This is a genomic window from Alteromonas sp. 4NH20-0104 (genome assembly GCF_057547795.1).
This window is the reverse complement of record NZ_BAAJLP010000008.1, coordinates 115344-169337: the sequence shown is the minus strand read 5'-3', so window position 1 is coordinate 169337 and position 53994 is coordinate 115344. Positions and strand designations below refer to the sequence as shown.

At 49.5% G+C, this 53994-nt stretch carries 45 protein-coding genes (1 of these 45 cut by a window edge); 17 read left to right on the top strand and 28 right to left on the bottom strand.

All coding sequences use genetic code 11. The annotated features are described in order from the left end of the window. Positions 1 to 33: 33 nt before the first annotated feature. The 3 genes from pspC to pspA are packed head-to-tail and all read right to left on the bottom strand — an operon-like array spanning position 34 to position 1463. Positions 34 to 477, bottom strand: a complete 444-nt coding sequence (pspC, locus tag AC27IB_RS08205) for an envelope stress response membrane protein PspC (RefSeq protein ID WP_296052227.1) — start codon at positions 475 to 477, stop codon at positions 34 to 36. After that, complete coding sequence (pspB, locus tag AC27IB_RS08200) at positions 474 to 713, bottom strand: envelope stress response membrane protein PspB (protein ID WP_105934481.1); 240 nt, start codon at positions 711 to 713, stop codon at positions 474 to 476. The genes pspC and pspB overlap by 4 nt, the downstream gene beginning before the upstream one ends. Before the next feature lie 57 nt (positions 714 to 770). Beyond that, positions 771 to 1463 carry a phage shock protein PspA gene (gene pspA, locus AC27IB_RS08195; protein WP_487120173.1) on the bottom strand — a complete coding sequence of 231 codons (693 nt, stop codon included), beginning with the start codon at positions 1461 to 1463 and terminating at the stop codon, positions 771 to 773. 207 nt (positions 1464 to 1670) lie between these two features. Between pspA and pspF the strand changes: the two genes are divergently transcribed. Genes pspF through AC27IB_RS08165 form a run of 6 tightly spaced genes read left to right on the top strand, consistent with a single transcriptional unit; the run spans position 1671 to position 8113 of the window. Then, the gene (gene pspF / locus AC27IB_RS08190) at positions 1671 to 2777 is read left to right on the top strand and encodes a phage shock protein operon transcriptional activator (RefSeq protein ID WP_487120171.1); all 1107 of its coding nucleotides are present in this window, start codon (positions 1671 to 1673) and stop codon (positions 2775 to 2777) included. A gap of 2 nt (positions 2778 to 2779) precedes the next feature. Continuing rightward, entirely contained in the window at positions 2780 to 4402 is a 1623-nt protein-coding gene (locus tag AC27IB_RS08185) for an ABC transporter substrate-binding protein (RefSeq protein ID WP_487120169.1), read from the top strand. Further along, positions 4395 to 5426, top strand: a complete 1032-nt coding sequence (locus AC27IB_RS08180) for an ABC transporter permease (protein ID WP_296052239.1) — start codon at positions 4395 to 4397, stop codon at positions 5424 to 5426. Before AC27IB_RS08185 ends, AC27IB_RS08180 begins: the two co-directional genes overlap by 8 nt. Continuing rightward, a complete protein-coding gene (locus tag AC27IB_RS08175; RefSeq protein ID WP_296052242.1) occupies positions 5413 to 6306 on the top strand; it encodes an ABC transporter permease subunit in 894 nt (297 codons plus the stop codon). Before AC27IB_RS08180 ends, AC27IB_RS08175 begins: the two co-directional genes overlap by 14 nt. Continuing rightward, entirely contained in the window at positions 6306 to 7301 is a 996-nt protein-coding gene (locus tag AC27IB_RS08170; protein WP_296052244.1) for an oligopeptide/dipeptide ABC transporter ATP-binding protein, read from the top strand. The genes AC27IB_RS08175 and AC27IB_RS08170 overlap by 1 nt, the downstream gene beginning before the upstream one ends. After that, the gene (locus AC27IB_RS08165) at positions 7298 to 8113 is read left to right on the top strand and encodes an ATP-binding cassette domain-containing protein (protein WP_296052247.1); all 816 of its coding nucleotides are present in this window, start codon (positions 7298 to 7300) and stop codon (positions 8111 to 8113) included. The genes AC27IB_RS08170 and AC27IB_RS08165 overlap by 4 nt, the downstream gene beginning before the upstream one ends. Positions 8114 to 8117: 4 nt before the next feature. Here the strand turns inward: AC27IB_RS08165 and AC27IB_RS08160 are convergent, their stop codons facing one another. The 9 genes from AC27IB_RS08160 to dapB all read right to left on the bottom strand — a co-directional run bounded on the left by AC27IB_RS08160 (position 8118) and on the right by dapB (position 18880). Further along, positions 8118 to 9248 carry a sodium ion-translocating decarboxylase subunit beta gene (locus tag AC27IB_RS08160; protein WP_296052249.1) on the bottom strand — a complete coding sequence of 377 codons (1131 nt, stop codon included), beginning with the start codon at positions 9246 to 9248 and terminating at the stop codon, positions 8118 to 8120. Between the two features lie 6 nt (positions 9249 to 9254). After that, positions 9255 to 11045 (bottom strand): sodium-extruding oxaloacetate decarboxylase subunit alpha, encoded by a 1791-nt coding sequence (gene oadA / locus AC27IB_RS08155; RefSeq protein ID WP_296052251.1) that lies wholly within the window; start codon positions 11043 to 11045, stop codon positions 9255 to 9257. An 18-nt stretch (positions 11046 to 11063) separates the two neighbouring features. Then, complete coding sequence (locus AC27IB_RS08150) at positions 11064 to 11327, bottom strand: OadG family protein (RefSeq protein ID WP_296052253.1); 264 nt, start codon at positions 11325 to 11327, stop codon at positions 11064 to 11066. 378 nt (positions 11328 to 11705) lie between these two features. After that, a complete protein-coding gene (locus AC27IB_RS08145) occupies positions 11706 to 12179 on the bottom strand; it encodes a GNAT family N-acetyltransferase (protein WP_487120165.1) in 474 nt (157 codons plus the stop codon). Next, positions 12179 to 12733: an NUDIX domain-containing protein gene (locus AC27IB_RS08140; RefSeq protein WP_487120163.1), complete on the bottom strand. Its 555-nt coding sequence runs from the start codon at positions 12731 to 12733 to the stop codon at positions 12179 to 12181. The genes AC27IB_RS08145 and AC27IB_RS08140 overlap by 1 nt, the downstream gene beginning before the upstream one ends. Before the next feature lie 76 nt (positions 12734 to 12809). Further along, a complete protein-coding gene (gene greA / locus AC27IB_RS08135) occupies positions 12810 to 13286 on the bottom strand; it encodes a transcription elongation factor GreA (protein ID WP_487120177.1) in 477 nt (158 codons plus the stop codon). 129 nt (positions 13287 to 13415) lie between these two features. Further along, positions 13416 to 16637, bottom strand: a complete 3222-nt coding sequence (carB, locus tag AC27IB_RS08130; protein WP_296053086.1) for a carbamoyl-phosphate synthase large subunit — start codon at positions 16635 to 16637, stop codon at positions 13416 to 13418. 12 nt (positions 16638 to 16649) lie between these two features. Continuing rightward, positions 16650 to 17780: a glutamine-hydrolyzing carbamoyl-phosphate synthase small subunit gene (carA, locus tag AC27IB_RS08125; RefSeq protein ID WP_296053087.1), complete on the bottom strand. Its 1131-nt coding sequence runs from the start codon at positions 17778 to 17780 to the stop codon at positions 16650 to 16652. A gap of 299 nt (positions 17781 to 18079) precedes the next feature. Further along, positions 18080 to 18880: a 4-hydroxy-tetrahydrodipicolinate reductase gene (dapB, locus tag AC27IB_RS08120; protein ID WP_296053089.1), complete on the bottom strand. Its 801-nt coding sequence runs from the start codon at positions 18878 to 18880 to the stop codon at positions 18080 to 18082. A 218-nt stretch (positions 18881 to 19098) separates the two neighbouring features. Here dapB and AC27IB_RS08115 point away from each other — a divergent pair, with 218 nt between their 5' ends. Continuing rightward, entirely contained in the window at positions 19099 to 19782 is a 684-nt protein-coding gene (locus tag AC27IB_RS08115) for a cytochrome b/b6 domain-containing protein (RefSeq protein ID WP_487120160.1), read from the top strand. Positions 19783 to 20018: 236 nt separating this feature from the next. On the opposite strand, the gene AC27IB_RS08110 is transcribed toward AC27IB_RS08115, so the two are convergent. From AC27IB_RS08110 to AC27IB_RS08100, 3 genes are all read right to left on the bottom strand, one after another. After that, the gene (locus AC27IB_RS08110; RefSeq protein ID WP_487120158.1) at positions 20019 to 21017 is read right to left on the bottom strand and encodes a fatty acid desaturase; all 999 of its coding nucleotides are present in this window, start codon (positions 21015 to 21017) and stop codon (positions 20019 to 20021) included. Positions 21018 to 21322: 305 nt separating this feature from the next. Further along, the gene (locus AC27IB_RS08105; protein ID WP_487120156.1) at positions 21323 to 22414 is read right to left on the bottom strand and encodes a Rieske 2Fe-2S domain-containing protein; all 1092 of its coding nucleotides are present in this window, start codon (positions 22412 to 22414) and stop codon (positions 21323 to 21325) included. Between the two features lie 21 nt (positions 22415 to 22435). Beyond that, positions 22436 to 23392, bottom strand: a complete 957-nt coding sequence (locus tag AC27IB_RS08100) for a PDR/VanB family oxidoreductase (RefSeq protein WP_296050678.1) — start codon at positions 23390 to 23392, stop codon at positions 22436 to 22438. 149 nt (positions 23393 to 23541) lie between these two features. Between AC27IB_RS08100 and AC27IB_RS08095 the strand changes: the two genes are divergently transcribed. Beyond that, the gene (locus AC27IB_RS08095) at positions 23542 to 24006 is read left to right on the top strand and encodes a MarR family winged helix-turn-helix transcriptional regulator (RefSeq protein ID WP_296050680.1); all 465 of its coding nucleotides are present in this window, start codon (positions 23542 to 23544) and stop codon (positions 24004 to 24006) included. A gap of 155 nt (positions 24007 to 24161) precedes the next feature. On the opposite strand, the gene AC27IB_RS08090 is transcribed toward AC27IB_RS08095, so the two are convergent. The 7 genes from AC27IB_RS08090 to grpE all read right to left on the bottom strand — a co-directional run bounded on the left by AC27IB_RS08090 (position 24162) and on the right by grpE (position 34193). Continuing rightward, on the bottom strand, positions 24162 to 24488 hold the full coding sequence (locus tag AC27IB_RS08090; RefSeq protein ID WP_296050681.1) for a DUF3392 family protein: 327 nt from the start codon (positions 24486 to 24488) through the stop codon (positions 24162 to 24164). 143 nt (positions 24489 to 24631) lie between these two features. Continuing rightward, a complete protein-coding gene (locus AC27IB_RS08085; RefSeq protein WP_296050684.1) occupies positions 24632 to 26533 on the bottom strand; it encodes a propionyl-CoA synthetase in 1902 nt (633 codons plus the stop codon). A 145-nt stretch (positions 26534 to 26678) separates the two neighbouring features. Continuing rightward, positions 26679 to 29222 carry a bifunctional diguanylate cyclase/phosphodiesterase gene (locus AC27IB_RS08080; RefSeq protein ID WP_296050688.1) on the bottom strand — a complete coding sequence of 848 codons (2544 nt, stop codon included), beginning with the start codon at positions 29220 to 29222 and terminating at the stop codon, positions 26679 to 26681. A 355-nt stretch (positions 29223 to 29577) separates the two neighbouring features. Continuing rightward, the gene (locus AC27IB_RS08075; RefSeq protein WP_296050690.1) at positions 29578 to 30048 is read right to left on the bottom strand and encodes a c-type cytochrome; all 471 of its coding nucleotides are present in this window, start codon (positions 30046 to 30048) and stop codon (positions 29578 to 29580) included. A 130-nt stretch (positions 30049 to 30178) separates the two neighbouring features. Continuing rightward, the gene (dnaJ, locus tag AC27IB_RS08070; RefSeq protein ID WP_296050693.1) at positions 30179 to 31312 is read right to left on the bottom strand and encodes a molecular chaperone DnaJ; all 1134 of its coding nucleotides are present in this window, start codon (positions 31310 to 31312) and stop codon (positions 30179 to 30181) included. 227 nt (positions 31313 to 31539) lie between these two features. Next, on the bottom strand, positions 31540 to 33468 hold the full coding sequence (dnaK, locus tag AC27IB_RS08065; protein ID WP_487120152.1) for a molecular chaperone DnaK: 1929 nt from the start codon (positions 33466 to 33468) through the stop codon (positions 31540 to 31542). Between the two features lie 86 nt (positions 33469 to 33554). Next, a complete protein-coding gene (gene grpE, locus AC27IB_RS08060; RefSeq protein ID WP_487120150.1) occupies positions 33555 to 34193 on the bottom strand; it encodes a nucleotide exchange factor GrpE in 639 nt (212 codons plus the stop codon). A 245-nt stretch (positions 34194 to 34438) separates the two neighbouring features. On the opposite strand from grpE, the gene AC27IB_RS08055 reads away from it, so the two are divergent. Both AC27IB_RS08055 and AC27IB_RS08050 read left to right on the top strand, forming a co-directional pair. Continuing rightward, the gene (locus tag AC27IB_RS08055) at positions 34439 to 37810 is read left to right on the top strand and encodes a PAS domain-containing hybrid sensor histidine kinase/response regulator (protein WP_487120148.1); all 3372 of its coding nucleotides are present in this window, start codon (positions 34439 to 34441) and stop codon (positions 37808 to 37810) included. A 196-nt stretch (positions 37811 to 38006) separates the two neighbouring features. Further along, complete coding sequence (locus AC27IB_RS08050; protein ID WP_296050704.1) at positions 38007 to 38849, top strand: shikimate dehydrogenase family protein; 843 nt, start codon at positions 38007 to 38009, stop codon at positions 38847 to 38849. A gap of 20 nt (positions 38850 to 38869) precedes the next feature. Here AC27IB_RS08050 and AC27IB_RS08045 read toward each other — a convergent pair whose 3' ends face one another. Together AC27IB_RS08045 and AC27IB_RS08040 are read right to left on the bottom strand one after the other, a co-directional pair. Next, a complete protein-coding gene (locus tag AC27IB_RS08045; protein WP_296050706.1) occupies positions 38870 to 40204 on the bottom strand; it encodes an MFS transporter in 1335 nt (444 codons plus the stop codon). Between the two features lie 112 nt (positions 40205 to 40316). Next, positions 40317 to 41222 carry a LysR family transcriptional regulator gene (locus tag AC27IB_RS08040; RefSeq protein ID WP_487120145.1) on the bottom strand — a complete coding sequence of 302 codons (906 nt, stop codon included), beginning with the start codon at positions 41220 to 41222 and terminating at the stop codon, positions 40317 to 40319. 205 nt (positions 41223 to 41427) lie between these two features. On the opposite strand from AC27IB_RS08040, the gene AC27IB_RS08035 reads away from it, so the two are divergent. Continuing rightward, positions 41428 to 43290, top strand: a complete 1863-nt coding sequence (locus AC27IB_RS08035) for a bifunctional sugar phosphate isomerase/epimerase/4-hydroxyphenylpyruvate dioxygenase family protein (RefSeq protein WP_487120143.1) — start codon at positions 41428 to 41430, stop codon at positions 43288 to 43290. A gap of 9 nt (positions 43291 to 43299) precedes the next feature. On the opposite strand, the gene AC27IB_RS08030 is transcribed toward AC27IB_RS08035, so the two are convergent. After that, a complete protein-coding gene (locus AC27IB_RS08030; RefSeq protein ID WP_296053269.1) occupies positions 43300 to 44001 on the bottom strand; it encodes a GntR family transcriptional regulator in 702 nt (233 codons plus the stop codon). Positions 44002 to 44263: 262 nt separating this feature from the next. Here AC27IB_RS08030 and AC27IB_RS08025 point away from each other — a divergent pair, with 262 nt between their 5' ends. After that, positions 44264 to 45322, top strand: a complete 1059-nt coding sequence (locus tag AC27IB_RS08025) for an aromatic ring-hydroxylating dioxygenase subunit alpha (RefSeq protein ID WP_487120141.1) — start codon at positions 44264 to 44266, stop codon at positions 45320 to 45322. Between the two features lies 1 nt (position 45323). After that, positions 45324 to 46262 carry a PDR/VanB family oxidoreductase gene (locus tag AC27IB_RS08020; RefSeq protein ID WP_487120139.1) on the top strand — a complete coding sequence of 313 codons (939 nt, stop codon included), beginning with the start codon at positions 45324 to 45326 and terminating at the stop codon, positions 46260 to 46262. Here AC27IB_RS08020 and AC27IB_RS08015 read toward each other — a convergent pair. Further along, positions 46259 to 47125, bottom strand: a complete 867-nt coding sequence (locus AC27IB_RS08015) for a helix-turn-helix domain-containing protein (RefSeq protein WP_487120137.1) — start codon at positions 47123 to 47125, stop codon at positions 46259 to 46261. The two genes, AC27IB_RS08020 and AC27IB_RS08015, sit on opposite strands and share 4 nt — an antisense overlap. 103 nt (positions 47126 to 47228) lie before the next feature. Between AC27IB_RS08015 and AC27IB_RS08010 the strand changes: the two genes are divergently transcribed. Beyond that, positions 47229 to 47630 (top strand): protocatechuate 3,4-dioxygenase, encoded by a 402-nt coding sequence (locus AC27IB_RS08010; RefSeq protein ID WP_296053276.1) that lies wholly within the window; start codon positions 47229 to 47231, stop codon positions 47628 to 47630. Next, the gene (locus AC27IB_RS08005; protein WP_487120135.1) at positions 47623 to 48462 is read left to right on the top strand and encodes a class III extradiol dioxygenase family protein; all 840 of its coding nucleotides are present in this window, start codon (positions 47623 to 47625) and stop codon (positions 48460 to 48462) included. Before AC27IB_RS08010 ends, AC27IB_RS08005 begins: the two co-directional genes overlap by 8 nt. Positions 48463 to 48519: 57 nt before the next feature. Here AC27IB_RS08005 and AC27IB_RS08000 read toward each other — a convergent pair whose 3' ends face one another. Both AC27IB_RS08000 and AC27IB_RS07995 read right to left on the bottom strand, forming a co-directional pair. Then, a complete protein-coding gene (locus tag AC27IB_RS08000) occupies positions 48520 to 49164 on the bottom strand; it encodes a response regulator (protein ID WP_487120133.1) in 645 nt (214 codons plus the stop codon). A 122-nt stretch (positions 49165 to 49286) separates the two neighbouring features. Further along, on the bottom strand, positions 49287 to 51590 hold the full coding sequence (locus AC27IB_RS07995; protein WP_487120131.1) for a TonB-dependent receptor: 2304 nt from the start codon (positions 51588 to 51590) through the stop codon (positions 49287 to 49289). Between the two features lie 188 nt (positions 51591 to 51778). Here AC27IB_RS07995 and AC27IB_RS07990 point away from each other — a divergent pair, with 188 nt between their 5' ends. Both AC27IB_RS07990 and AC27IB_RS07985 read left to right on the top strand, forming a co-directional pair. Further along, the gene (locus tag AC27IB_RS07990) at positions 51779 to 53074 is read left to right on the top strand and encodes a GntP family permease (protein ID WP_487120129.1); all 1296 of its coding nucleotides are present in this window, start codon (positions 51779 to 51781) and stop codon (positions 53072 to 53074) included. Positions 53075 to 53083: 9 nt separating this feature from the next. Then, positions 53084 to 53994: the 5' portion of an E22 family MetX-like putative esterase gene (locus tag AC27IB_RS07985; RefSeq protein WP_487120127.1), read on the top strand. The gene runs 277 nt beyond the window's last position; the window shows 911 of its 1188 coding nt (coding positions 1–911); it begins with the start codon at positions 53084 to 53086; the stop codon falls past the right edge of the window.

The following is a 53994-nucleotide window of genomic DNA, read 5'->3' as shown; positions in this document are numbered from 1 at the left end:
GGTTTCCGATAATGGACTCTGACCCCTTTAGGATTATAAGCGGCTAATTTCGCGGTTTAGCTGATACTCACGTGACGTAACGTAAGTTTCCATTTTACGCAACCGGGATTCAATGGTCTGAAACCGATTGGTGATGTCGTGAAAAGCCTGACGAGGAGGCTCTCCTGCCTGCCAAACCCGGGTTTTCACTTCCACTTTATCATTCTTACCTGAGCCTGAATTTCTCCATCCTTTACCGCTGACTTCCACCGGTTGATCATAATTCATGGTATCGGGATTTTGCGGCTTCTTGTCAAAAATGAACCAGCACGCTACATAACTTACCAGAACAAAAGGGCCGGCCAGTAGGAAAAACGCAGTCACCGTCAGAATTCTTACCAGCCACACTTCTAAACCGAAGTACTCTGCAATGCCGGCACAAACGCCGGCTATGCGACCGTGTTTCGCATCACGGTAAATGGTTTTCTTACTGTTCATGCCCGGTTCCTCCATTCAGGTGCTTCTGAGTCTAAAATAGCCTCCAGCGTTTGAATACGTTCTGACATCGCTTCAGCCTTACCCGCCAATTCCTGCAGAGCTACCTGCTCTTCGGCTGACAAGCCCTGGCTAACTTGTTTTTTACTGCGGTAGTGCAGAATTAGCCAGATGGGGGCCACAAAAATCAAAAAGATGATCAGCGGGGCCAGTATGAGTGCAACAATATCTCCGTCCATTTTAAATACCTCCGGTCAGAAGTGCTGAGGAGCTCTCAGCCAATAAATTATAATCAGTTATTTAGATTTTGCTGTCTTTGCAGCGGGCTTTTCAGCCTTTTTCATCTTCGCTTTCAGCGCTTCTAACTCATCATTTATTTTGTCGCCGGCTTCCAGCTCAGCGAATTCGTCCTGCAGGGTTTTCTTGCCTAAATCATAGGACTCAACCTGCGACTCAATATCATCAATCTTGCGCTCATATTGTTCAAAGCGCCCCATTGCCTCATCAATCTTTCCGCTGTCGAGGGTTTTACGCACCTCTAAGCGCGATGACGCGGTTTTCTGACGCATCAGAATCGTTTTCTGACGGGCTTTGGCGTCTGCCAGCTTTTCCTGTAACTGCACAATTTCATCCTGCAGTTTGCTGATTTGTTCTTCCACTGCATTTAATTCAGTGGTGAGCACGTCAGCCGCTTCCTGGCTCTTTTTCTTTTCCTGTAGCGCTGAGCGTGCCAAATCTTCACGTTCTTTGCTCAGAGCAAATTCCGCTTTGTTTTGCCAGTCTGCAGCGTCAGCTTCCATTTTGCTGATTTGAGAAACAATTTCCTTTTTGTTCGCAATGGTCTTAGCCGACGCAGAACGAACCTCAACGAGTGTGTCTTCCATTTCCTGAATAATCAGACGAACCATTTTTTCAGGATCTTCGGCTTTATCCAGTAACGCGTTAATATTTGAGTTCACAATATCTGTGAAACGAGAGAAGATACCCATAATTATTTACCTCTAGCGCGTGTTAAACATTTTGGATTAACTTGGTTTGAACTTGTAATAGTACATACAAATACCGCGCCAACTCACAAAACCAAACTAACACATTGAATTACTTAAAAAATATTTAATATTAATAAAGTCTGTAATCAATATAGTTTTTAATCTACACTATTAATTGGTCGATTTGGCTACTTTTTGAGGGAATTAATGAGTCGTTTTCGCCAGCAAGATAATTTACTTGGCCAGGCAAACAGTTTTTTAGAGGTTTTAGAGCAGGTTTCGCAAATCGCACCGCTGAATAAACCTGTGCTTATTATCGGTGAACGTGGTACCGGTAAAGAACTGATTGCAGCACGCTTGCACTTTCTGTCACAGCGCTGGGATCAAAACTATGTAAAATTAAACTGTGCCGCACTCAACGAGAATTTGCTGGAAAGCGAGCTCTTTGGTTACGAGGCCGGCGCCTTTACCGGCGCGGGTAAGCGTCGCGAGGGGCGGTTCGAACTCGCCCACACCGGCACCCTGTTTCTGGATGAACTGGCCAATACGTCCGGCTTAATTCAGGAAAAGCTCCTTCGTGTTATCGAATACGGTGAATTTGAGCGTGTCGGTGGCAACAAGACGTTAAAAGTCGATGTACGCTTAATTGCCGCCACCAACGAAGACCTCCCTGCACTAGCCGACAGCGGCGAATTCCGTGCCGATCTGCTGGACCGGCTGGCCTTTGATGTTATTACCATCCCGCCGCTGCGTGAACGCCAGGATGATATTATGCTGCTGGCCGAAACTTTCGCGATTAATATGGCCCGGGAGCTCGAAATGGAGCTTTTCAGCGGCTTTACCGAAAAAGCCAAACGCACGCTGCTCAACTATGACTGGCCCGGTAACATTCGGGAGTTAAAGAACGTAGTGGAGCGCGCCGTCTACCGCTGCAATAACCCCCATTTACCAGTCCATGAAATTATCCTCGATCCTTTTGAGTCGGCATTCAGACCTAAAGGACGCATAAAAACCCAGGACCGAATCTCTACGCCTGCCGAGCAGACCGAATCCGGCCCGGCAGCCACCAGCGAGGCGACCGTATCGGCAGACCCCGTGGTCCCGGTCATCCCGGTAAATCCCGCGACCGAGTATCCGGTAGACCTAAAAAATCTGTCGCAGCAATATGAAATCGAACTCATTCAGCAAGCTTTGGCTGACAGCCAGTACAACCAAAAGAAAACGGCGGAAAAACTCAGCCTGACCTATCACCAGTTGCGGGGTTACCTGAAAAAGTACAACCTGCTCGACTCCACGGCGAGTGAGGAAGAGTAATCATGCACAAGTGGTTCGTCTGGCCGGTGATTACAACAGCTTTGATGACGCTACTGGGGGGGTGCTCTCCGCAAAAATACAGTGCTAACTATAAGAATGGCCTGGTGTACTGCTCAGAAAGCGATCCGATATCCATGAATCCGCAGCTAGATACTTCAACCACCACTGCCGATGCCACAGCCCACCAGATATACGACAGACTGCTTGAGTTCGACACCGAAACCGGCCGCATCCGTCCATCGTTAGCCTCCGGCTGGTCTATCAGTGATGACGGCTTGCTATACCGCTTTACGCTGCGCCAGAACGTCAAATTTCACACCACCAGTTACTTTACGCCCTCCCGGACATTTGACGCCAGTGATGTGCTTTTTTCATTTAACCGCTGGCGTCTGCCACAACACGGATTCCATGATATTTCCGGTGGTTATTATCCTTACTTCGAGTCGTTAGGACTGGCCGATAATATTGCCGATATCAACGCCCCCTCGCCCTATGAAGTTGAAATCAGTCTAAAACAACGGGATAGCTCTTTTCTGGCAAATATCGCCAGTGACTTTTCCGTGATCCTTTCGGCCGAATATGGCGACGTGCTCATGTCTAACGGCATTCCGGAAAGAATAGACAGACTGCCCATTGGCACCGGCCCTTATCAGTATGCCGATTATCAGAAAAACCATTATATCCGTTATGACGTGAATAATGATTACTGGGGAGGCACGCCGGCGAGTAAAGCACTGATCTTCGATATTACTCCGAAAAGCTCGCTGCGACTGGCCAAACTGATGACCGGTGAGTGTGACGCAGTGGCCTTTCCGGCGAGGGTGGATCACCAGATCATTCGTGAACGTGAAGACCTGGTGCTGGCCGAGAAACCCGGTCTGAACATCGGCTTCTGGGCATTCAATACCCAGCGTCCGCCGTTTAATAACCCATCAGTGAGAAAAGCGCTGGCCTATGCCATCGATAAAAACACCCTGATTGAGGCGGTCTATTTCGACAGCGCCACCCGCGCTAAATCGTTGTTACCCGCCGCCAGCTGGGCCTACCAGGCGGATGCGCAGGATACCGGCTATAACCCGGTTCTGGCCAGACAGTTACTCGATGAAGCGGGTATCGAACCCGGCTTTACCATGTCTGTCTGGGCAATCCCTGTAGAGCGGGCTTATAACCCTAATGCCCAGAAAATGGCAGAACTGATCCAGCGCTATCTGGCAGACATTGAGGTAGAAGTGAATATTGTCAGCTACGACTGGTCGACCTTCCGGCGCCAGTTACGTCAGGGGAATCATGATTCAGTATTGATTGGCTGGTCTGCGGATAACGGCGATCCGGACAACTTCTACCGGCCCTTATTAAGCTGTGACGCTATCCCCTCCGGGACAAACCGGGCGAGGTGGTGTAACCCCGCTTATGATGAAATACTCGACCGTGCCATAAAAACCGAAGATGTGGATATCCGCAAAGCGTTGTACTTCCAGGCCAACGAACTGCTTTTCGATAAATTGCCGATGGTCCCTATTGCCCATGCCTACCGTTATCAGGCTTACCGGGAAGAATTAAACGGTATGGTAATCAACCCTTACGGCGGTGTCAGACTGGGCGGAGTGACCAAACAACGTGATTAGGATCCTGCTTCGTTACTGCATTTTGTTCAGCCTGACGCTATTGTCTTTGTGTGCCCTGTCGTTTTCACTGATTTATTTATTTCCGGCAGAGCCTGTTACCACCCTGACCGGCATTACCCCGCAAAATCTGATGCAACACGAAGCGCTGATGAATCAGTATCATCTGAACAACAGCATTATCGTGCAGTTTGCCGACTACCTCAGCGAGCTGTTCGCCGGTAACTGGGGCGTCAGTCTGATTTCCGGACAGCCCTTATCACAAGAAATAATGCTGGCCTTACCTGCCACCATTGAGCTCAGCGCCTGTGCCATGTTTATTGTTATTGTGGTGGGTATACCACTGGGGTGTTACAGCGGTTTGCGCGCCTACAGTACTACCGATTTTACCATAAACTCCCTCAGTGTGACGGCGTATTCAGTGCCTGTATTCTGGTTAGCGGTGCTGTTTATACTGACTTTCAGTTTGCAGTTTGGCTGGCTGCCATTATCCGGTCGAATTAATCTGTTGTTTAATATTCCCCCTCAAACCGGCTTTCTGCTCATCGATATTTTGCTGGCCGATAATGTTGATAAAGCCGCTGCATTCAGCGATGCGCTGTTACATATGATCCTGCCAGTGTTGTCCATCGCATTTATTTCTACCGCTTCGATGATCAGGATAACCCGGCGTTCAATTATCGATGTGCTCAACAGGCCTTTTATTATTGCGGCACGGTCCAAAGGGTTATCGAGCAAGCAGATATTTTTCCGCCATGTGCTACGTAATGCTCTGTTACCAATATTGCCTTTAATGGCCATGCAGATTACCACGCTGATCACTAACGCCATGATCGTGGAAACCTTGTTTTCCTGGCCCGGCATAGGCAATTGGCTGATTCAGGCAATTTATCAACGGGATTACTCGGCGCTGCGAATGGGTATGCTGGCCGTGTCGACCCTGGTGGTTATGATCACCATTGCCATTGATTTGTTTAACCGTTTAATCGATCCAAGCAGGGAAAAATTCGAAAGTGTCACGATTTAGCCTCTACGATGATGAAGCCCATCCGTCGCCGTGGCAACACACCTGGCGGGCGTTTAAATCCAGTCATATTGCACTGGTAGGGCTGGGCGTCTTACTATTATTTGTATTTTTCGCTTTTTTCGCACCGCTTGTGGCCCCCTATAACCCGGCCTACCAGAATACCGAAGCCCTGCTTATTCCACCAAGCTGGGCGCCCAACGGTTCGATTGCCCATCTGTTCGGCACCGATGCCCTGGGCCGGGATTTATTTTCCCGCATCATGTATGGTTGTCGGGTGACATTCGGTACCAGCCTGTTAGTGGTCATTATTGCCATGCTCGTGGGCGTAACCATCGGCACCATCGCCGGCATGCTCAGCGGTGTTCGCTCGAGCGTTGTAAACCATTTGCTGGATGCCCTCATGGCTATCCCTACCCTGCTGATTGCTATTATTATTGTTGGTATTCTGGGCAGTGGTCTGGTGAACAGTATGTGGGCGATTACCCTGGCGCTAATCCCCCAGTTTGTGCACCACACCCGTTCTTTTGTGCGTGGTGAAATGAAAAAAGACTATATCCAGTCTTCCACCCTCGACGGTGCCAGCAACCTGCAACTGTTTTACCATTCAATATTACCCAATATGATTGAAATGCTCGTGGTTCAGGGCACCCTGGCCCTGTCTATTGCGGTGATCGACATTAGCGCCCTGGGTTTCTTAAACCTGGGCGCGCAAGCACCGCTTCCCGAGCTGGGCGCAATTTTGGCCACCGGTCTCGATGCTGGCTATCTGGCGCCCTGGAATATTGCAATTCCTGGTGTGTCGATTTTTCTGATGGTATTGTCAATTACCATAGTGGGTGATGGACTGCGCTCTGCGCTACGTAAACGGGTGAATCGCTAATGCCTTTACTGGACATCAAAAACCTGACCCTGGAGATTGATACCGGGACCCAGGTGATCAAGGCGCTGGATAAAATTAATCTAACCGTTAACTCGGGCGAGATTCGCGCTCTGGTGGGTGAATCCGGTTCTGGTAAAAGCTTAATAGTACAGGCTATATCTGGTGCCACGCCGCCCAATTGGAGCATTACCGCCGACCGTATGAGCTGGAACGGTAATAATCTGCTGTCGATGTCGGAGCAAAAACGCCGGCAAATCCTTCGCAAAGACATCGGCGTGGTGTTTCAGCATGCTATCGCGTCGCTGGACCCGTCTGTAACCCTGGGCGAGCAACTGGAAGAATCACTGCCGGACCAGTTAATTGAAGGTAGTTGGTTCTGGCAACGGGCACAATCGAGACGCAAGGTGGTTATTAACACCGTGCACAAAGTCGGGATTAAAGATCACAACCAGTATCTGCGAGCTTACCCACACCAGATCCCCACCGATATTGGCCAGAAGCTAATGCTCGCCATGGCCCTGGTCAGCCAGCCGAAAATGCTGATTGCCGATGATCCGACCCGGGGCATGGAAACCACCACCAAAGTGCAGGTGTTAAAGTTACTGTCACGCCTCAATCAAACCCGGTCACTGGGCATTTTATTTGTTAGCCATGACCTGCTGGCCATTGCCAGTATGTCGCATACCATGACGGTACTCTATTGCGGGCAAACGGTGGAATCCGGCAAGATGAAGCATATTCGCAAACGGCCATTACACCCTTATACCAAGGCGTTAATGGACAGTGCGCCGAGTTTTAGCAAGGATTTACCGCCTAAATCTCAGTTACCTACCCTGGCCGGTACCATTCCGACCCTGCAACATTTGCCTATTGGCTGTCGTCTGGGGCCGCGCTGCCCGAGAGCCCAACGAGCCTGTGTAAACGTGCCTGCGGTACGCAAGATTCATGATCACAGCTATAGCTGCCACTTCCCGCTTCATCGGGAGAAAGTATGACTCAGATACTTAACGTCAGCGGCTTAACCTTTCGCCATAGCAGTAAAAAACGCTGGCTGAAAAAACCGGAGGTGTTTTCCCTTGGTCCTATTGATATGCAGGTCACCAAAGGAGAAACCATCGCTATTATCGGTCAGAACCGGTCTGGCAAATCGCTGCTGGCCAAAATGCTCGCCGGTGCAGTGGAGCCGGATGAAGGACGTATTCAGTTACAGGAAGAAAGATACTGGTCAGTGAAACACCGGGTGGCGCGCAAAAAAGCCGACATTACCGGTATCCGCATGATATTCCAGCACAACAGTGAGTCGATTAACCCCGGGATAACAGTGGGCCAAATCCTTGACGAGCCGCTACGCTTAAATTCATCGATGTCAGAAGAAGAGCGTAAAGCCCTGATAGGCGACACACTGGTAAAAGTAGGGTTACTGCGGGAACATATCTATTTTTACCGGCATATGCTCTCTGACGGCCAGCAACAGCGTGTTTCGCTGGCCAAAGCGATATTACCCGACCCCAAAGTGTTAATTGCCGATGAGCCTTTTGCCGCGCTGGATCCGACTATTCGTTCCCAGACCGTCAACCTGATCCTGCAGTTACAAAAAGAAATGGGCCTGGCGTTTATCTTTATTTCCCACAACCTGGGGATTGTCCGGCACATTGCAGACCGGGTGATTGTGATGGATAAGGGACAGATTATTGAAAGTGGTAAAACCGAGACCATCTTTCGATGGCCTCAGCATGAGATGACCAAAAAACTGGTGATGTCGTATCAGTCGTTAATCCCGCAACAAACGATGCGGGAACCAGACTAATTGCCTAACCAACCAGTGCCAGCAGTACCCCTGCCGCCACGGCAGAACCCAGTACGCCAGCCACGTTAGGTCCCATAGCATGCATTAACAGGAAGTTATGCGGGTTTGCTTCCAGACCCACCTTGTTTACCACCCGCGCGGCCATGGGTACCGCCGACACGCCTGCCGCACCGATCAGAGGATTAATGGTTCCCCCGCTGGCTTTGCTCATCGCCTTAGCCATCAGTACACCGGTTGCGGTGCCGATAGCGAAGGCCACCGCCCCCAGTCCCAGAATACCGAGTGTTTCCACCGTCAGGAATTTATCTGCAGACAGCTTGGAGCCTACCGCTAATCCCAGGAAGATGGTGACGATATTGATGAGTTCGTTCTGAGCGGTTTTACTCAGGCGATCGACCACACCACATTCTTTCATCAGGTTACCGAAGCAGAACATACCCACCAGTGGGGTTGCCGAAGGCAGGAACAGAATGGTCAGGAACAGCACTGCCAGCGGGAATAAAATCTTCTCTTTGGCTGAAACGTGACGTAACTGCGCCATTTCAATTTTACGCTCTTCCGGGGTGGTCAGCGCTTTCATAATGGGTGGTTGTATAATTGGTACCAGCGCCATGTAAGAATACGCAGCAACCGCTATAGCACCCAGCAAGTCCGGCGCCAGCCGGGAAGCGAGGAATATCGCCGTAGGCCCGTCAGCTCCGCCAATAATAGCGATTGCCGAGGCGTCCTTGAGGGAAAAATCAAAACCCGGAATAAAATTAAGCGCAATCGCCCCGAACAGCGTGGCAAAGATACCAAACTGCGCAGCCGCACCGAGCAGCAGCATTCGCGGATTGGCTATCAGCGCGCCAAAGTCGGTCATTGCTCCCACGCCCATAAAGATGAGCAGAGGGAAAACGCCGGAGTGGATCCCCACTTCGTAGATGTAATACAACAGACCGCCAGGCTCGGTGAACCCCGCCAGCGGAATGTTAGTCAGTAAGGCGCCAAACCCTATCGGAAATAACAGTAATGGCTCAAACTTTTTAACGATCGCCAGATACAACAGTAGTCCGCCTACTGCCATCATAATTAGCTGGCCCGCTTGAAAATGGGCCAGCGCCGTGCTGTCCCATAGTATGGCTAATTGTTCCATGGCCGCTTAACCCAAACTGATCAGAGGCTGACCGCTGGAAACGCCATCGCCGTCTTTTACCTGAATTGAAGACACTGTACCGTCAAACGCACTGCGAATTTCGGTTTCCATTTTCATTGCTTCCAAAATGATTACAACGTCGCCGTTGGCCACCTGATCGCCTGGCGAAACCAGGATTTTAAACACATTACCGGCTAACGGCGCGTTAATGGTTTGACCCGATGGTGCCGGGGCTGCAGGCGCTGCCGCCTGAGCAGGAGCAGACGCTGCTGGCGTAATAGCCCCCAGTTCGCCTTGAGCGCCGACTTCAACGCTGTACAGTTTGCCGTCTACACGAACATCATAAACAGCCGCTTCTGATGCTGATGCCGGGGCGCTGGCTGCCGGTGCAGCTGGCGCGGCTTCTTCGCCGGTTGGAACCGGTTCAAATGCATCCGGGTTATTGCGGTTTTCAAGGAATTTAAGGCCAATTTGTGGAAACAGTGCATAGGTCAGCACATCGTCGATTTTGTCTTTGGCCAGAGTAATCGACTTTTCCTTGGCCAGACTATCGAGTTCAGTTTCGAGTTTTTCCAGTTCCGGCTCAATCAGATCGGCCGGACGACAGGTAATCGCCTCGCCACCGTCCAGTACCCGCGCTTGCAGTTCACTGTTAACAGGCGCAGCGGTAGCACCGTATTCGCCTTTCAGTACGCCTGCGGTTTCTTTAGAAATACTCTTATAACGTTCGCCGGTGAGGACGTTTAACACCGCCTGGGTACCAACGATTTGCGACGTCGGTGTGACCAGAGGAATAAAGCCCAGATCTTCACGAACCCGCGGGATTTCCTGCAGCACTTCGTCAAACTTATCAGCTGCGCCCTGCTCTTTCAGCTGGCTTTCCATGTTGGTTAGCATACCACCTGGCACCTGAGCCAGCAGAATGCGCGCATCCACGCCTTTCAGGCTGCCTTCAAACTTGGCGTATTTTTTCCGTACATCACGGAAATACGCAGCAATCTCAGCCAGTTCGGGTAAATCCAGTCCGGTATCACGCTCAGTACCTTCCAGAATAGATACCATAGTTTCAGTGGCAGAGTGACCGTAAGTCATACTCATGGATGAAATAGCGGTATCCAGAATATCAATGCCGGCATCAATGGCCTTCTGATACGTTGCTGTACTCAGACCGGTTGTGGCGTGACATTGCATGGCAATGGGTACCTCAACGGTTTTCTTCAGCTCGGTGATTAAGGTTTCACACTCGTAGGGCTTAAGCAGGCCCGCCATATCCTTAATACAAATTGAGTGAACCCCCATGTCCTCAAGCTGTTTCGCCATATCCAGCCACAGTTCGAGGTTATGAACCGGACTCACCGTATAGGAAATAGTCCCCTGGGCATGGGCACCGCAATCCACAGCCGCTTTAATCGCCGTTTGCAGGTTGCGCACATCGTTCATGGCGTCAAAGATACGGAACACGTCGACACCGTTGTCGTGGGCTCGCTCAACGAAGCGGGTCACTACGTCATCCGCATAGTGACGATAGCCCAACAGGTTCTGGCCACGCAGCAACATCTGTTGCGGGGTTTTAGGCATGGCCTTTTTTAATTCGCGAATACGCTCCCAGGGATCTTCGCCAAGATAACGTATACAGGAATCGAAGGTAGCACCACCCCAGGACTCGATTGACCAATAACCCGCATTATCAAGCTTTTCAGCGATGGGGAGCATATCCTCCAGACGCATTCTGGTGGCTAACAGTGATTGGTGCGCATCCCGAAGCACCAGTTCGGTAATCGCCAGTGGCTTAGACATGTGTTCTCCTAAAGTGTGTTATTTATTCTTTGCGTTTCTGTGCGCGTGCACAGCAGCAGATATGGCAGCGATAACGTTAGTATCGGCAGCAACTGTTGAAGTGGCTTTCGTGCCCGACGCTCTTGCTGGCGCCTGAGGCTCCTGACCAGGGAAACGCTCACAAAAAGCCTTGAGTGCGTTCACCGCGAAAATGAGAATTGTCAGAAACACAAAAACAAAGCCCATTCCGACCAGCAGCAAATTGCCGGCTTCCATTAGTAATCCTGAAATTGGTGTAGTCATTGCTTTTCCCGGGCATTATTTTGGAAACAGATTAGTATCACGGCAGTTGCTAAAACACAATATAAACAACTGTTTGAATTGCATAAAAAATCATTTTTTACGACTAAATATCAATATATATTCTATTTAGTGCATAAAATTAAGTTTGACTTATGGGGTGTATAAATTCAGTGAATAACAGGATCACACAATATTAACAATCCGTATTCATTGCATAACCCATAAGCAGTGTTTATAGGGTGTATAACTGGTTAATATATCGCCTGTTAATCAGTGTGCTGGAGCGCACTGTTGAAGGCAAGACAAAGCGAAGCAATGCTTGATCTGAATTAATGGAAAATTTATTTTCCCATGGCTAAGGCGTGTGAAGATTCCCGGTTACAGCGTTTTACACATAAAACAGCTATTGGGATCGGGTTGATAATCGGCGAATGGTCCACAAAACGAAAAGCCGTAGCGCTGATACAGTTGCCTCGCCGGGGCAAAAAATTCCATGCTGCCGGTTTCCAGCCACAGGGTTTGATAGCCGGCGTCACTGGCAAACCGGATAAGGTGCTCGAGCAATAATTTGCCGGTACCGGTACGACGCGCATTGGCGGGTGTGCGCATGGACTTTATTTCAGCTTCCAGCGGATTGATGTGCTTAAGTGCAATGCAACCCAACAACCTGCGGTCTGAGCGCGCGGCGAAAAAGGTAATCTCCGGCGCCTTGAGCTTGCTAACGTCGAGAGCGTGAACGCATTCAGGAGGAGAAGTGGCATACATATCCGCCAGATGCTCTTCGAGCAACGCAATCACATCGCCGCCGGTGAGGTCATCAACGCTAATGTCCACCTGCGTGGCAACGGTCATCAGATAAACCCTTTCAGCGTTGCCAGGCCAAAGGCATTGCAGGTGGTTGAATCCATCATCTCACCGTTAATGATACGTGCTTTTACTTCGGCCAGAGGCAGTTTATGCACGGTAAGCCCCTGCTCTTCTTCTTCCAGTGCCTGAGCCGTTTTGGTGAGCGTTTTGGCCACAAAGATGTGGTAGCGCTGGGAACACATCCCATAAGCTAAGAATTGTTCTCCTACATACTGCCAGTCGGCTGCCAGCAAACCGCATTCTTCTCTTAATTCGGCCTTAGCAACACTCAGTGCGTCAAAGGTTTCCGCGCCCTCTTTAGCCCCTTGAGGAAATTCAAGATGACGGCCCTTCACAGGATAGCGGTACTGCTCGACCAGGTAAACATCGTCACCGTCCAGCGCTATCACCACTACGAAATCGGGCTTATCCACGACACCGTAAATTCCCCGGTAGCCATCCTCGCGGCCAATGCTATCCTCGCGAACCGTCATCCAGCGATTCTGATAAACCACTTTGGAGTCGAGGGTTTGAATTTCGTCGGTCTTGGTGTCTTTCATAAAAATCCATTTAGTGCAGGAAACAGAACCAGGCAGTACAAAAAATAAGAGCTGCGAAAGCAGCTCTTAGAGAGGATTAAAGGTATTCGACTTCGATGATTTCATATTCCACCGCACCAGACGGCGTTTGAATGTTCACCATGTCATCCAGTTCTTTACCAATCAGACCCCGGGCAATGGGTGAATTAACGGAAATCAGGTTTTGTTTAATATCCGCTTCATCATCGCCAACAATGCGATAAGTCGTTTCTTTATCGTTATCAACGTTAATAATGGTTACCGTGGCACCAAAAATAACCTTTCCATTGTTAGGCATCTTGGTGACATCAATAATCTGAGCGTTAGACAGCTTACCTTCGATGTCCTGAATACGGCCTTCACAGAAACTTTGTTGTTCGCGGGCAGCATGGTACTCAGCATTTTCTTTTAAGTCGCCATGTTCACGGGCGTCGGCAATCGAAGCGATGATTTTAGGACGCTCTACCGATTTAAGTTGATTCAACTCCTCGCGAAGCATCTCAGCACCACGTGCAGTCATAGGATATTGAGTCATGTTGTTATTCTCACTTACCTGAATATGTTTTGCTTGAAACAAAAAAATGCGCCCGGTGGGCGCACTTTTCAATAGTTAATAACGAATTAATGCGTTAGAGAAGAATACACAGAATCCTTCTTTTTGTCATTATCCGTTTATTCTGGCGTGCAGTGCCTGAACCGAAGTCACTTTTCCGCGATCGTCAGCCGATTTAGCCTGTACGGTAGCAAAGGCGGCGTTCATCGTGGTGGTATAAGTGACTTTGTTCACCAGCGCTTCGCGGCGAATATACACAGAATCGGTAATCGCCTGACGACCTTCCGTTGTATTAACGATATAAGAATATTCACCATTCTTTATCGCATCGACAATATTCGGACGCCCTTCTGACAGCTTATTCACCACCGACACCTCAATGCCCTGGGCGCGCAGTGATTCCGCGGTACCACTGGTACATTCAATGGTGAAGCCTTTCGCGATAAGCGCTTTAGAAAGCTCTACCAACTTAGGCTTGTCGGTTTGACGCACTGATAACAGCGCTTTACCTGAAGCGGGCAATGGCGCACCAGCACCGAGGTTGGCTTTGGCATAGGCTTCTTCAAAGGTGTCACCGACCCCCATGACTTCACCGGTTGAGCGCATTTCCGGCCCCAACAGTGGATCCACCCCCTGGAATTTAGCGAACGGCAGTACCACTTCTTTCACAGAGTAGAACGGTGGAATAACTTCCGCAGTAAAGCCCTGTTCTTTAAGTGTTTTACCCGCCATTGCCCGGGCTGCAATTTTAGCCAGTGGCACACTGGTAGCTTTGGATACAAACGGAATGGTTCGCGCCGCACGAGGGTTAACCTCAATCAGGTACACTTCGCCATCTTTAATCGCAAACTGGGTGTTCATCAGGCCGATTACGCCCAGTTCAAGCGCCATGGCTTTAACCTGCTCGCGCATAACATCCTGAATATCCTTGGGTAATGAATGCGGCGGCAGTGAACAGGCCGAGTCACCGGAGTGTACACCCGCTTGCTCGATATGCTCCATGATACCGCCAATCACTACGTCGGTGCCGTCACATACGGCATCGATGTCCACTTCGATGGCATCATCGAGGAAACGATCGAGCAGAACCGGTGAGTCGTTAGACACTTTTACCGCTTCATTCAGATAACGTTTAAGGTCTTTCAAGTCGTACACGATTTCCATCGCACGACCACCCAGTACATAAGAAGGACGAACCACCAGCGGGAAGCCGATTTCCTTGCCTTTCTCAAGCGCCTGTTCCATGTTGCTAACGGTTGCGTTAGCAGGCTGTTTCAGCGCCAGTTTGTTCACCATTTGCTGGAAACGCTCACGGTCTTCGGCACGGTCAATCGCTTCAGGCGAGGTACCAATAATCGGTACACCGTTGGCTTCCAGCGCACGGGCCAGTTTGAGCGGCGTTTGGCCACCGTACTGAACAATAACGCCTTTGGGCTTCTCAACCGCAACGATTTCGAGTACATCTTCCAGCGTTACCGGTTCAAAATACAGTCGGTCTGACGTGTCGTAGTCGGTAGATACGGTTTCCGGGTTACAGTTAACCATGATGGTTTCATAACCGTCTTCACGCATAGACAGCGCGGCATGTACACAGCAGTAATCAAACTCGATACCCTGACCGATACGGTTAGGACCGCCACCGAGGACCATGATTTTATCCCGGTCTGACGGCGCTGCTTCGCATTCTTCATCATAGGTTGAGTACATGTAAGCGGTGCTGGTAGAAAATTCCGCTGCACAGGTATCAACCCGCTTATACACTGGCTTAATGCCCATGCCTAAGCGCAGATCGCGCACGTCACTTTCCGCCACTGACGTAAGGGTAGCCAGACGGGCATCAGAGAAACCTTTACGTTTTAAGGTATTCATCAGATTTTCGTCGATGTTGGCCACACCAAGCTCAGTCACTTTCTGCTCAAGCTGCACTAACTCTTCTAACTGAACCAGGAACCAGCGGTCGATATTAGTCAGTTTAAAGACCTCTTCAACGCTCATGCCGGAGCGGAAGGCATCGCCGATGTACCAGATACGCTCAGCACCAGGCTGACGTAATTCGTAAACCAGTTTGCTCTGTGCTTCCGGATCGTCAAGGTCGAGGATCGGATCCAGACCGGCAGCGCCCACTTCCAGACCACGTAATGCTTTTTGCAGTGATTCCTGCTGATTACGACCAATCGCCATCACTTCACCCACAGATTTCATCTGGGTAGTCAGACGGTCGTTAGAACCGGCAAATTTTTCAAAGTTGAAGCGTGGGATCTTAGTGACGACATAATCGATGGCCGGCTCGAAAGACGCCGGCGTTAAACCACCGGTAATGTCGTTAGCCAGTTCATCCAGAGTGTAACCTACTGCCAGCTTGGCAGCTACTTTGGCAATCGGGAAGCCGGTTGCTTTTGAGGCCAGCGCAGAGGAACGGGATACCCGTGGGTTCATCTCAATAATAACCAGGCGGCCAGTTTGTGGGTCGACACCAAACTGTACATTTGAACCGCCGGTTTCCACACCAATTTCACGCAGTACAGCCATGGCTGCATTACGCATAATCTGGAATTCTTTGTCGGTTAAGGTTTGTGCTGGGGCCACAGTGATAGAGTCACCGGTGTGCACACCCATGGGGTCAAAGTTTTCAATAGTACAAACGATGATGCAGTTGTCGGCTTTATCGCGGACCACTTCCATCTCGTATTCTTTCCAGCCAATCAATGATTCATCGATTAGCAGTTCGTTGGTGGGCGATAAGTCCAGACCACGGGTACAGATTTCATTGAACTCGTCGATATTGTAGGCGATACCGCCGCCGGTACCCCCCATAGTGAATGACGGGCGAATGATACACGGGAAGCCGATGCGGCTTAATACATCGTGAGCCTGTTCCATAGTGTGCGCGATTTCCGCACGCGGACATTCCAGACCAATTGATTTCATGGCTTTATCGAAACGCTCGCGGTCTTCCGCTTTGTCGATGGCATCTGCCGTAGCGCCAATCAGCTCTACGTTGAATTCATCCAACACGCCTTCGCGGTTCAAATCCAGTGCACAGTTGAGTGCTGTCTGGCCACCCATGGTAGGCAGGATCGCATCAGGACGTTCTTTTTCGATAATCTTGCGCACTACTTCCCAGTGAATTGGCTCGATATACGTGGCATCGGCCATTTCCGGATCGGTCATGATAGTGGCAGGGTTAGAGTTAACCAGAATTACGCGGTAGCCTTCTTCACGAAGGGCTTTACACGCCTGGGCACCTGAATAGTCAAATTCACAGGCCTGACCGATAACGATAGGCCCGGCGCCGAGGATTAGGATACTTTTTAGGTCGGTACGTTTTGGCATTGGGGCAAGTTCCTACTGCTTTGACTGTTCGATTAAGTCGATGAAGTGATCAAATAATGCAGCTGCATCGTGCGGACCCGGGCTCGCTTCAGGGTGACCCTGGAAACTAAACGCCGGTTTGTCGGTACGATGAATGCCCTGCAGGGATTTATCAAACAAGGAAATATGCGTGACTTTAAGCGTATCCGGCAGGCTTGATTCATCCACCGCGAAACCATGGTTCTGACTGGTGATCATTACTACGTCACGTTCCAGATCTTTCACCGGGTGGTTGGCACCATGGTGACCGAACTTCATTTTCACGGTTTTGGCACCACTGGCCAGCGCCAGTAACTGGTGGCCTAAACAAATACCAAATACAGGTAGTCCGGTGTCGACGATAGTTTTAATCGCTTCAATGGCGTAGTCACAAGGCTCCGGATCACCCGGGCCGTTCGACAGGAACACGCCGTCGGGATTCATCGCCAGTACGTCTTCAGCAGACGTTTGGGCAGGTACCAGTGTGAGTTTACAACCACGGTCTACCAACATGCGCAGGATGTTGTGTTTGGCACCGTAATCATAAGCAACCACATGGTATTTATAATCAGCACCGTCTTTGTAGCCGCCCTCAAGCTCCCATACACCGCTGGTCCATTCGGTGGTTTGTGTGGTAGATACCACTTTCGCTAAGTCCATTCCTTTGAGGCCGGGGAACGCTTTGGCGTTTTCCAGCGCCGCCGCTTCGTCCAGCGCGTCGGTGCAGATAATGCAACCGTTTTGAGCGCCTTTATCGCGCAAAATACGCGTTAAACGACGGGTGTCGATATCGGCAATGCCCACAACATTGTTGGCTTTTAGATAATCAGACAGTGTTTGTTCGTTTCGATAATTACTGGCAACGAGAGGAAGATCTCTTATAACCAGACCTTTAGACCAGATTTTGTCAGATTCAACATCTTCCTGGTTGGTACCGGTATTGCCGATATGGGGATACGTAAGAGTAACAATTTGTTCAGCGTAAGAAGGGTCGGTCAGAATTTCCTGGTAGCCGGTCATTGATGTATTAAATACAACTTCACCAACTGACATACCTTGAGCACCGATAGCAGTACCCTTGAACACAGAACCATCTTCTAAGACCAGAAGGGCGGAATTAGCCAAGTCAACCTCCAAATTAAGGATAACCGAGAGTTTTAAACAACACTCACAAAAAACGGGAGGTAACGTCACATTTACATCCCGTTTACTAAAATTTGCAGCTAATGAATATGTGTTTAGGCGCTGTAATAGCGGTCTAAACACTAATTTTTGGCAAATTCCGTGGATTATAGCTTAAGAGACTTTAAAGGTCTATTCCGATCTGGAAAATTCATCAAAATAAACCGTTAAGCATCAAAATCACGCAAACAAGCCAAAACAACAATTCATATAGCCGTTGTTCTGCCGTTTTATGTTTATTATTAATTTAAAGACAATACGTCATTCATGCCGTACTGACCGGCATTCTGCTGCGATAACCACATCGCCGCCTGCACGGCACCACGGGCAAAAGTCAAGCGACTGGAGGCCTTGTGGGTAATCTCAAGACGTTCGCCAATATCGGCAAACAATGCTGTATGTTCGCCAACTACATCACCGGCTCTTACCGTAGCAAAACCAATGGTATTGTGGTCTCTCGGCGGTGTCTTGCCCTCACGACCATAAACCGCACAAGCCGACAGATCGCGGCCAAGTTCATCGGCAATGGCTTCACCAATCGCCATAGCGGTGCCCGATGGCGCATCCTGTTTGAAGCGATGATGCGCCTCCAGAATCTCGATATCCGCTGTTGCCCCCAGTGCGCGGGCAGCCTGTTTTACCAGGGATAACATTAAATTCACCCCAACACTGTAATTTGCAGCAAATACTACCGGAATTTTAGTTGCGGCATCGGCCAGCAAGTTTAACTGCGCGGCAGATAACCCGGTAGTCCCTATGACCACAGGTTTATTATTCGTTACACACCACTGTAAGTTGCTGTCGAACGCTGCCGGTAAAGTAAAGTCAATCATCACGTCAACCTCTGCAGGGTTGATCGAGGATAACGCACTGCAGGCTGCCTCCAGTTTACCGATGCCAGCCAGTTCACCCACGTCCATGCCAACCCACGGAGAGTCATCACGAACCGATGCCACGCTCAGTGTTGCCGTGTCATGTTCATTCAGGGCCTCTATTAATACCCGTCCCATGCGACCATTGGCGCCAAAAAGACCTACTTTCATCGAAAACCTGCTTGCTTATTTTAGATGCCCTTGGTTGACTGTAGGGAACAGTTTTCCGGGCAATGTGACTGTTGATGGGCGAATTGTGCCTGATAGCCGGGCAGATGAAAACCCACAAATGGTTGAACTTTGACACGTGTCTGGGTTCAATGAAGTCACATTAAGCCGAAATGTAAATTATCACTTTGAGCAAACAGGTTTCTACAGGACTTATTGAAATGGAAAAACGTCTTATCTGGGATATTCCAACCCGCCTCTTCCACTGGCTGCTGGTAGCGTGCATCGTAGCGCAGTATCTTACCGCCGAGGTATTTGATGCCATTGCCTGGCATTTTAAAATTGGCTATTTCACGCTGGGACTCATTTTATTCCGCTTACTGTGGGGATTTTTAGGCACCACCTACGCCCGTTTCAGCCAGTTTTTAGCCGGCCCCGGCAAAGTGCTTTCCTACGCGAAAACCGTAACAAATCCTAACTCGGAAGAACACGCCGGGCATAACCCTATGGGCGGCTGGATGGTAATACTGCTGCTGCTGTTAGTGGCGCTACAGGGCATCAGCGGCTTATTTATCGGCGACGATATTATCAATAACGGGCCTTATTACGATGCCGTCTCCGAAGCCACCCGCGACACCATGAACACCATTCATCATACTGCTTTCAACATTCTGCTGGCGGCAATTGCGCTGCATATTATCGCAGTAGTATTTTATGCCCGATTTAAAAAGCAGTTATTAGTACCTGCCATGGTGCACGGCAAAAAGCCAACCACCGAGCCGGGAATAACATCTTCCAGACTCCTGCTTGCGGTGGTTCTGGTCATCATTGTGATTGCCGCAATGTACTACGCCATTGAGATTGCGCCTCCCGCCCCGGCTGTGGATGCGGATATGTATTATTAAACACGCTATCCAGCCCGTGAATTAAGCGGGCTTTTCACTTATTCACGACGGCACTAGCTATCGACGCTATGAATAAGCCGCCCCCCCTGACGCCTGTATTCAACTTAACGAGATTTTATGGTGAGTTCCCACCGGACGGTAGTGCGCGAGTATAGTCTGCCACTACTTAAGAACGTCTTCAGGTTAGTCGTTGAAGGCAATCAGCTACTGCGCAAACAGATCTGCCCCATCAGTCTTTATACTGGGTAAGCATTGGCGTTTCGCAAACTCTTAAAGTCATTAAACCTTACGCCTTGCTGCTTTAACACCTTATTTATCTTCTTGCTAATCCATTGGCGAATGTAGAAAGGTTGGTTTGGAACGAAGTGGTGTATGGTATGGGTTTGGCCGAAGTTGAAACTAAACAGCTGAAAAGGTAAAAACCATTTGCTGGTTATTACATGGGTTTGCTGATGAATATTGGTAACACCGCCGTAATAGTGCATGGAAGACGTTATAAAATTTAACGATGAAGACCGCACAATATTCGGCAAAATTAGCACGACCATTAAAAATTCAAATAAGTGAATAACCGGCCCGAAGGCCGAGGGTAAGTATTGCTCCATTGGCGTGAACAGGTTCAGTATGTGGTAAATTATCATACTGTAGAGCACCAAAAAGTATGCAGTGGTAACGGGGAAACCAGCGTGAAACACAGTTGCAAAACTAAACCCGTTAATTTCTTTTTTATACACTTTGTGAAACAACAGCAAGCCCGCTAAACCATCAACAATCACCAGCAGCCTTTTTATTGGGTTTTTAACGCCGTTGCCCACCAGGCGTTCTTCGAGATCCTGTGAAGTGCCTGAATGCTGATGGTGATGTAGATGAATTTTTCTTCTGTACCAAGGGTTGACTGTATTTGGCCGCATTAGCCACACAATTAACATCATCAGGTTGCGCACAAATGGCGAATTTTTAAAATACTGACGATGAATGAGGTCATGCTCCAATTCATGAGAAACCGAGGCAACTGCCGCTATACTCAGTACCGTTAACCACACCGGAATGACGGCAAAATAATACAAAGCCCCCAGGACGATCATGCTACTCAAAGACAGTACGAGCAGCAGCATGCCTAATGTGTTTTGAAATGCCAGAAAACGACATTTGCTGCGCAGCATCGCCTCTTCGGCTTTGATTGCCTGTACGATAACCCTGATTTGTTCCCGGTTTTCTAACGATTGCTGATTCATGTTTGATAAGTTTTTTAATTACACAGCGCCATCATACCGCGTTTACCGGGTATTTTGAGCAGAGAATATTGTGAAAAGGTTAAGTGGACTGTCTAGAAACCTTACCATAGGAGACTTCAGGTCTAACCGGCAATTGCTACAATGGCATTCGAGGCTCGCACGCTAAGTTGGAACGCATTGTTATAAATGCTATAGCCTGATTGAGAAAAACAAGCTGAATCAGGCTCGTTTTTTCCTATCAGGTCTTCATCAACAAACTCATCTGAAAAAACTGCCAGAGCGAGCCTCGCTCTGCAGCCACTCCCTCAGACCTGGCCGACAGCCTGGGATTGTTTCAACGACTCTACGATACGCCGCGCGCGGTTCGGCGCCACATCCACATGAATATCAATGGTTTTTTTGCCCGGAAATCGTTTCATGTTTTTATATTGCGCCTCAATCACTTCTTTGTCTTCATCGAAGGTGTACTTGGTCTGGTTAACGATTTGTTCCATCACCGCTTCGATGTTCGAACTGGGGTTACTGGCAATGGTCCAAAAATAATAACAACTTTCCTCTGTTTCCGGCGTCAGACCGTGAAATCCGCGCATGTGAAAACCGCCTCTGTCAGGGTCGCGAACAGAATCAGTATTGTGATTCACTGCACCGGTCCAGATCTCCAAATGTGAGGGGTAAAAAACAATTTCCTGCCAGCGATCAATCGACTCGCCGAATGGATACGCAGCACTGTAGGTCGGGGGAGGCGCAGAATTAAGCATATGCCGCACGACCTTTACACTTTCACCTTCCTGAGTCACTTCCATTGGCGCATTCATATGAATCTTTGCATTACCGCCAATGGTTTTAAGGTGAACGTAACCTAAATGACTGAGATCCAAAAGGTTATCATGGACTAACTGATACGGTGCTTGATAGTGGTAAACATCACCGTCAAAGTAAAACCCTGAATCACTATGAATTTGATAACGAGGTGGTTCGCTGGCAGGCTCACTGGTGGCTTCGCTGCCAAACCAAATCCACACAATCTCATCTTGTTCCTTAACCACATAACGGTGGATCTTAGCCCGAGAGGGAATTTTATCCTGTCCCGGTATTTCAATACATTTTCCGTCCCCGTTAAAAAGCAGTCCGTGATATCCACAGCGTAATCCACCCGCCTCTACGCTTCCAGAAGACAAAGGTAAAAAACGGTGACAACAGCGGTCCTCGAGGGCATGAACCTGACCATCTTCAGTTCTGAATATAACCAATGGTTCATTTAATAACGTCTTGCCTACTGGGTCCGACTTAACCTCTTTACTCAACGCGGCTACATACCACCGCGCTAATGGGAAGGAGTGACGAGTGCCATCCGTGGAGGTTTCAGTGCTATTGGGTTGCTGAATATGAACAGTCATATGCGCCTCTGCTTGAGTCAGTTAAAGTTCTATAGAAAGTGAAGAGGACAAGGCTCGCGAACAGCAAGGGGTAAACTGGTTATGCAGCCGCTTCTCCTCTTCAGTAAGGTATGCGTCCCGGTGGTCGACTTTACCGTCAACCACTTTCAGAAGGCATGTCCCGCATACCCCCTGCTCACAACTTGCATCAATCTCAATACCCGCTTCATCAAGGGCTTCCAGCGCAGTCTGCTCGGCACTCACCTGCACACTGCAAGCTGATTTTGTCAGATGTAACGTAAAACTCTTATCCGCATCAGTAGAATTATCAACATCATTTTGAAACATCTCCTTGTGTAACGACTGCGACGGCCAGTTTTGTACATCTGCGAGTTCAAAAACCAACTCCATGAAACCAGCCGGGCCGCACGTATAAACATGCTGTCCGTCCTGATATTCACCAATCAGCGACTTAAGTTGCTGACGGGTAGTCTGCCGATTGACCGCGGGAATAAGTACTGATTTGCCGGCAAAAGGCTCGCTGAGTAACTCAGACTGAAATGCCACATGCTCAGCCGGTTTATGCAAGTAACATATTGTGAAGTCCTGGCCACGCTCGGCCAGGGTATACCCCATTGATAATAAGGGTGTGATGCCTATTCCTGCCCCGATAAGCAGCACCGGCGCAGAATGCTCACCCAGTTCAAAAAGGTTGCGTGGTGCAGAGATCTGGACAATCTGACCTGCTTTAAACTCGCGGTGTATGTGCATCGAACCGCCACGGGAGTTTGGATCATTCAGCACAGCAATGCTGTAGGCATCCTTCGCAGAAGCTGCACTGCAAATCGAGTATTGCCTGACGATGGAGTCATTAACTCTTACATCGATGTGAGCCCCGGCCTTGAATTCTGGCAGCTGTTCTCCTTTCAACGCAGAAAGTGTCAATTTTAAAACTGCATCAGAGAGCTTTTCGTGCTCAGAAATTACAACGTCTATCATTTTACCCTCGCAACCCAAACAAACTATCAATAAATTATTAATAAACTATTAACAATAGCTTACTTAAAAATCAGTTGATATGTCAACTGTACGCACTATATTTAATAATTAGAAAGAAGTAATATATTGAATTTACGAGGTTTAAATGTATGTCCGACAGAAATCCCACTCTCCCTACACAGCTTGATCTTGAGCGCTATGTACCCGGTTTGATTACCTTTCTGGCGAATAAATTGTCAGCAGGCGCCTCAAATCTCTATCGCAAAGAGTTCGGCGTAGGCATTGTAGAATGGCGAATTATTGCGTTACTGGCAGTAGAAAATAATATCACTGCCAATTATATCTGCAGCGTCATTGGGCTAGATAAAGCACTGGTAAGCAGAACAGTTAAAAACCTAAAAAATCAACAATTGGTGACGTTGGCCAAGAGTAAAGCAGATAGTCGTCACTTACTGATTGCACTCACCGCGCGGGGTACTGAATTACATAGTCATATGATTAAGGTCGCATTATCGCGTGAGACACGGCTGCTTGAGGTGCTATCGCAAGAGGAAAAAGAAACCCTGATAAACCTATTGCAACGACTTAATAATCAAGTCGCTGAGTTAAAATAACCCATTGTTTTTGGGAAGCAAGTGAGCTGATGAATCATACATCATACTTTCCTGGCTTATTGTCTCAGACGTCTCGTCGTGGAGTTTTCTCCATTACCAGCCACTTGGATTTGTTGACGCGACAGCGCAGCATGTAAGCGGTTTGTATCCTCTACTCAGATATAGCGTCTTCGCTCTGCGGCCAGGCCTAACGCAATAAAAGCGAGAATAAACGCAACGCCGCGATACTCATAGGCTACAAACTTAGAGATATGATGAAGCAGTGGCGCGCCATAAAGCGTTAAAGCGCCGTATCCGAAAGCACACAGCAACACAAATAATCCGCTGCGCAATATAAAGTGCAGCCCACTCAGGCTGCGTTTAACCTGCTTGTTGATGATGTCGCCATAAACAACCAGCAGGGTTGCCATTAGCATCAGGCTCATTTCATTAAAATACCCCGCCAGCAAATCGCTGACAGGCGTGGTTAAAGACGCTATCACTACTACTCACCATCGTCTCGGAACGAGGCTGCATTTTGCAAGCGGGTGGCGGGGAAGTCAAAGAAAAAAGCCGGCTTGCGCCGGCTAAAAAAGCAACTTCCGAAGAACGAACAGAAGCCACTTAGATGTTGAACTGTTGCCCATTAGTCAGTGCCGGATTTCACCAGTCCCTGCTCTTTCATTATCGCTTCAATTTCGGGCACGCTGGCAGGATCGTCAATAGTTGAGGGCACCGCCACTTCCTGGTTAGAAGCAATCTGGCGTAATAGCTTACGCAGTATTTTGCCTGACCGGGTTTTAGGCAGCCTTGGCACCACCACTGCGCGCTTAAAGCAGGCAATAGGGCCAATTTCTTTTCTCACCATCGCCACCAGTTCTTTTTGCAGATCATCCTCGTCGATGTCGTAGCCATCTTTAAGTAATACCAGACCAACCGGCTCCTGCCCTTTCAACGCATCATGCACACCAATAACACTGCATTCTGCCACCGCGTCGTGCGCTGCCAGGATCTCTTCCATCTCACCGGTCGATAGGCGGTGTCCGGCCACGTTAATCACATCATCGGTACGGCCCATAATGAACACGTAGCCCTCGTCATCCTTATAGCCGCCATCACCGGAGCAATAATAGCCCGGGAAGTCGCTAAGGTAACCTGACTTGAAGCGTTCAAAGTCGCCCCAGATGGTTGCCAGACAGCTCGGTGGTAAAGGTAACTTAATCGCAATAGCGCCCTGCTCTCCAGCTGGCAACTCGTTTCCACGGGCATCCAGCACCTGAACATTAAACCCGGGTGTCGGCAGTGTTGATGAGCCGGGTTTGGCAGGTTTGGGCTCAACGCCCATCAGGTTGGCACAGATAGCCCAGCCGGTTTCGGTTTGCCACCAGTGATCAACGACAGGTTTACCGGTTTTATCTACGGTCCAAAGATAAGTAGGCGGATCGAGTCGTTCGCCCGCCATAAAGATCGTTTTCAGTGAAGAGATGTCGTATTTTTTAATTTCTGCCGCCTCCGGGTCTTCCTTACGAATCGCCCGAAACGCAGTAGGCGCTGCAAAAAGTGCTTTAATTTTGTATTCATCTACCATTCGCCAGAATGCGCCGGCATCAGGTGTGCGTACAGGTTTGCCTTCGTAAACAACGGTAGTGCAACCATGCAGAAGCGGGCCGTAAACAATATAGGAGTGACCCACAACCCAACCCACATCGGATGCGGCCCAGAACACTTCGCCCGGTTGCATGTCGTAAACCGCCGTCATGGAATACTTTAATGCCACGGCATGGCCGCCATTTTCACGCACAACACCTTTTGGTTTACCCGTGGTGCCAGAGGTATACAGAATATACAGCGGATCCGTGCCTTTAACCGCCACGCAATCGGCTGGTGTAGCGCCAGCCATGGCTTCTGCCCAGTCGATATCCATGCCTGCATGCATAGCCGCTTTGGCTTGAGGGCGCTGTAGCACAACACAACACTCAGGCTTATGCGCTGAAAGCTCAATGGCTTTGTCGACAAGCGGCTTATACTCAATCACCTTAGCCACTTCGATACCACATGACGCCGTCACTATCAGTTTTGGCTCAGCGTCTTCAATTCGAACGGCGAGTTCGTGGGGCGCGAAACCGCCAAACACCACTGAATGAATGGCGCCTAAACGGGCAATCGCCAGCATGGCCACCACAGCTTCGGTGATCATGGGCATGTAAACGACTACGCGATCGCCCTTTTCCACGCCCTGGGCTTTTAATACCCCGGCAAACAGAGCCACCTGTTCCTGCAGCTGGGCATAGGTAAGTACTGACTTGCTATTGGAAACCGGTGAATCGTAGATAATAGCGGGTTGATCGCCCCGGCCATTCTCAACGTGATAATCAACCGCCATATAAGCAGTATTCATCTCACCGTCTTCAAACCAGTGATAAATTCCGTCGTTGTCCTGGGTGAGAATGTCCTGCGGCGCTTTAAACCAGGGGAGAGCTTTGGCCTGCTCAGCCCAAAACTCGGCGGGTTGTTCAATTGAACGCTGATATTCGGCTTGATATGACATACAAATTCACTTCCTACACTATTATTATGTGGCTTGAAATCTTCATTGAAAACTTCTACATGCTATTACAGTAATAGAAAATGGGCCGTTTGCGCATACGACCATTGGCTTATATGTCGACAACTTTAGGCTAATTGCGCTTTTTTTAATCTAAATCAATTTTACTAAACGGACTGGTCATAATAAAGTCACGCCAGGCTTTTTCAGGTAGCGGACGGGAGTAGAAATAACCTTGAAAAAATTCACATCCGCGCTGACGCAGGTACTCACGCTGAAATTCATTTTCGATCCCTTCTGCCACGCTGCTCACCCCCAGAGCGTGAGACAAATCGATAATGGAATTCACGATCGGCACTTCATCATCATGGAAGTTAATTTCGTCAACAAAATAACGGTCTATCTTCAACTCAGAAATGGGTAATTCTTTCAGGTAACTCAGGCTTGAGTACCCGGTACCAAAATCATCAATAGAAAATGAAAAGCCCAGTTCGCCCAGTTTATCCATTCGCTCACGAACCAGGTCAATGCTCGATACCAGGGTGGTTTCGGTTATTTCCAGCATCAATGTTTCCGGCGTTAAATTCCACTTCTCAATAAGCTGCGTTATGGTTTCAGCAAAGTCTGCCCGCACAATGTGGCGACCGCTAATATTCACTGCAATGCGGGTTTGCTTGCCATGCTGCTCGCATTCATAAAGCAAGCGGCACGCTTCATTGATCACCCAGTTGCCAATATCAATGATAGCGTCACTTTCTTCCGCCACCGGAATAAACTCCACCGGACTGACCATGCCTAATTCAGGGTGTTCCCAGCGGATGAGGGCCTCCGAACCTATCACCTCGTTATCGGCATTAAACTGAGGCTGCAACATGAGGTAAAATTCGTTGTTCTGCAAAGCGCGCTGGAATGAATGGGTAATGGTGTTGTAACGGTTATAATCTTCAAAAGCCGCTTTATCCAGTGTCAACACGCTGCCCGGCCCCTGTTTCTTCGCGCGTTTTTTGCCAAAGGACAAAACGCCATTGACCTTTTCATAACTGGCTTTGGATGCCTCTAACCGACACGACGAAATAGCGGCGGTTACCGTATGAACTAAATCTTCTACCGCTATAGGTGTCACAATGGCTTTATGAACTTCCCACTCCAGGGCATTGATTATATTTTCATTTTCTCTATTTTCACCGTCTACTGGCGCAGTGGAAAGGATCAGGAAGTTATCGCCGATACCACGATATACCTTTAAATCGCCTTCAATTGTGGCACTGAGTCGCCCGGCTATCGTAGCCAGAATTTTATCGCCCACGTGCTTACCAAAACTCAGGTTGTACTGAGTAAAGTTATCCATATCGATCAGGCAACAATAAATATCCAGAGCATTGAATTGAGACGACGCCTGTTTCAGCACCCGGGTTAAATCCATTTCAAAAGACCGCATATTAGGTAAGTCGGTAAGATCGTCGAAATAGGCCGTCTTATAGATTTCTTCCATGGCCTTCTTACGTTCAGTTATGTCTTTAACAATACCGATAAACTGACGCTGGCCATCCTGTACCACCTCGGAAAGCGATAACTCAATCGGAAACACCCGGCCGGATTTATGTAACCCGGGGAGCTCACGCCCCACACCAATGATTTTAGCGCGGCCGGTTTCCAGATAGTGCTTAAGAAATTCGCTATGGTATTTGGCATACGGTTCAGGCATCAGAATACTGACATCCTGGCCCATTATTTCCTCGGGTTCATAACCGAAGATTGTCGACATTGTTTTATTAGCGGTAATGATGGTGCCGCTGGTATCAATGGTGACGACCACGTCGTTTAAATTGTCAAGGATAGCAGTAAGGTAGGCCGCATAATTGTATTCGGTTTCCAGTAACCGGTACTGTTCGGTGATGTCTTCCAGCGCGCCAAATACCTGTGTAACCTTATTCCCGCTGTAACGGGGCTTACCGGTGGCTTTAATGCGCAACACCTTGCCATCGGCGCGGCGCAGGAAGCCTTCATGGCAATATTCCCGGCCTTCAGTTACCACCTTGTCAAAAGATGCCATGATGGCTTTTTTGGTTTCCGGTGGAAAGAACGCCATAGCCGTTGAAATAGAGACCGGCGAGCCGTGAGGTAAGCCGTAAATCCGAAACATTTCATCGGTCCAGGTAATTACCCCCGTGCTAAGTTCGATTTCCCAACCGCCGGTTTTTGAAATAGAACCAATTTCGTTAAGTAGCTCAAGCTTCTGGTTTAAATGAGTGTTGGTACTGATAACCGGGCATTTATAAGTGTGAGCCCGTTCCAGAGCCAGTTTAAGGCGTTCTGAGGCCAGCTCCATGGCCATCTCCGCAAGGGGCGAGGCTTTATTCCCTTTGTTTAACAGCAACACCAGCACCCCCACAGGGGTTGTGTCTTCGAGCAGTAAAACCTTGCCTATCCCGACGTTATTTTCGAGGAGATCAAGGCTGTTTACCTGCAGGGTTTCAACGTTTTGTATTGCCTGGCTATGGCGATCAAACTGTTCAAACGACAAGGTAAAATCCCCCGCCTCAACAATGTCACCATTAGTCATCAGGAATAGAAGAGTGTCAGGTGTGCAATGCGCATTCAGCGTGAACACGGCAACGCCTGAGCAGTTTGACTTCAAAACTGCTTGCTCAGCAATATTGATAAATTCGAGTTCGGATACCTTTTCCAACATGAGGTGTCTGATGCGTCCTGCTAAAATTTACGGTTACTATTCAGCCGCTAATAATCCAGCCCGATACTAAGCTTAGAAAATTATTCCTGAATTACAACAAATAGAGACGTTATAATAACGGCCGGCCACACTAAATTTCGAACCTATTCAGCATACTACCAACCATAAATACTAAACTAAAGTATAGATTCGCTTCAATTTCCACGCTGTTTCTGGCATCAATCAGCATCCGCAGTTTTAGACTGACTAACCAGCTATTCGAGCTGAATAGTCAGATTGGTGATCAGGCAAGGATGACGAAAATAAAAAAGCCGGCTGATGCCGGCTTGGTGAATAACTTGTATATTAGCTAATATTACTCTTTGTAATCATCGTGGCATGACTTACAACCACCACCTAATGCGCCAATGGCTTTGCCATAGCTGTCTTCATCACCGGCCATTGCCGCCTTCTTAATACCGGTAGCCGCTTCTTTGAATTTGGCGATTTTAGTCATTACGTCTGACTCATTGCTAAACAGAGCCGGCTTGGCTTCGGTATCCACATCAAAACCGCTGGTGTCCACCAACAGGTAGTCAGCCATCATATCGGCTAACTGCTCAAGACGCGTCGCATTGGTTTGCATTACCTCAGCATCAAAGGGTAAAGCCCCTTTGGCCATACCAAACATTGGCGAGGCATTACTTTTTACCAGTTGAAACAACGACTGGCGATATTCTACCGCTGCTTCTGCCTGCTTTTCTGATTTAGCAACGGTCGCTGCATTCGCAGCAGTAAACATACCTGCTGCCATTAGTCCCACTGTAAATACCTTTACTGATTTCATTTCCTGGTCTCCGGTTATTAAAAGTTCGCTTTGGTCGGCGTAATTATTATGAGTTATTTTTATACTGGACAAACAAAAACGGATCAACAAGGGTTGATCCGTTAAATCATTAATTTTTAAAGCCGGATGACTAATTAGTCAGGTCATCGAAGAACTTTTTAACGCCGTCAAAGAAGCCTTGCTCTTTAGGACGGTGCTTAGCAGCGTCTGTGCCTTTGCCCATTGATTCGTCCAGCTCCTTAAGCAATTCTTTCTGCTTGGCCGACAAATTCACCGGGGTTTCCACCACGACTTTACACAGCAAGTCGCCAATGGCACCGCTGCGAACCGACTTAACGCCTTTGCCGCGTAAGCGGAACATACGGCCGGTTTGCGTTTCCGGGCTGACTTTCAGCTTCACTTTACCGTCCAGCGTCGGTACCTGTAGCTCGCCGCCCAGCGCCGCTGTGGTAAAGCTCAGTGGTACTTCGCAGTACAGATTGTTACCGTCACGGGTAAAGATGTCGTGATCGCGAACATGTACCTGCACATATAAATCACCTGCTGGTGCACCACTCTCGCCGGCTTCGCCTTCACCGCTTAAGCGGATACGGTCGCCGGTGTCCACGCCTGCAGGTACTTTAACCGACAGCGTTTTCGTTTCTTCCTTACGGCCCTGACCATGACACTCATTACACGGATCGCTGATAATCTTGCCGCGTCCAGAACACGTAGGACAGGTTTGTTGAACTGCGAAGAAGCCCTGACGCATTTGTACCTGGCCCTGACCATGACAGGTCGGACAGGTTTTCGGGCTGGTGCCCTTCTTGGCACCGGAACCATGGCAGGAATCACAGGCTACCAGTGTCGGTACGCGAATTTCCACTTCTTTGCCGCGCACGGCTTCTTCCAGTGACATCTCCAGGTTGTAGCGTAAATCCGCGCCCTGACGAGCCCGTGACTGACGACCGCGGCCGCCACCAAAAATATCACCAAACACATCGCCGAAAATATCGCCAAAATCAGCACCACCACCAAATCCGGCACCGCCGCGATTTGGATCGACACCAGCATGGCCATACTGGTCGTATGCTGCGCGTTTTTGACCATCGGTCAGTACTTCGTAAGCTTCCTGGATTTCCTTAAACTTTTCTTCCAGTGCTTTATCGCCCTGCGTCCGGTCAGGGTGGTACTTCATAGCCAGTTTTTTGTATGCTTTTTTAATCTCGCGCTCGCCGGCACTTTTGTCCACGCCAAGCACTTCGTAGTAATCTCGTTTCGACATATCGCTCGCTATTCCTACCCGTTAACAGCAATGCCTGGTGCATTGCCCGATTGCTTAATTGTTACTATACCCATTTCAGCAACCATGTGCTGCAATTCACTGCCCGAACTTTCGGCTGTCAACATAGTTTGTGGAATGGGTATTACATAAAAAGGCGCAACAAGCTGTGTGCTGCTGCGCCTGATGGTAACGCTCACCGGCGGCGAACCGCCGGAAATTCGTGTTACTTACTTTTTGTCGTCGTCTTTAACTTCTTCAAACTCAGCGTCAACAACGTCATCGTCAGGCTTACCCTGGCTTGCACCAGCGTCGGCACCTTCAGCACCACCCGCCGCAGCTTGCTGGGCCTGAGCGGCTTCCATCAGCTTGGAGGAGGCCTGGATTAACTCCTGAGTCTTCGCTTCGATTTCTGCCTTGTCTTCACCTTTAGAAGCGGTTTCCAGCGCGCTAAGGGCTTCTTCAATTGGCGCTTTATCGTCGGCGCTCAGGGCGTCACCTACTTCGTCCATTTGCTTACGGGTAGCGTGGACCATGCCGTCAGCCTGGTTACGAGCCTGAATCAGTTCTTCGAACTTCTTATCGGCTTCTTTGTTGGCTTCCGCGTCGGCTACCATTTTCTCGATTTCGTCCTCGTTCAGACCAGAAGAAGCCTGGATGGTGATCTTCTGTTCTTTACCGGTGTCCTTATCTTTAGCAGATACGTGCAGGATACCGTCGGCATCGATATCGAAAGTTACTTCGATTTGCGGTACACCGCGAGCAGCCGGACGAATACCTTCTAAGTTAAACTGACCCAGTGACTTATTGCCCTGCGCCTGTTTACGCTCACCCTGCAGCACGTGTACCGTTACGGCAGACTGGTTGTCTTCTGCGGTTGAGAAGGTTTGCGATTTCTTGGTCGGAATCGTCGTGTTCTTCTCAATCAGCGCGGTCATTACGCCGCCCATGGTTTCGATACCCAGTGAAAGCGGGGTAACATCCAGCAGCAGTACGTCTTTAACGTCACCAGACAGAACACCACCTTGAATCGCAGCACCTACAGCTACCGCTTCATCTGGGTTAACGTCTTTACGTGGCTCTTTACCGAAGAACTCTGTTACGTATTTTTGTACCAGAGGCATACGGGTTTGACCACCCACCAGAATGATGTCGTTAATATCGCTTACCGACAGGTCAGCATCAGCCAGCGCTTTCTTAACCGGCTCAAGCGACTCTTTCACCATGTCTTCAACCAGTGATTCAAGCTTGGCACGCGTCAGTTTGATCGCTAAGTGCTTAGGACCTGAACCATCAGCGGTGATGTACGGCAGGTTAACTTCTGTTTGCTGTGAAGAAGACAGTTCGATTTTAGCTTTCTCACCCGCTTCTTTTAAGCGTTGCATTGCCAGCGGATCTTTACGCAGGTTAATGCCCTGGTCTTTGTGGAACTCGTCTACCAGGTAAGTGATAACACGGTTATCGAAGTCTTCACCACCTAAGTGGGTATCACCGTTGGTTGCCAGTACTTCAAAGGTGTGTTCGCCGTCTACTTCATCAATTTCGATGATTGAGATATCAAAGGTACCACCACCTAAATCGTAAACCGCAACAACGTTGTCGCCTTGCTTTTTGTCCATGCCGTAGGCAAGTGCAGCAGCTGTTGGCTCGTTGATAATACGCTTAACTTCCAGACCTGCGATACGACCGGCATCTTTCGTTGCCTGACGCTGAGAGTCGTTAAAATACGCTGGAACAGTAATTACCGCGCCAGTCACTGCTTCGCCAAGATAGTCTTCAGCAGTTTTCTTCATTTTCTTCAGTACTTCGGCAGAAACCTGCGGCGGCGCCATTTTGTCGCCTTTCACTTCTACCCAAGCGTCACCATTGTCAGCCTTGGCAATTTTGAAAGGCATGATGTCGATGTCGCGCTGTACTTCTTTGTCTTCAAAACGACGACCAATTAGACGCTTGATAGCGAATAAAGTGTTTTCCGGGTTGGTTACTGCCTGACGTTTCGCAGACTGACCTACCAGTGTTTCACCGTCGTTAGTATAAGCGATGATTGATGGCGTGGTGCGATCACCTTCCGCGTTCTCAATTACTCGCGGTTTGTCGCCGTCTAAAACTGCGACACATGAATTCGTTGTACCTAAATCGATACCAATGATTCTGCCCATTACGTGTCTCCAAAAATTTTTTTAATCTTGCAAAATTAGTGGGGTTATTCACCACCAATTTCAATACCTGTAATAAAAAATAACTGTTAAGCCTGCGTATCTACACCGTCGCTTGGTGCACGCGAAACCATTACCATGGCCGGACGCAGCAAACGTCCGTTTAATTCGTACCCTTTTTGCATCACTGCCATTACCGTGTTCGGTGCAAAGTCAGCACTTTCCTGCATCGACATTGCCTGATGCAATTCCGGATTGAACGCCTCGCCTTGCGGATCAATAGGGGCCATTCCGAATTTTTCAATTGTGCTGACAAAAGATTTTAAGGTCATTTCGACCCCTTCAACCAGCGGCTTAATCGCTTCGTTTTCGGTATCCGCCATTTGCAGACCGCGTTCAAGGTTATCAATGACTGGCAGCAACTCACCGGCAAAACGTTCCAGCGCAAACTTACGGGCTTTTTCAACCTCACCATCGGCACGACGGCGAGCATTGTCAGCTTCAGCACGAGCTCGTAGCACACTGTCCTGTTGTTCAGTGACTTTAGCTTCTGCAGCCGCCAGCGCTTTTTCCAGGCTGGCAATTTTTTCTGCCGTTTCGTCTACTACTTCGCCTTCTACGGCCTCGCCTTCAACCACTTCCACCTGCTCGGCGTCAACGGCCTGGGCTTCGGTTTGGGGGTCTAGGTTTTCATTTTGTTCTGATTGCACGTCGCGCGGCTCGCTCATGCTTTCCTCCACAAGTTAATTGGGTCGTATTTCACATTGAGGCTATTTATGGGGGTGGTTTGACGCCCTTCAAGGGTATCCACAATTTTTTTATGGTTTGTGGCAATTTTAACGCTAATCCGCCGGTCGCCCGGCCAGGAGAGGCCATGCATTGCCCTGCAGGGCAATAAAAAACGTTTACAAAATATCAACATGGGCAGCTTTTATGCTAATTTAACAACGCATAAAATAAGGGCTATTTCAACATGCTAAATATTTGGAGTGTCAGCGCTATTGTACTGCTCTATCTGGCAGGCTTGTTTGCGTTGGCATTTTGGGGTGATAAAAAAATAGATAAAAATAAGCAGCACCCTGTCCTTTATAGCCTGGGACTTGGGGTCCACTGCACGTCCTGGGCCTTCTTTGGCACCACAACCCAAACCACCCACTACGGGTGGGCGGTGTTTCCAACCTACGTGGGCATTGCGCTGGTGATGCTATTTGCCTTTCCGGTGTTAATTAAAATTACCCGCATTTGCCAGCAAAACAGTGTCAGTTCTTTGGCTGACTTTATCAGCCTGCGCTATGACCGCTCGCACAGCCTGGCCGCGCTGATAACGCTGCTTTGCTTTGTCGGAGTAGTGCCTTACATCGCCCTGCAGCTTGATGCCATCACCGAGAGCATTAATTTGCTCACCGCCGACGCCGACAGTGGCTCAGGCACCGTGGGGTTATATGTGGCCGCATTAATGGCCCTTTTTGCCATTCTGTTTGGTACACAAACCCTTAGCCTTACCGAAAAACACCCGGGCCTGCTGGTGACCATAGCAGCCGAGTCGATGATCAAACTCGTGGGGTTAATGGTGGTCGGCATTTATGTTTGCTACGGCTTGTTCGACGGATTATTCGACCTGGTAGCGCAGGCTGCCCGGCATCCGCCGGGGCGCGACATTTTATATGCCGATAAGGGCTGGAGCGTTTATGTCAGCCATATCCTGCTGGGCATCTGCGCCATGTTTGTCCTGCCCCGGCAGTTTCATATGAATTTTGTCGAAAATAACGGTACCAGCGAGCTGAATACTGCCCGCTGGCTGTTTCCCTTATATTTGTTAGGGATGACTCTCTTTCTGTTGCCCATTGCCCTGGCCGGCAGTTTATTGCTCGACCCTACCACCGCTCAGTCCGACTCGTTGGTACTGGCTATTCCGTTACACGAGCAAAACCTTACGGTTTCGGTCATTGCGTTTTTAGGCGGCCTGTCGGCAACCACCAGCATGATCATCGTGGCCACCCTGGCACTGGGGATCATGATTGCCAACAACCTGATCACGCCACTGTGGTTTAAGCTCAAGCTAAAAAAGCAGGCACGCCACACCATGAAAGCCAGCCAGTTGCTGAATATCCGCCGGCTTACTGTGCTGGTCGTGCTGTCTGTGGCTTTCTGGTATCACGTCAACATTAGTCAGAGTGCGCCGTTAGTCAAAAGCGGTATCATTGCCATGGCCCTGTTATCGCAAATGTTGCCGGCCATGATGTTTAGCCTGTACTGGAAAAAGCGCAGCAAAACCGCCGCTATCAGTGGCATGTTGGCAGGATTTATTGGCTGGGTGGTCTGGATGCTTTACCCCAGCCTGCTCTCCAGCTATTACTTTAATCCTATCCCCAGCGATCAGGATCTCGCGACCAGTTATGTACTTAGTCTGGTGATCAACTGCGCGGTTTATATTTTGGTGGCTGCCCTGTTTCCAGCCAGTAAACTGGTCACAGCGAAAGAGCTTGCGCAGCCTGTTGGCCCCGAAGAAGAACCTGAGCTTGCCATTGCGGTGAGCGATTTACTGTCTTTAACCGAGCGTGTTCTGGAGCCCGGCGCTCACGCGACGCTGGCCAAACAGCTGAGTGGCCCTGATGCCAGTAACAGCCGTCAGGGCTATGCCAGCCAGGGGCTGTTAGTTCGGGTCGAAAAACTCATGGCAGGTCAGATTGGTCATCCCAGTGCGAGACTCCTGTTAACCGCCATTGCCGATTCTCAGGGACGGGGATTTTCCAATCTCGTCCACTGGGTGGAAGAAGCCTCGCAGAGTTTTCAGTTTAACCATGAAGTCTTAATGTCTTCGGTACAGCATATTCAACAGGGGATCGTAGTCCTTGACCAAAACCTCAGCATGCTGGCCTGGAACGACAGTTATCTGGATATGTTTAATTATCCTGCCGGCGTGGTTCAGGTTGGTATGCCCATAAAAGACCTGTTGCAATATAACGCCCGGCGCGGCTTGTTGGGCGAAGTGGGCAATATGCAGGAAGAAATCGACAAACGCGTACATTATATGGCGGCCGGCAGTCAGTATAAGTATGTGCGCAAACAGGCCGATGGCCGGGTCATAGAACTTAACGGCAGTCCCCTGCCCGGAGGCGGTTATGTTACCACTTACAGCGATATTACCGCTTACATCAAAATTCAGGACGAACTGGAGCAGGCTAAAACCGAACTGGAAGCAAGGGTTGCGCACCGAACCAAACAGCTCGAGGTCGCCAAGCAGGAAGCCGATCAGGCCAACTTAAGTAAAACCAAGTTTCTGGCGGCAGCGGGACACGATCTCATGCAGCCTTTTAACGCGGCCACTTTGTTTGCCTCAATGTTGGTTCAGAAAACCTCAGGCACCGAGCTTCATACCATGAGCGAAGGCCTGCTGCACTCGTTAAACAGTGCCGAATCCCTGCTGACTTCGCTACTTGATATGACCAAGCTGGAATCCGGTCGCCTGACAGTACAAAAATCCCATTTTGCGCTCGATGATGTACTGGCCGGACTGGTCAATGAATTTAAGATCATCGGCGAGCAGAAAGCGCTGAAATTGCGCTATGTGCCAACTAGCGTCAATGTTTATTCTGATCCCAAGTTGTTGCGCCGTATTATTCAAAACCTGCTATCCAATGCCGTACGCTACACCGACAGCGGCACGGTTTTAATTGGGGTGCGCCATCGCACCACCGACGCCGTAGAAATTACCGTTATTGATACCGGGCCGGGTATTCCCGAAAACCAGTTGCAGGAAATTTTTAATGAATTCCACCAACTCGATCAGCAGCATAATCAAGGCCTGGGCCTCGGTTTGACCATTGTGGAGCGTATCAGTCAGCTGTTGGTTCACCCGGTTAGCGTTGCCTCTCAAACCGGCAAAGGTACCGCCTTCAGTATCCGGGTTGAGCGCTCCCGGGAAGTCTTGCAGCGCAGCACGGATTCGATAGCTGACAAACGGTCAGAGGCAGTGAGATTACTCGATAACCAAGCTATTCTGGTGATTGAAAACGACGAACAAATCAGTACCGCCATGATGGCTTTACTAAGCGATTGGGGTGCCCGGGTAATGGTCGCAAAAACCACTGCCGAAGCCATCGCGCTGGAAGAGGTTCCCGACCTGATGCTGGTTGATTACCATTTGGATCATGGCGAGACCGGCATCAATGTTGTAAAACAGTTGCGTGAGCACTGGCAGCAAGCGGTGCCCGGCATATTAAATACCGCTAACCGGCACGATGGCGTTCGCGACGAAGCCCGTGAAGCGGGCCTGTTATACTTACCCAAACCATTAAAACCGGCCGCCTTAAAACGATTGCTACGCCAGCACAAACTGTTGTAAACGCAGTGCTTTAGTTAACTCAACGTTATATTAAGCCTTTATGATGGGCCTGTTCCCCGGATTTTAGTGCCCGCGCTGCCGCAGTGATTAACGCCATGTTATAGCCCTACCTACTTTTGATATTTTACACCCAGCCCGAATCCCGCTGTAATAACGTCAGTACACGCTGGTAGTTAATTTAGGAAGTACGGTCGTTATGCAAAAAAAACTGGCGCTCATGGGCGCCCATATTGCTCGTTCAAAAATGGCAAAGCTGCAACGGTTCCTGGCCCATCAGGCAGGTGAAGCCCTGCACTATGAATTAATTGATTCAGAGGTCATTGCCGACTTTGACCCCATGCGCTGCATTGCCGGTTTAATGGCAAATGACTTTCATGGCATCAACGTCACCCATCCCTATAAGCAGGTTGTTTACAGCCACGTCAGGGCGCCATTGGTAGCGTCACACGATAAAATTGGATCTTACAACACCCTGCGCTTTATTGATGGCCATTTATATGGCGCCAACACAGACTACAGTGGTTTTAAGCAGGGCTACCTTTTTCGTCGCGGCAACCAAAAGCCTGGCCGGGTGCTGATGTGTGGCGCTGGCGGTGTTGGCCGTGCCATTGCATTTGGACTGGGTGAGTTAGGAGCCTCACACCTCTTCATCGCCGACATTGTGCCGACCCAATCCGAAGCTTTAGCCAATGTGCTGCAAGCACACGGAATAAGGGCCTCAGCGGTGCCCGTAGCCGACATAAGTCAATTGCAAAGTAACGTCGACGGATTGGTTAACTGTACGGCATTAGGAATGTATGGCAAGCCGGGCTCGCCTTTTGATCTCAACGGTATGCACGGTCAGTCATGGGCATTTGATGCAGTTTATATTCCCCTGAAGACCGATTTTATTATGGCCTGTGAAAAAGCCGCGATGGCATGTATGACAGGATTCGACCTGTGGATTTTTCAGGGGCTCGATGCCTTTGCTCACTTTACCGGTCATAAAATCAATGCCAGCGAACGACTTATTAACGAGGCATTAAGCTGGCTCGACTGACTCAGCCAGCGTAAGCGAAGCTAATTCGCGAAATCTGCATCCCGGATAAACAGTGTAACGGTGCCGGCCAACAGCACCGGGATAGCAAACACCCAGAACGTTACTGCCAACCCGGCACCGGATTGCAGTAAATATCCCCCGACTAAAGGCCCCATTACAGCCCCTGCACGGCCAGCACCGACCGCCCAGCCCACACCAGTAGCCCGAATATGAGTAGGATACAGCCGTGCTGAAGTGGGCCAAAAGCCATTAAACCCACCATTTAAAGTAATGCCGAGCACAAAAGCGGTGAGCAAGATCAGGCTGACACTCATCGACACATTCCCAAAGATGATAAGCGTGATCGCAGCCAACACGAAAAACAGGAATATCATGCGCTGCAGGCCAAACCGGGCTGATATCCAGCCCAGAAAGATACTGCCGACAAACGAGCCCATATTATACGCAGCGCCGGCAAATATGCCCTTCTCTAAAGGCAGGCCGGCATCCACGGCTATTTTAGGGATCCAGCTGATCACGAAATACAGGGTAAAAAAGCCAAAGAAGACACCCGCCCACAGCAATAAGGTCGGCCGCGTACGACCTTCTCTGAATAACGCTTTAACGGAGGTTTTGCTCACTTCTCCCTGGCTTGCCGGCAAACTACAAAGGACTTGTGCGTTCAGGCTGGCCAGGGTTTTATTAATCTTCTGTAACGCATTGGCTGGCTGTTTCTTTAATAAAAATTCCGGCGATTCGGGCATCAGGAAATACACCACGGGTAACATGCAAAGCGTAATAAGGCCGCAGACTTCAAACATCATGCGCCAGCCAAATTCAGGAATAAGCCAGGCCGACGCAAAGCCGGTAATCACTGCGCCAATCGGATAACCCGCCTGCAAAAATGACACACACAGATTGCGCCGTTGTTTAGACGCAAATTCTGAGGTCATGGTGGCCATACTGGCCAGAATCGCTCCAACGCCAAGGCCGGTAACGACTCGGGCAATAACCAACTGGGTCAACGACACCGACCAGGCGGAAAACAACATGCCCGTGCCAATCGTAGTAACAGCCAGTAAGATCATCTTACGCCGTCCAATAACGTCTGCGTAAGGCGCGATCACCAGGCATCCTGCCGTCATCCCCACTAAAGCAGCACTGAATACGGCTCCCAGTACCGCAGGTTCGATCGACCACTCCACAGCCAGCACCGGCGCCGCATAGGACATTAACACCACATCCATGCCATCTATCATATTCAGGGCAAAGCAAATCATCACCACCAGAATCTGCAGAGGGGCCATTTTCTTATTATCTAATACATCACGAATGTGCTGCGTACTTTGCTCAAACTCGTCAGTGACTACAGACATGAAACTTCTCACACGGTTGTATAATTTTTATTAAATTTTCGTAAAGACCATCACTGTACTCTAACCATAACCGCTTAACTTACAATTACCCGGATATAGCAAAGGTATAACATCAGGTTAAGCCATGTTTGGCCAGATGCAGCATGCTTGCGCGCGCATTTTCGTAGCACAGCCGTAAATGGTTAGACATGGATACCTCCGCATGTCTGACAAAATAGACCTGTTGCGCCGGGGCCGCCAGTGGGATAGCAGTGAGCTCGGGGTAGCGTTGAGTTACCGCGCTGTATTCAAATGCAAGCGTCACCCCGAGTTGTTGTTCAGCCATAGCACAGGCATCATCAGAATAGCGCACCATTACTGCGGTGTAAGGTTCTTCGCCTAGCTCTGCAAACCCCTGCTTAATCAACTGACCGAGTAAGGTTTCCGGAAAATAGCTGATAAATGGGGTTTTCACCAGATCGGCAAAACTAAGCTCGCAACGCGAGGCCAGTGGATGGGAACGGTGCACAATGGCTTGCAACCTCAGTTCAATAGACGGTTCCGTCAACAATAACGGGTGGCTGATGTTGCCAAAAGCAATAGCAAAATCGATGCGGCGCTGACTAATGTATTCGACCATCATTTCATTTGCCAGTGTCTCCAGCTTCAGCACACAGTCCGGCTGTGCCTGTCTTACTCGCGCGAATAACCAGGGCATAACCACATTAGACAGACTGGGTGTACAGGCAATATGAAACTGCTGGCTGTCCTTTTTAATAATCCGATTAATGGTGTCATCCAAACCTTCCACGCGCTGATAAATCGGCTCCAGTTCGCGAAATAATTCCAACCCTTCCGGCGTTGCAATCAAACGGCCCTTATGCCGTTCAAACAGCGCAATACCCAGCTTATATTCCATGTATTTCAATAACCGGCTGATCCCCGGCTGGGATACATTTAAAATTTCTGCTGCACCACTGATTGTTTTGGCAATCATTACGGCTCTGAACACTTCTAACTGTCTAAAATTCAGCAACATCTGTTATTAACTCTTAGGCTCAACTTGCCTTATGCCCGGGAGGGTATTCCCTGCCCGGCTATTAACCTGATGTTATACATTAGCGAATAATGGATCTTTTACAAGTGATTACCGAGCGCCTTAGTATTCCTGCATAAATTAACATTCAGCGACGATGACTAACCAAAGTCATCGAAGCGTCGTCTTACAGATGGGATAGTCAGCCATGAAACACGCCATCGCCTCAGTATGTCTGTCGGGGGATCTTCGCCAAAAAATTGAAGCGGCTGCGGCGGCTGGATTTAGCGGTATCGAAATATTTGAAAACGACTTGCTGTTATTTGACCAGCCGCCTCAGGTGGTTAAGCGCATCGCCGACGATCATGGCATTGCCATCGTTGCCCTGCAGCCTTTTCGTGACTTTGAATGCATGCCCGCCCATCTCATGGCGCGTAACCTTGACCGCGCACAACGCAAGTTCGACGTCATGGACGCGCTGGGCACTTCAACGCTGTTTATCTGTAGTAATGTCTCCACTCAAACCATCGATAGTCGAGCTCTGGCCAGTGAACACTTGCATACCCTTGCTAAGCTGGCCGCCGAGCGAAATCTCCAACTCGGCTACGAAGCGCTGGCCTGGGGCCGCTATGTATCACGCTACGAGGATGCCTGGGAAATTGTGAAACAGGCGGATCATCCCCATCTGGGAATAGTGCTTGATAGCTTTCATTTATTTGCCCGCGGTGGCGATCTGTCATTACTGGCAGAGATACCGGGCGACAAAATAACCCTGGTACAAATTGCCGATGCGCCCTGGCTGGATATGGATGTATTGCAATGGAGCCGCCATTTCCGCTGTTTTCCGGGACAGGGCGATCTGCCCGTGGTGGCATTTATGCAAAAGGTCATGCAAACAGGCTATGACGGCTATGTGTCCCATGAGATATTTAACGATGAATTCCGCTCCAGTCCGGGTACCAGTACTGCGCAGGATGGCAAACGCTCGCTACTCTGGCTGGAGGATGAAGTGATCAAAAGCACGCCGGATATTCTGGCTCCCCCCCTGCTCGACCAGCACAACTTCCCCCCCTCGCCATCGGTTAACGATGTAGAGTTTATTGAATTTGCCACCGCCGGTGACAGCAGAAAAGCTCTGCTGGCGCTTATCCAGGCACTTGGTTTTATCCAGACCCACCAACACCGCCATAAGGATGTAGCGCTGTTTCGCAACGGTGATGTGAGCTTAGTATTGAACCAGGAGCCCGACAGTTTCGCGCAAAATCACTATCTGGTGCACGGCACCTCAGTTTGTGCCATTGCTTATCAGGTAGAAAATGCCGAGGACATGGTACAACGGGCAGAGTACTTCAGTTACCCGGGCTTTGCGGCTCACCCGGAAAATGGCGAAATGCGTATCCCCGGGATCCGCGGTATGAATGGCGAACTGGTGTATTTTGTTCAGGCACTGGCCGCTCAGCGACGTTTTTTTGATGTGGATTTTATGCCGTTGGAAATCCCTGCCCCGACGCCGGCATACGCCATGCGGGTGGATCATATTACCAGCGGCATTGCCGAGTCTGAATTTTTATCCACCTCACTATTTTACCGGGCTTTATTCGGGCTCGATATTGCCCAGCCCCAGGATCTGATTGACCCTCATGGCCTTATCGTCAGCCGCACTGCCACCAGTGCCGACAAGAAAATCAGATTACCTTTTAATATGTCCCGCAGTGGCAATGCCTCAACCGAACGCTTCCGGCAGAACCATGCCGGTTCGGGTGTGCAGCACATTGCTCTGCATTGCAGCGATATACTCAATTACGTTAAGCACCTTGACCCGTCCGTAGTATTGCCAATACCGCAGAACTACTACGACGATTTGGACGCAAGATATGATTTGCCGGACGAGCTGGCGTCACAGCTACGCCGCTATAACCTGCTTTATGATGAGAGTCAGACCGGCCACTTTATCCACTTTTACACCAAGCCAATCAACGGCTTATTTTTTGAAATAGTGCAACGCAACCAGTACGCAAATTATGGTGAAGCCAATGCCGCTGTGCGCATGGCAGCGCAGGCGCGGCTGTAAGCAACACTGTTATTCAGAACGGATGGTTTTCGACACGCCACTGGCCGATAGCTGCTCATAACTGTTTAACGCCGCCTGGGCATGCTCTTTCATCAACGCTTCCGCTCTGGCGCCCTGGCCGGCGGTGATGGCCTGCACAATGGCGTGATGCTGCTGGTGGGCATAATAAAGCCGTTCATATTCGCGTTCGGTTTGTTCTGGGTTAAATACCAGCGCATTTACCGATGCCATAGGCAGGTGTTCATTTATCTGCAGGGCCATAGCAATGGCATTATTCTGACTGCCTTTAACCAGGCAATCATGAAACTGCCGGTTAATTTCAACATAAGCCTGTACCTTCGCCTCGTTAAAAGAGCGTTCGGCAAACAATTCATCCCCGGCCTGCAAACAGTGCCTGAGTGTATCTGTCAGTCCGGGGGCGAGATCCTTTTCCACAATCTGACGCACGGCCAGTCCTTCCAGAACACCTCTGACTTCCACCGAACCGGCAATTTCATCATTGGTTATTTGCCTGACCTGATAACCGCGGCGCGGCAGTTTAGTCAGTAGCCCCTCCTGTTCGAGCGCACGAAATGCAATACGCACAGGTGTCCGGGAGACGCCCAGTAACTCTGCGGTAGGAATTTCAGCCAGCCGGTCTCCCTGTTGCAATGCGCCGGAAAGAATTTTATCCCGCAAGATACTCAGTACGGCATGTTTATCTTTTTTCATTTATCTACATCCTGAACTCTGATTCCCGACTGTTAACCGGGAGCATGATCACATTTTGCGGTGTAATGGCATTGTAAACAAGCACACAACCACATTTAAAAATGGATCCAATATTACTAATCATAGTGACCTTAAAGTTGATATTGGCGCAAAACTGGCTTTTTACACTTAAAATTGGATCCAAAAACACTGGAAACATAAAATTAACATTGTTAACATTGGATCCAATTTGAAGGTGTAATCAAAACAAGGATCCCTGCATATGAGCCATTTTATTCGCAACGCCTGGTATGTTGCAGCAACCAGTGACGAAATTGAAGCCAGCCAGCCGCTGGGCCGTACTATATGTAATATTCAAATTGCTTTTTATCGTGATAGTCAGCACCAGGTGCAAGCCGTTGAAGACTTCTGCCCTCATCGTGGAGCCCCGTTATCACTGGGTTATGTTGAAGGTGACAACCTTGTATGCGGTTATCATGGCCTGCAAATGGGCGCCGACGGAAAAACCCGTAGCATGCCCAGTCAACGGGTCGAAAACTTTCCCTGTATCAAACCGATTCCGGTGGTTGAACGCTATGGTTTTATTTGGATCTGGCCGGGTGATAAAGCCGCTGCAGATGAGAGCCTGATCCCGGAGCTTCACTGGGCATTGGATCCAAAATGGGCCTACGGCGGTGGGTTATTCCACATTAAGTGTGATTATCGCCTGATGATTGATAACCTCATGGATCTCACTCACGAAACCTATGTGCACGCCAGTTCCATTGGTCAGAAGGAAATCGATGAAACGCCGGTAAAAACCACCATGGAAAATGGCCAGGTGGTCACCAGCCGGTTTATGCAAAACATTTTACCACCTCCCTTCTGGCAAAATGGCTTAAGCGCAAATGGCCTGCCAACCGATCAGCCAGTAGACCGCTGGCAGATTTGTCGTTTTGATTTGCCCAGTCACGTGATGATTGAAGTGGGTGTGGCCATGGCCGGCCACGGTGGTTACGATGCACCGGCAGAACAAAAAGCCGGCAGTATTGTGGTGGATTTTATTACGCCTGAAACCGATGGCACCATGTGGTATTTCTGGGGGATGGCGCGTAATTTTAAAGTAGACGATGAAGCACTGACCGCCTCTATTCAGGAAGGCCAGGGCAAAATTTTCAGCGAAGATTTAGACATTCTCGAACGTCAGCAACTTAATCTGCAGCGCTTCCCCGACCGCCAGCTGCTTAAACTCGACATTGATGCCGGCGGCGTTCAGGCCCGGCGTATGATTGAGCGCACCATGAAAAAAGAACAGCCCGCCGCCACCAATGGAGTGGCCTGATATGTACCAGGTTATCGTATCCCAGAAAGAGGCTGTAACTTCCCGAGTCTCCAGGTTGACCCTGAGCCCCAAAGATGGCCAGGCATTGCCTGCGTGGTCGCCCGGGGCTCATATTGATGTGTTCTTACCTGATGGCATGATACGTCAGTATTCTCTGTGTGGCGCTCTCGATGCGCAGCATTATCAGATTGCCGTGCAATGGGAAGAACAAGGTAAAGGCGGCTCCCGCTATATTCACCAGACATTGCAGCCTGGTGCTGAACTGACTATCAGTGAGCCTCGTAACCACTTTCCGCTTACTGAAGATAATAGCCCCTGCCTGTTTCTGGCGGCTGGCATCGGCATTACCCCATTTATCCCCATGGTTGAAGCATGCCTGAGCAGCAACCGGCCGTTCAAGCTGAGCTATGCCATCGCCAAGGCGTCTGATAATTTACTTAGCGAACACTACACGTCGTTGGCTAACGTTCAGGTTCACGATAAAGCGACTCAGGGCGCCCGCCTGGATATCAGTGCGGTGCTCGCAGCAGCCACGGCTAACAGCGATATTTTTGTCTGCGGCCCGAATGGTTTTATTAACGACGTCCTTAGTCTGGCCGCGCAGCAGGGTGTCGACCCGGCACGGCTACATCGTGAATTTTTTACCGCGGAGCCCATTGATCATTCCGGTGACGGCAGCTTTGAGGTGGAAATTGCCAGTACCGGCCAGATAGTCAGTGTTGGCAAAGATGAGTCTATGCTGGAAGCACTGGAGGATAATGGCTTTTTTGTGCCGGTGTCTTGTGAAGAAGGCGTCTGTGGTACCTGTATAACCCCGTTATTAAGCGGTGAAGCAGATCACAAAGATGTGTTTCTGACCGACAAAGAAAAAGCACAAATGGACCGGGTAGCCGTCTGCTGCTCTCGGGCTAAAAGCCCACGCTTAATCCTTGACCTCTAACCCTGACTCTGACGACGGTACACGGCAGGGCTCAGCCCGGTGTACCGTTTAAAGAATTTATTGAAGTATCCGGGCTCAGTAAACCCCAGCCGCTCGGCAATTTCAGCTACTGCGGTATCGCTGAAAATAAGGAAGCGTTTAGCCTCGCTTATCAGCACATTATGAATAAGCGCCAGCGCATTGGATTGAAAATGCTGTTGGCAGATTTGATTAAGGTGGGCCTGACTGACGCCAATTTGCTGGGCATACCAGGCCACTTTGTGTTGTTCGGTAAAGTGCTGGCGAATAAGCTGCTGAAACTGCCTTAATTTGCGTTCAGGTTTACTCAGACTCCCTTCTTCACTGCGGGCCGGCTGCATGCGGTGCATTACGATAAGTAATTGCTGTAACAGGGCTTGCAACATATTGCTCTGATGCAATGAAGCGGTGTTAGCTTCCTGCTGAATCGCCAGGCAAATGGTTTGCAACGGGCTGCGGTAGTTAGCTGTTATGGGCAACACAAACGCTTCAGCCAACGCCTCTACGGACTCACCAATATTTTGCTCTACCTGACGAAGCATTGGCGAGGCCACCGATAATACCGTTCCCTGTGAGTGGGACTGCCAGTCAAAGCCATGCATTACCCCGTCGGGAATATATAACAAAGCCGGTGCTTCAATGTGATGGTGTTCATCATCAAACTGCACGTCTACGCCGCCCTCAGTAACCACAAAGAGTTGCGTAATATGTTGGTGACGATGGGGGTGAATTTTCCATTCATGGCGGGCGCTGCGCTGGGTTAGCGGCTCGCAGTACAAAAAGGTCTGATGCCAGAAGCGCCCTTTCTCACCATAAAGATCAACAAACTCTAAATTACCCAACATTATTATTACAATCTACAAAATTAACCATTAAATAACTAATTTAACCCTTATAAAGCAATAATATCTACATAAAATACAATTATCAAACAAATAAGGGGCTCACATGAACTGGCAAAAACAGGACTACGATGACATTCCCGGCACTTACGTGTTCGATGGTCAGCGGGCGCATCCGGCCTACACAATCAATAAATTGCTGTATACCTTCAACGATGAAGCCTGTCGGGCAGAATTTGACGCCGATCCGGCCGCGTATTGCGACAAAATGGGCGTAACCGGTGAATATAAAGACGCCGTGCTAGCCCAGGATTTTCTGGGTCTGCTGCGATTAGGTGCCAACATCTATTTCCTGGCCAAGATGTGTATTCCGCGCGGCGTATCGGTGCAGGATGCAGGTGCCGCTTTTCAGGGCATCACCACAGAAGAATTCCAGCAGCGACTGCTCGACAAAGGCGACGGGCTGAGTGACAAACTGGCAAAACGAGGAGATTACTGGAATGGCTAAAATTATTGGTGGGATCACCAGCTCACACATCCCCGCAGTGGGCAACGCAATTTCTCAGGGGCTCACTCAGGAACCCTACTGGAAACGTTTTTTCGATGGTTATGAGCCCGCCAAAGCGTGGCTAAAAGCAGCCAGACCTGATGTAGTGATAGTGGTTTATAACGACCACGGTTTGAATTTCTTTCTCGATAAAGTGCCTACCTTTGCACTTGGCTGTGCAGATGTCTATCACAATGCCGATGAGGGCTGGGGACTTAAACCGGTGCCGTCATTTACCGGTGATGTAAAGCTCTCCTGGCATCTGGCACAGTCGTTGATTGAGCAGGAATTTGATATTTGTACCTGTCAGGAAATGAAAGTCGATCATGGTTTTGTCAATCCCATCCGGGCATTATTTGGCGACCATGAACAATGGCCGGTAAAAGCTATACCGCTGGCGGTGAATACGGTTCAGCACCCGGTGCCCTCAGCCGCACGCTGTTTAAAGCTGGGCAGAGCACTGGGTAAAGCCCTTGAATCCTATCCGGAAGATACCCGGGTGGTGATCCTGGGTACCGGAGGCATGTCCCACCAGCTACAGGGCGAGCGTGCCGGCATTATCGATGTGGAATTTGATTTGGAATGTATGGATAAAATTGCCACCGATCCAGAATGGATGACCCAGTTCAGCAATGCCGAAATTATTCGCCGGGCTGGCAGTGAAGGCATTGAAACCATTATGTGGCTGGTAATGCGTGGCGCTTTAAAAGACGACGCTGCCGTGCTGCACAAACATTACCATGCACCTATTTCGAATACCGGTGCAGGCGTTTTAGTGCTGGATAACCAGTAATCCGGTGCCCCGTCACTGGCCGTGCTCTGTATGGCGGTCGGTGACACCCTTAGCGGTTTAATCTTCCATGTTCATCATTTGCTTAAACAACACACCCGCCTGAGTTCGATTGATCACTTCCAGCTTGCGTAGCACCGCTGAAGCATGTTGCTTCACCGTAGACTCAGAAATTTCCAGTTCGTAAGCAATTTGCTTGTTCAACAATCCATCAGCCATCATCCGCAACACCTTAAATTGATGCGGCGTTAACTGCGCCAGCTTATCGGCGAAGGCTTTATCCTGCTGGTTTTCGAGCGCTTCAATGGCTTCATTAATATTCTCAGGCAGCCACTGTTCGCCATCGAGCACATGGTTAACCGCTTCGGCAATCCCGGCCAGAGGAGTGGACTTAGGAATATAGCCGCTGGCCCCCAGATCGATAGCTTTGCGAATGAGCACCGGATCTTCTTCGGCCGACACAATCACAACCAATACTCCCGGAAACTGGGTGCGCAAGGTGGTTAACCCGGTAAGCCCCTCGTTGCCCGGCATATTCAAATCCAGAAACACCAGCTCCAGTGAGTCATCGGCTTCAATAGCGCTGTAAGCTTCAGAAAACGAAGCAACTTCGGTTATGTTGTCACCCACAATATCCACCATTGCCTGGCGCATGGCAGCGCGAAACAAAGGATGATCATCGGCAATTAAAATACGCGTATCCAAAACTTCTACCTGACTCAACATAGCGTTATTCATAAAGTATATCGCAAAATCATAATGTTAAGAACAAAACGGCCAGCGAAGGCTGGCCGTTTCCATTTTATGGTTAATCAGGCACGGCCCGATTAGAAGCGATAGCCAACCGTTAACTGGATAGTCATTGGGTCGCCATAGTAACCAATCAGTGTGGTGTCGCCCCCCGTACCAGGACCATAGCTGCCGTCTTCGTTGCGGGTTACGAAATCATAACCACCCACCAGATATTCTTCATCGGTCAGGTTCTTCGCATGAATACCACCATACCAGTCGCCTTCGATGCTTTCCCAGTTCACGCTTACGTTCACCATGCCATAGGCATCCTGAGCAATCAGATCGCTGGTTTCAAACAACAGGTAATCGTCACGATAGTAGTAGTTAGCATTAAAGTTGAAATAACCCATGCTGGTATCCAGCGCATAGTTAGCTGCCAGGTTCAGGGTGTTTTCCGGCGTGCTGGCCAGGCCAATCAGTGGCGGCACGGCGTTGTTTTCTTTGATTTCAAAGTCTATATAACCATAGGCAGCCGATAACGTCAGGTTATCCGAAGCCACATAGGTTAACTCCACTTCAGCCCCTTTCGCGGCAGTTTCTGAGGCGTTACGTAAACGTTGTTGCAGATCAGCCGCATTGTCGCCGCCCGGCTCGATACCGATGTACTGACGATCGCTGTGGTCGTAAGCAAACAAGGTAACGTTAGCACGGAAGCTGTCTGTGACATCACTCTTCACGCCAATTTCATAAGAATCAACCACTTCAGGTCTCACACCCGGTTCATTGGTGGTTGCACGAGGGTTAAAAGTACCCGATTTGAAACCCTGCGAGTAACTGGCGAAGAACATGGTGTCTCTGGACATTTGATATTCCACACCTAAGCGCGGAGTAAAACGCGACCAGCTATCGACCGCAGGAGCATCCAGTACGTCATCGCCATCTGAGTCTGAACCCAGTACCTGTGGTACCAGCTCACCGTCCGGACGGACATATCCAGGGATCCAGTCTGATTCGGGGTAAACGTTGGCAAAGACCAGACCGTTATACACCGTGGCCTGCTTTTCCTCATCGGTATAACGGGCACCAACAGAAACCGACAGTTTATCGGTGATGTCGTAGTTTAACTGACCATATACCGCAACACTTTCACTGTTGTTACAACCAGACACTTCACGCGTCAGGCCCGGTACACCGAATGCTGCACGGCCGAGGAAGCCCAATACCGCATCAAACTGACCACAGGACTCACCATCGTAATAATACACACCACTCACCAGAGTAAAGTTGTCACCCAGGTAGTTAGCCTGAAGTTCATGGGTATCGTTTTCATCTTCATAAATAGCCGGGACATCAAAAATATCCAGCGCGGTGTTATCAAAATCGATATTGGTTGGCGAGTAACTTTCACGGTGTGAACCAATATATTTAACTTCGAGGTCATCAGACACATCGTAACGCAGCAACCAGCTGTAGCCTTCCAGCTCTACTTTGTTCCAGGTCGGTAAACTGGTGTACGAGTCATAAACAGAATCCGGTACCGGCGCATCGGTTAAGATACTGGGCAGCAGACGATACCCCCCTTTAGAGTTTGAAGTATCTTCGGTTTTATCCCAGCCTAAACGGAAAAATAAATCGTCGGTGATATGCGCTTCCAGGGTTAACCGTGCGGCCCACAGATCTTTGTTATAGTTTTCGCGGTCCTGACCTTCCAGTGCGCTCTGCAGGAACTCGCCGTAGCCGTCGCGATTCAGGTTGGCATAACCGAAGCCCAGATACACTTTATCCTGAACCAGTGGATACTGGCCGGTTACCTTTACGTCTTTGCGGCCATAGTTACCCACGGTACCTTCGATGTTAAAGGTCGGTTCACCCACCATGTCTTTGGTGACATATTTTACTGCACCACCAATAGTATTCTTACCATACAATGTGCCCTGAGGCCCACGCAGTACTTCTATTCGCTGCACGTCGAGCAGATCCAGCACGGCGCCTTGCGGACGGGCAACGTACACATCATCTATATAGATACCTACACCTGGCTCATAGCCCCACAGCGGATCCTGCTGGCCCAGACCACGAATAAACGCGGTCAGCGTAGAGTTAGTTCCCCGACTGGTTTGTAAGGTGGTGTTAGGCGAGAATTGTTGCACCTCTGTTAAAACACTGATCCCTTTATTGCCCAGCTCAACAGCCCCCAAAGAGGTAATTGCAACCGGCACTTCCTGCAGGCTTTCAACCGTTTTACGGGCCGTCACTTCAATTTTTTCCAGTTTTCCTTTTTCGATTCCGTCTTCAGAATCCTGAGCCAAAGCAGCTTGCGAGCCCAGACAGGCCAGTGTTACCGCCGTAGCGCAGAGTGTGCGGCTAAAATTTATTTTATTACCGAATGTGTGTTTCATAGGGTGTCCCTTGTTTTAATAAATCAAAAAATCTTTCTGAAGAACGCGGTCGAGTTAACTGTAGAGACTTTTAACAATTTCGTAACTAGTACCATCGTACTATGGGCAGATTTGTTAATAAGGGCCACACTTTGCACCACTGATGAAGAGTCTGCGGTCACAGATTTCAATCAAAGGAAAGTAACATTATGTTGAGTTTACTCGGACTGGTTGGTGGACTGGGACTGCTTATCGTACTCACTATACGCGGCATGAATTTATTCATTGCGGCGCCGGTGTGTGCTCTGATTGTCGCGCTGACTAGCGGCCTTCCCCTGTTTACCGGCGACGCAAATTTCGTCACCACTTATATGAGTGGTTTCGCAGGCTTTATTTCAGCCTGGTTTTTTATGTTTTTACTCGGGGCGATATTTGGCAAATTCATGGAAGATACCGGCGCGGCAGATTCTGTAGCCCGCTGGATAGTAGGAAAACTGGGCTTTAAACATGCTGTGGTTGCAGTGGTACTGGCGTGCGCTATTCTGACCTACGGCGGTGTCAGTTTGTTTGTGGTTGCCTTTTCAGTTTATCCCATGGCATTAAGCCTGTTTAAAGATGCCAACCTGCCACGCCGCTTTATTCCGGCTACCATGGCATTTGGCTCTGTCACTTTTACCATGACTTCGGCGGGCTCACCGGAAATCCAGAACTGGATCCCGATTAAATACCTCGGCACCTCGCCGTTTGCTGGCTGGGAAGTCAGTCTGGTAGTGGCCATTTTCATGGCAAGTTTTGGTTACTGGTGGCTTAAGCGCATGATTGGCAAAGCCATTGCGAAAGGCGAACAGTTTGAAGAGCGGTCAACTGACCCTAAAGTGCCGGTGCGCGACCTGCCTCATCCATTAACCGGTGTTGTGCCCTTAATCGTCGTGCTGGTTTTAAGCTTCTGGCTACACGAATCACTGGCGCAGCTGGCACTTATCGTGGCACTTTCCGGCGGTGTGTTAACGCTGATGCTGATTAACTTTCAGTATTTCCATGATCTTTCCAAAGCGGTTAACACCGGCACCACCGGCGCGCTGGTCGCTATTGGCAATACCGCTGCGGTGGTGGGGTTTGGCTCTATCGCTAAAAATACCGATGCCTTCCAATCTACCGTGGAAGTCATGGCTAACCTGCCGGGCAATGAATTAATTGGTGCCGCCGTGGCGGTAAGCGTTATTGCCGGTTTAACCGGTTCTGCCTCGGGCGGTCAGGCAATAGTGTTGCCTTTAATAGGTCAACACTATATCGACCGCGGCGTTGAACCCGAGGAACTACACCGTATTGTGGCTATCTCCTCCGGCGCACTGGACTCTTTGCCGCATAATGGTTACGTTGTGACCACCATTCGGGCAATTTGCCATGAAACTCACAAAGCCGCCTATGGCTCTGTGGCGGCGTTAACCGTTGTTGTACCGCTGCTTGGTCTGGCAATGGCCATCGCGTTGTTTAGTTTGTTTTAAGGAGTCACCATGGCACGGATATTCCTTTTGTGCTGCGCCTTACTGCTGGCCCTGCCGGCAGTAGTCGCCGCATCTGAAGAGGTGTTATTAACCACCAAACAACGATTTAGCATGCCGTCTTACACGACCGTTGGCGGCCGGACTATCAAGTCACTGCAGGTAGGCTGGGAAAGTTACGGCAAGCTCAATCAGGCCAAAGATAATGTGATACTGATCACCCATTATTTCTCCGCCAACTCCCACGCTGCAGGCAAGTATCATCCCGATGATGCTGCGCCCGGCTACTGGGACGCCATTATCGGCCCGGGTAAAGCCATCGATATTAACCAGTATTTTGTTATTAGTGTGGACAGCCTGGCTAACCTCAATGCCCATGATCCCAATGTTATTACCACCGGTCCGTCCAGCATTAACCCGGATACGGGTAAACCTTACGGACTCGACTTCCCGGTGGTCACGATTAAAGATTTTGTTAACGTACAAAAAGCGGTGCTGGAGAGCCTGGGCGTGAGTAAATTGCATGCGGTTATAGGGCCATCCATGGGCTCTATGCAGGCACTGGAATGGGCGGCCAGTTATCCCGACTGGGTACCACGTATGGTTTCGGTAATCGGCACCGGTGACAGCGACGCCTGGACCACTGCGGCTTTAGAGCAATGGGCCATTCCCATCCGGCTGGATAAAAACTGGCAGGAAGGTGACTATTACGATGGCGAACCACCGCTCGATGGGCTTGCCGCCGCGTTAATGCTTATTACACAGCAGGCACTGCACCCGCTGTATTTTAATCAGCAGGGAGAATCGCTTAACTACCACCCGCTGGAAACCGGTCCGTTAAGTAGCATCCGCAAATCACACAGTATTGTAACCTGGCTAACCGAAAGAGCCCGTACCCGGGCTGAAAAAATGGATGCCAATCA

Excerpts from the sequence above, each read along its gene's own strand:
- AC27IB_RS08055 (WP_487120148.1), top strand. The coding sequence starts at position 34,439 with ATGCTAAATATTTGGAGTGTCAGCGCTATTGTACTGCTCTATCTGGCA.
- AC27IB_RS08160 (WP_296052249.1), bottom strand. The coding sequence starts at position 9,248 with ATGGAACAATTAGCCATACTATGGGACAGCACGGCGCTGGCCCATTTT.
- grpE (WP_487120150.1), bottom strand. The coding sequence starts at position 34,193 with ATGAGCGAGCCGCGCGACGTGCAATCAGAACAAAATGAAAACCTAGAC.
- greA (WP_487120177.1), bottom strand. The coding sequence starts at position 13,286 with ATGACTCAATATCCTATGACTGCACGTGGTGCTGAGATGCTTCGCGAG.
- AC27IB_RS08005 (WP_487120135.1), top strand. The coding sequence starts at position 47,623 with ATGGCTAAAATTATTGGTGGGATCACCAGCTCACACATCCCCGCAGTG.
- pspA (WP_487120173.1), bottom strand. The coding sequence starts at position 1,463 with ATGGGTATCTTCTCTCGTTTCACAGATATTGTGAACTCAAATATTAAC.
- AC27IB_RS08080 (WP_296050688.1), bottom strand. The coding sequence starts at position 29,222 with ATGTTGGAAAAGGTATCCGAACTCGAATTTATCAATATTGCTGAGCAA.
- AC27IB_RS08140 (WP_487120163.1), bottom strand. The coding sequence starts at position 12,733 with ATGAAAGACACCAAGACCGACGAAATTCAAACCCTCGACTCCAAAGTG.
- dnaJ (WP_296050693.1), bottom strand. The coding sequence starts at position 31,312 with ATGTCGAAACGAGATTACTACGAAGTGCTTGGCGTGGACAAAAGTGCC.
- pspC (WP_296052227.1), bottom strand. The coding sequence starts at position 477 with ATGAACAGTAAGAAAACCATTTACCGTGATGCGAAACACGGTCGCATA.
- AC27IB_RS08050 (WP_296050704.1), top strand. The coding sequence starts at position 38,007 with ATGCAAAAAAAACTGGCGCTCATGGGCGCCCATATTGCTCGTTCAAAA.
- AC27IB_RS07995 (WP_487120131.1), bottom strand. The coding sequence starts at position 51,590 with ATGAAACACACATTCGGTAATAAAATAAATTTTAGCCGCACACTCTGC.
- AC27IB_RS08185 (WP_487120169.1), top strand. The coding sequence starts at position 2,780 with ATGCACAAGTGGTTCGTCTGGCCGGTGATTACAACAGCTTTGATGACG.
- AC27IB_RS08075 (WP_296050690.1), bottom strand. The coding sequence starts at position 30,048 with ATGAAATCAGTAAAGGTATTTACAGTGGGACTAATGGCAGCAGGTATG.
- AC27IB_RS08015 (WP_487120137.1), bottom strand. The coding sequence starts at position 47,125 with ATGTTGGGTAATTTAGAGTTTGTTGATCTTTATGGTGAGAAAGGGCGC.
- oadA (WP_296052251.1), bottom strand. The coding sequence starts at position 11,045 with ATGTCTAAGCCACTGGCGATTACCGAACTGGTGCTTCGGGATGCGCAC.
- AC27IB_RS08095 (WP_296050680.1), top strand. The coding sequence starts at position 23,542 with ATGTCCGACAGAAATCCCACTCTCCCTACACAGCTTGATCTTGAGCGC.
- AC27IB_RS08025 (WP_487120141.1), top strand. The coding sequence starts at position 44,264 with ATGAGCCATTTTATTCGCAACGCCTGGTATGTTGCAGCAACCAGTGAC.
- AC27IB_RS08045 (WP_296050706.1), bottom strand. The coding sequence starts at position 40,204 with ATGTCTGTAGTCACTGACGAGTTTGAGCAAAGTACGCAGCACATTCGT.
- AC27IB_RS08030 (WP_296053269.1), bottom strand. The coding sequence starts at position 44,001 with ATGAAAAAAGATAAACATGCCGTACTGAGTATCTTGCGGGATAAAATT.
- pspB (WP_105934481.1), bottom strand. The coding sequence starts at position 713 with ATGGACGGAGATATTGTTGCACTCATACTGGCCCCGCTGATCATCTTT.
- AC27IB_RS08165 (WP_296052247.1), top strand. The coding sequence starts at position 7,298 with ATGACTCAGATACTTAACGTCAGCGGCTTAACCTTTCGCCATAGCAGT.
- AC27IB_RS08115 (WP_487120160.1), top strand. The coding sequence starts at position 19,099 with ATGGAAAAACGTCTTATCTGGGATATTCCAACCCGCCTCTTCCACTGG.
- AC27IB_RS08145 (WP_487120165.1), bottom strand. The coding sequence starts at position 12,179 with ATGACCGTTGCCACGCAGGTGGACATTAGCGTTGATGACCTCACCGGC.
- AC27IB_RS08100 (WP_296050678.1), bottom strand. The coding sequence starts at position 23,392 with ATGATAGACGTTGTAATTTCTGAGCACGAAAAGCTCTCTGATGCAGTT.
- AC27IB_RS08035 (WP_487120143.1), top strand. The coding sequence starts at position 41,428 with ATGAAACACGCCATCGCCTCAGTATGTCTGTCGGGGGATCTTCGCCAA.
- AC27IB_RS08040 (WP_487120145.1), bottom strand. The coding sequence starts at position 41,222 with ATGTTGCTGAATTTTAGACAGTTAGAAGTGTTCAGAGCCGTAATGATT.
- AC27IB_RS08150 (WP_296052253.1), bottom strand. The coding sequence starts at position 11,327 with ATGACTACACCAATTTCAGGATTACTAATGGAAGCCGGCAATTTGCTG.
- dnaK (WP_487120152.1), bottom strand. The coding sequence starts at position 33,468 with ATGGGCAGAATCATTGGTATCGATTTAGGTACAACGAATTCATGTGTC.
- dapB (WP_296053089.1), bottom strand. The coding sequence starts at position 18,880 with ATGAAAGTAGGTCTTTTTGGCGCCAATGGTCGCATGGGACGGGTATTA.
- AC27IB_RS07990 (WP_487120129.1), top strand. The coding sequence starts at position 51,779 with ATGTTGAGTTTACTCGGACTGGTTGGTGGACTGGGACTGCTTATCGTA.
- AC27IB_RS08010 (WP_296053276.1), top strand. The coding sequence starts at position 47,229 with ATGAACTGGCAAAAACAGGACTACGATGACATTCCCGGCACTTACGTG.
- AC27IB_RS08105 (WP_487120156.1), bottom strand. The coding sequence starts at position 22,414 with ATGACTGTTCATATTCAGCAACCCAATAGCACTGAAACCTCCACGGAT.
- AC27IB_RS08020 (WP_487120139.1), top strand. The coding sequence starts at position 45,324 with ATGTACCAGGTTATCGTATCCCAGAAAGAGGCTGTAACTTCCCGAGTC.
- AC27IB_RS08110 (WP_487120158.1), bottom strand. The coding sequence starts at position 21,017 with ATGAATCAGCAATCGTTAGAAAACCGGGAACAAATCAGGGTTATCGTA.
- AC27IB_RS08170 (WP_296052244.1), top strand. The coding sequence starts at position 6,306 with ATGCCTTTACTGGACATCAAAAACCTGACCCTGGAGATTGATACCGGG.
- carB (WP_296053086.1), bottom strand. The coding sequence starts at position 16,637 with ATGCCAAAACGTACCGACCTAAAAAGTATCCTAATCCTCGGCGCCGGG.
- AC27IB_RS08085 (WP_296050684.1), bottom strand. The coding sequence starts at position 26,533 with ATGTCATATCAAGCCGAATATCAGCGTTCAATTGAACAACCCGCCGAG.
- pspF (WP_487120171.1), top strand. The coding sequence starts at position 1,671 with ATGAGTCGTTTTCGCCAGCAAGATAATTTACTTGGCCAGGCAAACAGT.